The following is a 57,087-nucleotide window of genomic DNA, read 5'->3' as shown; positions in this document are numbered from 1 at the left end:
CTGAGAAGCGGTCGGGTTAATTTATCGCCGTTAGATTACTTTGACATTCGTACTCGTTACCAGCAAGAATTCTCCAAAAGGGATCCAGAAATATCACCACAGCTCATTCGGAAATTAGCTCAATTAGCAGATGGTTATGCTTATGCTTTTCAGTTGCTGGGGTATTTAATGTGGCGTAGTCCTGATAAACATTTGACTGATAAGAGCCTTGACCAGGTTTTGCCACAGTTTCAGGCTCAGCTGAGCCGCAATGCTTACAGAAAGATGCTGGAGGAATTGTCACCGGTTGATCAACGCTTTGTGGTGATAATGGCTAATTCAACGGAATATCCTGTTTCTACTAAATATATTGGTCAGCAATTGAAACAAAAACCTGGCTATATTGGTGTTTATCGTCGCCGACTGATAGACAGCCAGATTATTGAATCAGCTAATTATGGCTATGTGAAGTTTGCGTTGCCTCTATTTAAAGAATTTGTAATCGACGACGGGCAATATTTGATTGGTATTAAATGAAGGAGCACCAGAATGTCTAACAAAATCTCACCCAAAGTCTACGCTGCAATCATTGCCACTGGATTGATGTCATTCTGTGGCGTGATTGTTGAAACGTCGATGAACATCACTTTCCCGACACTAATGCGGGAATATAATCTGGCAACAAACACGGTTCAGTGGATGACATCTATTTACCTATTAGTAGTGTCGATTGTCGTGCCACTGTCCGCTATTTTGAAGAGCTCATTTAAGATTCGTCACCTGTTTATGACGGCAAACCTGCTCTTCTTGCTGGGACTCGCCATTGATGCTGTGGCGCCGGCATTCCCATTTCTATTACTGGGCCGCGCAATTCAAGGTGTCGGCACTGGGATTGCTTTGCCGTTGATGTTCAACATTATCCTGGAGCAGGTGCCCCAGAGTAAAGTCGGGACGATGATGGGAATCGGCAACATGATTACCGGGATTGCGCCAGCCATCGGCCCGACCTTTGGTGGCCTAATCGTCAGCAAGATCGGCTGGCGGTGGATCTTTTACCTCTTGATTCCACTGATCATTATTTCGCTGTTGCTTGGCCTATGGGGTATCCAGCAGAAAGCACCAGTGATCAAGCAACGGCTCGATATAATCAGTTTTCTAGCCATCGCTTTTCTTTTTAGCGGATTTATCTATGGCTTTAGCAACCTCAGCGGTAATGCCTTCTTCTCGATGAAAGTGGCTGGTGCGATCGGCATCGGGATCGTGGCGATGATCGTGTTAGTATGGCGTTCAGCTCATTTAAGTGTGCCAATTCTAAACCTTAGCTTGCTGAAACATCACGTGTTTGGGTCACACGTTTTAGCACTCTTCCTGATTCAAATGATGTCGCTGGGCAATGCCTTTCTGCTGCCTAACTACATCCAGCTGGTTAACCACAATTCGGCTTTACTAGCGGGACTGCTGGTGCTGCCAGCTGGAGTTGTCGGTGCGATCATGAGTCCAGTCGGTGGGCAACTACTGGATCGCCATGGGGCACGCTTGCCGATTATCACGGGATCGTCCGTGATGGTAGTAGTCTTGGCCTTGTTCGCACTGCTTTCCCGGAAACTGAATAACGGCCTCATCGTAGTCATCTACAGCTTTTACATGGGTGCAATGGGGATGACCATGGCTTCGACGATGACTGATGCTTTGAACAACTTGACCGATCGGGAAAACGCCCAGGGCAACGCCATTATCAACACTTGTCAGCAGTTTGCCGGGGCGATGGGGACGTCGATTGTCTCCGCTATCGTGGCACTGAGTCAGCATACAGCTGGTTCTAAGGCGGCCTTGCCGACAGCGATCGGGACGCAGCATGCTTATATGTTGTTGACCATTTTTAGTGTCCTGATTTGGGTGGCGTTGGCGACGAGTACGAAAAAGAAAAATGGATAAAAAATGACTCTTGCTACTCAATTGCTGAGTGACAAGAGTCATTTTGATATCTTAGTTACTTTTCATTCGCAATCCGCCGGAAATTCTTGGCCACATCTTTATTGGCAGTTGGGTGACAAGTTGGATCACCATCACGAGTTTGATCGACTAAAGCCACCGGTTTGCCATGATGAAAGGCAAAGAGATAGGTGATCCGGTTCGGCAGTGGCGGACGCGTGCCGTCATAATTATAGATGGCGACGACGTTATAGTCATAGTGTCCCTTGCCAGTCGGTGCCCAACCGATAGAGCCACCATCTGGTGTCACTTCTTTGCTAAGGTCGTCCGGGTAGTTGCCACCGGTCGAAACGTGGAGCGAGTTCTGACCATCGTATTTTTTGTATGATTGGTTCATCTTAGGCGCCCAGCTGTTGATGAAGTTATTCAACTGTCGGTCCTTGGATTTAGTCCATTTCCGGGTGGTTGCGGCTGATACGCTATTTGTATTGCTGATTGTGTTTGTGCCCCAAAGACCACAAGTAATGACGGTAGCGATGATCGCTAACCATGATAAAACTTTCTTCATATTGATATTCCCCCAATTAATGATTGCTGCCCCAGTCCTGCATTTGCTCAACGACTGGCAGGATGCTCTTACCCTTATCTGTCAACGAATAGCTAGTCTTTGGCGGTTCTACCGGATAGATGTGCTTAGCGACTAATCCGTCATCTTGCAAGGCACTGAGCTGGAGGGCTAGCATTCGCCGCGAACAGGGCAGTTGGTGGTCAAGCTGGCTAAAACGACAAACTCCCTGCTGACCAAGCAAATGGATAATGACAGCTTTCCATTTGCCTGAGATGAGCTGGAGTGTTTCTCCAATCGGGCATGATTTATCATTTTCTGACATCAACATGACCACCTTTCTGACATGGATCATTTTATCATATGGTTTTCGTTGAAGAGGTGAAAAGAAATTCACGTCTTGTTTCTGCAGCGAGTGTTAGTTACTATTAGTAAGTGAAAACACGATATCACGATATAAAGAAAGGAATGATTCTGATGGCAATGGTGTTCACGGCTTATGACCAATCGACAGTGATCGATTACTTAAAGGACCAGGTACACGACGGGACAGTAAAGACGGATGAGGATACGCTGAAGAAAACCTCTTACTCCAGCAACTTGTCTGGTGCCCATGGAGAAGCAATCGCCTTTATTGATGCCGAGTCGATTGCGGATGTCCAGGGTGTGATGAAAGCAGCCCGCCGTTTCCACGTTCCGGTTGTCACCCAGAATAAATTTACCAGTACCGTTGTCGGTGCTGATGCGGTTGATGGGGCCTTCATTTTGTCGACTGCCAAGATGAACAAGATTTTGGAGCTCAATACGGATGATGCTTACGCCGTGGTTCAGCCCGGTGTTGTTAACAATGACTTGGATCAGGCTGCCCGCAAGCACGGCCTCTTCTACGCTCCAGATCCTGCTTCCAAGAAGATGTCCGGGATCGGCGGGAACGTCGCTACCAATGCCGGTGGTTTGAGCGGAGTTCGTTATGGATCAACGCGTGATAATGTCCTTGGACTAAAAGTGGTTTTGGCAAACGGCAAAGTCCTCGACCTCGGTGGCAAAACAACTAAGCAGGCTTTTGGCTATGATCTGACACAACTCTTTGTCGGTTCTGAAGGGACGCTCGGCGTGATCGTTGAAATTACGGTCAAGCTGATGCCGCTGCCACTGGGTAAGTCATTGATGGGCCTTGCCTTCTTCAAAGACATGCCAACCCTAGCGAAAGCAACAACGGCCCTGCGGATGTCCGGCACATATCCGGCCATGCTGGAAGCCCTGGATGCTATGACACTGGGCGCCATCGACCAGTACAAGGGCACCCACTATGCCAATGGTGATAGCTCGGCTTTGATTTTCCGGATTGATTCGATTTCACCGGAAGGACGTGACATTGTTAAGAAGATCATGGATAAGTATGGTGCTGATCCAGTCACGTTGGCAGATAACGAAGACGATCAGAAGAAAGTAATCGCTCTGCGTCAGGATATGTTGCCGGCAATCTTCACCGGCCGCAATGCGGTGATGGAAGATATGGCGGTTCCGACGTCCAAGATGGCTGAGTTGGTTGCTTATATTCAACAGCTGAGTGACCAGAACGACGACCTGCAGATCTTCACTGCTGGCCACGCCGGTGATGGTAATCTTCACCCGACGGTGACCTGGGATAAAGACGTCAAAGAAGCCCCGGCTAGTGTCACCCTCGTTTTGCGAAAGATGTTCATGAAGGCCTTGGATCTCGGCGGTACCATTTCCGGGGAACATGCTGTGGGGATGCTGAAGAATCAGTGGAACAACGTGGAACTTGGTGAAAACGTCGATTGGGTTCAACACCAAATTAAGAGTCTCTTCGACCCGATGAATTTGCTGAACCCAAAGCGTAAGATTAACTAAACTTAACCTAAAAAATCTCTCAACCATGGTTTGTGGCTGGGAGATTTTCGTTTATTGATGGTTTAGTTCGTTTCAGATTCCGTTGCGGTTGCGTGTTCATTACCTAAGAAGTAATGGCAAGCCAGACCGATGATCATACCAGCAATCCCGAAACTCAACCAACCGAAACCGTTGGCAAAGAACGGAAAGTACTTAGTGGCAAAGTCGATCATGCCTTGGGCAAAGTTGGTGTTACGGATGATGGCAGGGCTGGCGTTGATCATGTCAAAGATTGCTGGGATCAGGGTGAGTCCCGTGGTGATCCGGAAAACCAGTGGATCGCGTTTGAAAAGCGGTGAAGCAATGCTCATGATGATCAGGGTGATTGCCAGGGGGTAGAGGAACATCAGGACTGGAGTGGACCAAGCGATGATTTGATTCAGCCCCAAGTTCGCAATTAAGAATGATAGTGCGCAGTTGAAGCGGAGGAATGCCTTGTAAGAAATCCGTGGGAAGCGCCGGTGGAAGTCTTGGGAGAAGGCGATCACTAAGCCCATCGCCGAAGTCATGCAAGTAATGGTTGCTAAGGTTGCCAGAATTGCATCGCCCGCCGTGCCCATGTAATGGTGAGCAATTTGGCTAAGAGCCGTCCCACCATTGGCGGATAATGCAAAGTTGTGAAGACTAGTAGCGCCCAGCCAAGTTAGGCCAAGGTAAATGATGGCTATGCCAGCCATGCCGATGATGCCGCTCTTGGCAACAGAAAGTGAAATTGAACGTTCACTCTTCAGCCCATAGTTGCGAATAGCAGTGATAACGGTGATTCCAAAGGCGAGGGCAGCTAAAGCATCCATCGTGTTGTAACCTTGGAGGAAACCGTTAGTGAAAGCAGCGCCACGGTAAGCACTGGTGATTTTGGTAGTTGCCGTTGACCCCATCGGACTGATAAATGCTAAGAAGAAAATAGTAAAGAGCAGCAGTAGAAAAGCGGGGTTTAAGAGCTTACCAATCAGAGTAGTGATCCGTTGCTGTCGAGTGGAGAAGTAGTAAGTCAGGCCAAAGAAACAGGCAGAGTAGATTAGCAGGCCAATGTGGTTACTGCTTGCTGACAAGTGTGGGGCAATCCCAATGGCGTAAGGAACGGTGGCCGTCCGTGGTGTGGCAAAGAGTGGTCCCAAGGTTGCGTGGACCAGAATTAAGAAAATAAGTGCATACCAGTGACCGTTTGGACGTGCCAGGTCATAAATCCCGTTGGAACGGGTGATGGAGATGGCGAGCAGTGCCATCAGGGGAATCAGCACCCCAGAAATCAGAAAGCCACTACTCGCGGTGAGCCAATGCCCACCGGCCATTTGACCAAGGTGAACGGGGAAAATCAGGTTCCCAGCACCGAAGAGCATCCCAAAAATCAGTGAAGCTGTAATAATTGTGCGACGTAAAGTCATTTTACTTTCCATGTAACAACAGATCCTTTCTCTCTTGTACTCGGTTCAACGAACGAAAAAACGCCCTTCAAAGCAATTGCTTTGAAGGACGCCACAGCGTGTTACCACCTTAATTTTGAGCAGCCATCACTAACTGCTCCTCACCCCGTACATCAAAATATACGTTGGCGCTGTAACGGGCGTACCCGGTCGGGACTTTCTGTCGATCGCCCTGACCACTCCGGGGTTACTTTCGTTTGGACGTTATCAGATCCGCTCTCACTAAACCGGACTCGCTTTAGCTGACACGAAGAAACTACTCTCCTCTTCAAGGTGTTTGTTTTTCGTTCGTTGAATGATTGTCATTACTTTAACAAGATTATGAGAAAACGTCAAGGACATTTATGAGATTTTTCTAATTTAATTTTACGGTAAATAATGTCTTGACTTAGCTATTAAGGAAGTATATAGTGTGTGCAACAATTAAATTTAGATGAGAAAACGTTGATGGAAATAATGATGTGGGATTCTGTGCAGAGAGCTAACGGTTGGTGAAAGTTAGTCATGATCCTGGGGAGTTAATCGTTCCTGAGTTACCGGCTGAAATTAGTAAGCTGAGGTTGGTCGCCAGCCATTACCCTGGCCGCAAATGTTGGTTTGTGATGAAGTGGGCCAAGTCTGTTTGGCCAAGGTAAGATGGTACCGCGTGTGAAGCGTTCTTACAGTTGCAGTGATGCGACGTAAGGACGCTTTTTCTGTCTAAATTGCCAAAAATATATTAGGAGATGTTTCTATGAAATTAGCAGTAGCAGGTGTTGGCGCAATGGGTACTCGTTTTGCCTTGAAACTCAAACAAGCAGGTAATGATGTGACAGTTGTCGACGGCTGGGACGAACGGGTGGCTTCACTGAAGAAGGACGGTCTACAGGCCAATTTGGATGGTAAAGAAGTAGCGGTGAAGGTGCCAGCTTACGGGCAAAAGGAAGTGCCACACGACCTTCATTTTGACGCGGTCTTTTTCTTTACCAAGAGTATGCAGCTGGAACAGATGGTCAAGGACATGCTGCCAGTCTTCGATGATGATACCCTGGCAGTCTGTCTGATGAACGGGATCGGTCACGAACAGACGCTGGAAAAGTATCTGCCAAAAGAACGCGTCTTTCTGGGCAACACGATGTGGACGGCTCAGATGACACGTCCCGACCATGTTTTATTGGAAGATGATGGTAGCTGTGAACTGGCTAATGTTCAGCCTGGTGAACCTCAACACAGCCAAGCACAGGAATTGGTCAAAGTTCTGGCGGATGCTGGCTTGAAGGCCCATTTGCTTGATGATCCTCAGTATTCCGTTTTCCGCAAAGGCTGCGTTAATGGGACATTGAACACCCTCTGCACTTTATTGGAGTGCAATGTTGAAGAATACGGCCGTACCACCTATGCCCACGAAATGGTCGTTAACATTGTTAAGGAGTTTGCAGCGGTGGGTGCTACAGAAGGAATCACACTTGACGTCGACGAAGCAGTCAACCACGTGGAAGCTTGCTACACCGTCATCGGTGCTCACTACCCATCAATGTACCAAGACTTGGTCAAGAATAACCGGCGCACGGAAATCGACTACATCAATGGTTATGTGTCGCGCCATGGTAAGGAACATGGCTTAAAGACGCCACTGTGCGATCTGTTGACAGCCGAGGTGCACACTAAGGAAGAGTTGCAGGGAGCAAAGTAACGGGACTAAAAATTTTACTTAAGACCTGAAACTTGAAAGCACGAAAACTAGCCGGAGCTGCGTCAGCTTCGGCTTTTCTCAGCCTAAATTAGACTTTTAGATGCCAGTATTCAATGCTTTTTGGATCGTTATTGGCAACTGAGCTATGAATCGATTAATGATGTTATCAATGTGATCAGTTAGGCTGAGCTCAGCTCGACCCAGTTCATGAAATAAGTAGACCAATGCGTCCATAAAACGAATATCTGGCAGTGCTTGATTCATAATGTAAAAGAGTCCACCAATTGTGCGATCATCAGTATTAAGTCGTTCTTGCCAAGCCAATAAGTCATAAGTAATCATGGTGACGGCAATATAACCACATTGACCGTCGTAACTTTGAATTTGTGATCGATTAAGAGCTAAATACTGCTTAGCAGCTTTGAAATAGGTCTCAATTTGCCAGCGGCGTCCGTACAATTGAATGATTTCTTCTGGCCGCATAGCTAAGTTAGTGGTCGCTAAAACTAGGTAGTCCTGACGGTGCCCCTTTTTGGATACAAAAACCACTTTTAGCGGAAACTGATGGCCATGATATTGGGCTTGAATGACACTGCTGTAAAGATAGTGATGCCGACAATTCATTTTAGAAGCTGCTAAACGTTGATAAAGACCCTTAATGCTATAGTGACGACCACGATATCGATAATAGACTTTTGCGCTGCGTTTGAGCATACCCACACCAAAAAGCTGAAGCTGAGCGAGTTGCCAAAACATCTTCGGCGAACTGTACCAAGAATCAAAAAGGACGTATTTAGCTGACACGCCTAGTGTTTGCGCTTGTCTAATCAATTCTAGAGCCACTTGGTTCATTGGGCGTTGAGCTTGAGCCCTTCTTTGACCGGCAATTTGACGTTGGTCAGTAATCTGCGCTAAGCATCCAATCAGATTAGCAGGCTGGTGAGTTGACATTAAAGCAAAATTAATAGGCAAAAAAGTATTACCATCACTCCAACCGAGAGTTAAGCCACGGTAACCATTTACATACTCGTGCTTATCGTGGTCATAGGTCTTGGCTAATAATTCAGTCTTTTGGGACCAACGACGTGCTAACAGAGTATCATCAAGCACTAATGCCAAACGACGTCGACCATCAATAAACGGGGTTAAGATGCGAATTAATTGAATCGCTACTAAACAGACTAATTTCTGCCAGTTAATACGGCCATCATTCAAAACATTCCGTGCCGTTCTTGGGGTAAAATGGCAATCTGGATGAGCACGATTGATCGAAAGACGCTCAAAATGAGCTGTCATTAACCAAGCTACGATCATTTTCAATGAACATAATGAGTGACGCTTAAAATTCACCCTGTGAGTTAGCTTAGCTAGACCAATTAGGCTTAAGAAGTGAGAAATAATGTTTTGAGAATCGTTTTCAGTACTGAAATGGTTTATAATTTGCATAGCGCAAGACTCTTTTCTACTTTGATTTTGACACTTAAAGTATAGCGTAAGAGTTCTTGCGTTTTTTATTTTTTTCGTCCAAAAGCCCTGAACCACAATGATTTCATTGCAATTCAGGGCTTTCAAGTTTCAGTTAAGACTACAAAAACCTCTCGCTATCCGGTAGCGAGAGGCTTTTCGTATTAAACAAATTGCAGAATTGACATCAAAATTGGCACCACAACCACGAAGAGGACGGTACTCATCACAACCACGTCCGTGGCGTACTTGACGTCACCGTGTGCTTCGGTAGCCAGGATTGGCAGAACCGCCAGCATTGGCGTTGCGGATTGGACAACCAGGGTTTGCCGCATCAGAGATGGCAAGTGGATGCCCATGCCCATCCCAAATTTGATCAAGATAATCAGGACCAGTGGTGACAGGATGAAACGACCGATCAAAGCAAGGATGGAGTCACGTTCGAAGTGGAAGTTGTTTAAACCGGCGTCATAAAGGACGATCCCAATGTAGATCAGGGACAACGGCGTTACCAAGCTGCCGACGTAAGTCAGGGTTTGACCCAGGAAGTTCGGTACCGGAATCCCGATTAGCAGCCAGATAATGGAGAAGACGAAACCGACCAATGGCATTGGCAAGAGCTTGGACCAGTTGATCTTGCCGCGTTCTTTCTTCTTATCGGTAGCTGTCGGGTCGTCATTCTGGATCAGGTAAACCCCGAAGGCCCAGGTGGAAACGGTATTGACGATGTAGTAAATCAGGAAGTAAGACATCGCTTTGTTACCAAATAGGGCGGTGTTTAGCGGCATCCCGATAAAGATGGTGTTGGCGTTGGCCACTGCGTTGATGAATACGCCCCGGCGGCCTGGACGAATCTTAAACAGTTTCACTGCCAAAAAAGCAACCAGGTAGGATACGATGACGGCCAGAGCCGGGAAGATGATCCCAATGCCCAGACTCATCAGCTTGTCCTTGGTCAGGTACTTCATGACACTCATGAAAATGGAAGCAGGCAGGGCAATCTTGGTGATCAAGGATGCGATGTTGCCACCAAATGAGTCGGCAAACCAGTTATTGCGCCGCAGAATGTAGCCGAGCGCCATGATCAGAACGATCTCGACAACACTAGAAACGGACGTTAAAAAGACAGACATTACTTCAAGAACCTCCAAATTGATGTTTGAAAATTAGTACTTAGCTTCCCACTTCAGGTCTTCCACAGCCTTTTTGGCGTCAGTAACGCCTTGACCAGCCAGACCTTGGTCGATAGCAGATTGAGCAACCACTTCAGATACGCGGGTGGTGAAGCTCTGTAATTTAGCAACTGGTGGCAGAACGGCAGCACCGGCTTCGTCGGGATCGACAATCCCACCTAAAGCGTGAGCTGCAGCCGCCAGCATCTTTTCGTTGACAACCTTGGCCTTAGCAGCGATTGCACCAAAGCCGACACCAGGGTAAACGAGGGCGTTGTTGGCTTGACCGATGGTGTAGTGGACACCCTTGTAGTCCACGTCGTCAACTGGAATCCCGGTAGCAGTCAGCACGCGACCGTCCGTCCACTTGATCAGATCAGCAGGCATCGCTTCGATCAACTTCGTTGGGTTGGAGATTGGGAAGATGATCGGCCGTTCCGTGTGGGCGGCCATTTCCTTAACCACGTCTTCGGTGAAGGCGCCAGGCTGCTTGGAAGTACCGATCATGACGGTTGGGTGGACAGCCTTCATGACGGCCAGTAAGTTGGTCAGTTCGTCGGCGTTGCTGAATTCAGAACGGTCACGGGTGAATTCTTTTTGTTCTGGCGTCAGGTCTGGCGTGTCGTTGAACAGCAGGCCCTGAACGTCGACCAGGTAGAAGTGCTTCTTAGCTTCGGCTGGTTCAACGCCTTGACGGACCATTTCGTCGTAAAGCATCTTGGCGATCCCCATCCCGGCGGTGCCGGCGCCAAAAGTCAGGAACTTCTGATCGCTCAGCTTTTGCTTGGAGATGTTGAGGGCACCGAGCACCCCAGCCAGAGCGATGATCCCGGTTCCTTGGATGTCGTCGTTGAAGACTGGCATATCATCCTTGTACTTGTTGAGGATGACGGCGGCGTTAGAACGGCCAAAGTCTTCGAAGTGGAGGAGAGCTTCTGGGAAGAGCTTGCGTGAAGCCTTAACGAACTTGTCGACCATGGCGTAGTACTTGTCGCCATAAACCCGCTTGTGACGGTTGCCGAGGTACATCGGGTCGTCGAGCAGCTTTTGGTTATTAGTGCCGGCGTCCAGGGAAACGGCGAGGACTTGGGCAGGATCGATGCCAGCGGCAGCCGTGTAAACCATCAGCTTGCCAACTGCGATATCAGTCCCGTTGACGCCCCAGTCACCGATTCCGAGGATCCCTTCGGCGTCCGTAACGACGACCAGCCGGATGTCACGACCGTCAGCGGCGTTCTTCAATCCTTCTTCAATTTCATCCTGACTGTCAACGGACAGGAAGGCTGCTTGTTGAGCCTGAACAAAGATGTTGCTGTAGGTTTCGATGGATTCGGCAATGACCGGGTCGTAAACGATCGGCATGAATTCCACGATGTGTTGGCCCATTAAATAGAAGAAAAGGGTCCGGTTAGTGTTGAAAATTTCCATCAGGAATTGCCGTTGGGGAAGGCCAGCCGGCTTAGTTTTGAATTGGGCGTAAGTTTGGTCGGCTTGCTCCTGGAGAGTTTGGACGCGTGCTGGCAGTGCACCGACCAGGCCGAGCTTCTTTCGTTCGTCCATCGTAAAGGCAGTGCCCTTGTTAATGTAAGGGTTGTTTAAGATATCCATTGCTTTGCTCATAGTTGATATTTCCTTTCTGATAATCGCATCACTGTTCGATTTGATGGTGCCATTGTATAAAGGACGTTAAATTATAGTCAAATGGGTGTATCATGATAAGAAATATTTATATGAGCATTTTAAAAGCTGATATAGAGGTATATATCGATGAATTTTAAAGATATACAATATTACCATTACTTAGTCCGTGTAAAAAATTTCTCAAAAGCTGCTGGCCATTTTGGGGTAAGCCAGCCGACGATCACTAATGCTGTCCAGCGACTGGAAAAGGAAATGGGTGCTAATTTTTTGATTCGCGATCATTCGCACCACGAAGTAGTTGTCACATCGAATGGCAGCCAGTTTGACCGTCATGTCGCCAATATCCTCAATGAATTGTCAGTGGCCCGCCAAGACGTGCAGCATGCCAAAGAAGAGCGGATTCTCTTTGGTTTGCCGCCAATTATCGGTAATTACTTCTTTCCGCCGCTGACACCGGTCTTGATGCATCACCATTTAATGGATCGTTTGGAAGTCTTTGAACACGGGTCGGCTGAATTATTGAAGATGCTGCGGCACGGGGATGTGGATTTGGCCCTATTGGGATCACTGACGACCATCAACTTTCCCCGGCTGGTCAGCCAGCAGATTCGCCGTTACCCAATCAACATCATCGTTTCCCCTAAGAACCCCTTAGCACAACAGGCGACGCGGGGTGTTTATTTCAAAGACCTAGCCAAAGAACGCTTCATCAATTTTGATGAAGGTTTTGTTCATAACCAGGCTTTTCGTTTGATGGCACGAGCTAATCACATTCGTCCACGGACCGTCTACCGGACAAACGACGTCCACGTCCTCAAGTCGATGGTGGCGGAAAATATCGGCATTTCCTACCTGACTAATTTGGCGATCACCTCTGCCAACCATGTCGTCCAGATTCCGCTTTTGGACAGCGAGCGACCGGAATTCCTGCTGTCAGCGGTGCGGCGGAGCACCACGACGATGACTTCATATAAGCAGGCTTTGTGGGATGTGCTGACGGATGCGGGGCAGTAATCGAAAAACGAGACCGCAGATATGGTATCCGCTGGTCTCGTATGTAAAAATTCTTTCTTATTAAATTGCTGCTTCCGCTTGCCGAATCGCCGGTTGATTAGCTTGATCGTTGTGATTCTGGTGGAACTGGCGCATCTTTTCGGCCAGGTGAACTTCGTGGACGACGAATTCGTGTGTCCGGCAAACGTAGTCGTGTTCGCGACCGATCTTGGCAATGTAGCCGTTGATGTAGTCGACTTCAGTTGGCCGTCCCTTGCTAAAGTCTTGGTACATTGACGGGTAGTGGTACTTGTATTCCTTGGAAATGGTGATCACTGACTCGGTCTCTTCCTCCCGGCTTTCGATTAAGTGGATGCCGGCCCGCTCACAAGCATCGAATGCTTCGTCAAAGAGCTGCTTAGCCATATCGCGGACACCATCGTACTGGATGAATGGACCCATCTGGATTTCAAACATTGTACAGAGAGTGTTGCAGACGGCGTTGAAGACGACCTTGGACATGCACATGCCTTTCCAATCATCGGCCCAAACCGGTCCCAGTTTGGCTGCCTTGAAGTCATCGAAGATAGCTTGCATTGTTGCGTCAGGCTTCTTGTTGTTGTATGGCGCCATGTGCATCACTTCGGAGTTGACTGGGCCCATGAAGTCGATATTAGCTGGCCCGTCCATCCGGGTAGCGATCATCGCGGTTCCGCAGATCATCTGGTCCTTGGAGAAATACTTCTCGATCTTTTCAAAGTGGCCCATCCCGTTCATTGCGGAGAAGACGTATTGGTCATCGTGGAAAATACCGGCAGCGGCGTCACGCTTGAGTTCGTTGGCTAGCTGCATCTGCTTCTTGAAGATGATCCAGACATCGGGATGGCCCTCGTAATCTTCGGGGTAGTAAACGTGGACGGGAACGATGTGGCGGTTGGCGTGGTCACGAGCGATGGAAACACCGCCTTGTTCCCGGATAGCTTCGATATTTGGTTCCCAGGTTTCGATAAAATCGACGTCAACACCAGCGTTTTCTTGAAGCATGGCACCGTAGCGAACACCCATTGCACCTGCACCAATAATTCCGTACTTCATAAGATCAACTTCCTTTCTCAAATCCTAAAATCTCTGCTGACCCGGTTAACAAAAAAACGCCCTCTGTTCAATTGAACAAAGGACGTTAGTAACGTGGTACCACCTTTTTTTGACCCAAACTTACACTTGGGTCCTCATACACTCGGCCGCTAGGGGCGAAGCGCTGCACGATATTGGGTGCCACCAAATTATTCGTCGGAAACCGTCACGTTATCATCGGTCACCGTTAGTCGGAATGTCTTCCCATCCACCGACACTCGCTGTGATCCGGCTAACTGATTGCTTGATGATAACTTTTCGTTGATCGGGCTTAATTAATTGTTGCAAGCATGATAGCGTAAATCATTAATATTTGTCAAGAAAATTCTCACTTTATTTTAATTTAATTAAGGAGCAGGGAACCACTGATGACCGTTCCATCAAGCCTTCATGCTAATCAAAATTCTCTAAAAAAATTCTCATCCTGGTTCTAAATCAAGGTGGGAATTTTTGCTTCTAGAAGAAAGTTAAATCTTAACTAAGCTTCCGGTTCGTAAATCAGGTGGTCATTCATGAACGAACGGAATCCTTGTTCAGCTAATTCGCGACCGTAGCCAGAGTGCTTAACACCACCAAATGGTAGTTCTGGCAGGGAAGCCCAGCCGGAGTTGATCCAGGTCATGCCGGTGTCAATCTGGGCAGCCACTTTCCGTGCTTCGCTGATATTTTCACTGAAGACGGTGCTGCCAAGGCCAAAGCTGGAGTCATTGGCAACGTCAATGGCTTCTTGGACGTCATGGTACTTGTAGACTGACATCACTGGACCGAACATTTCTTGGTCGAAGACTGGGTTGTCCTTGCTGATGTCCGTCAGGATCGTTGGCATGAAGAACTGGCCTTCTTGGTCGGTGACCGGTTCATTGCCATAGTAGACCTTTGCGCCGTTTGCAATGGCGGTGTCAACTTGCTTTTGTAGCTTTTCCTTGGCGTGCCTGGAGTTCATTGGTGCCAACGTGGTGCTTGGGTCCATCGGATCGCCCATCTTTACGCTGGAGAATACTTTCTTGGCACGCTTCAGGAATTCGTCATAGAGGTTGTCCGGTACGATGAAGCGCTTGGATGAGGTGCAGACTTGGCCGGCGTTGTATAGACGAGCAAAGAAGATCGTCTTTTCCAGCTTGTCGATGTCAGCGTCAGGTAAGACGATGAAGGCGTCGTTACCACCGAGTTCCATCGTACTCTTCTTCAAATTAGTGGCAGCTTCAGTAGCGACGGACTTCCCACCACGCTCTGAACCGGTCAGGCAGACACCCTGCACACGCTTGTCGGCGATGATGTTGGCTACCTGGTCGTAGGAAACAAACATGTTGGTCAGGCTACCCTTTGGGGCACCGGCTTCGCTAACCAAATCAGCGAAAGCCTGGGCTGAAGTAGGGCAGATAGAAGCGTCTTTCAGGATCATCGGGTTGCCGACCAGGAAGTTCGGGATGAAGACCCGCGCAATTTGGTAGAACGGGAAGTTCCATGGTTCGACAGCCATCAAGACACCAGTTGCTTGGTGCAGGACATAGGCATTGCCTGATGTTGTATAGATTGGGGTTGGTGCCAAGAATTCATCTGCTTTTTCAACGTAGTAGTCACAGAACGAAGCACAGAGCTCGACTTCGCCCTCGGCTTCACCAATCAATTTACCCATGTCATGGGTCATGAGAGTGGCCATTTCGTGTTTCTTTTCGCGGAGCAGTTCTCCAAGGCGACTGATAATTTGTTTGCGTTCGGCTAATTCACTGCCATCGCGCCATTTTAGATAGAGGGCGTGAGCAGCAGTTAATGTTTCTTCGATTTGGGCGTCAGATGCGTTTGGGTATTCGTGCTCGACTTCATTGGTATATGGGTTGGTAGTTTTGTAAGCCATGATTACACTCACCTTTCATCTTTTCTTACTTCATATTGTAACCGCTGCCATTAAAATTCACAAGCGACAAATCTTCCAAAAAATCCGTAAAAACGGCCAAACCGTTGGTAGACGTGACTTGCTTGTGAAATAAAAAATCTAGATTGGTATATATTTGATTCAGTCAATCCACTATAATAAAACTAGCTCATTATTAGAAAGGTGATTTTCATGATCCATAACGACACAATCGATAAACAACTTGCACACCGCTCCATTCGTGCATTTAAAGATCAGTCATTGACTAAAGAAGAATTGACAACTCTTTACCAGGTTGCTAGCCATACTTCGACCAGCAATTTCCACCAACAATTCAGCATCATTCACGTTACTGATCCCAAAGTTCGGGAGAAAATTCGCCAGATTTCAAATCAAGATTACGTCGGCGCTAATGGCGACCTGTTGATCTTTATCGTTGATTTGTACCGCAACCAGCAAATTCGCAAGCAGATGGGTAACGACGATGGCCGCCTGCACACCATGGACGTCTTTATGGAAGCCGTCGAAGACACGACTCTGGCTGTCCAGAATGTCTTGGTAGCTGCCGAAAGCATGGGCCTGGGTGGTGTCATCCTTGGCTCCATTAAGAATGATCCGGCTCAGTTGATTAAGGTACTTGATCTGCCAAAGATGACGATGCCGTGGCTCGGCCTGCAAGTGGGTCATCCAGATCAGGAGCCACAGCTGAAACCACGTTTACCACTCGATTTGGTTGCTTTCGAGGATCATTATCCAAAGGACTTCAAGCTCGACCAGTTCAAAGATTACGATAGCCACGTGACCCAGTACTATGACCTTCGTGATACTAATAAACGAATTGATTCATTTACTAACCAGATCAATGGGCCAAAGCTCAATGACCAGATGAGCAAGCGTGATGACATCAACGAAGTACTCTTTAACCAAGGCTTAGCGATGGGGTAATGGGTATTTTGATAACGCTCAATGCAATTTTTGTTCGTTAATAAAAAATAGTGATTTTCGTTATTAAAAGGATTGTATAATGGTCACAGTAACTGACTTTGCACTTTCGGGGGGATATGCAAAAAATCAGCAATTTTAAATGGGGAGTTTGGTGTGATGAAAAATAATCAATTCAGTAACGCTCAACAACGTTGGTCCTTACGTAAATTATCAGTAGGTGTTTGCTCGGTCTTATTGGGAATGGCTCTAATAGGAGCAGGTTCAGTAGCTTCTGCTGATACCACAACGACTGCGCAGCCACAGCAAACGACAACGGTTGCTGTTCAGCCATCTGCTACTAGTCGTGAATCCTATAACCAGAATCCGGTTGTTCCAAACAACTACGCAAATGCTCTGGCAGGATTCCGTCCGGGCCAAACGCAGTCACAGACTTTGCATGATGTTTCTCAGCAAGGCCTGGCTGCCAACGTTAATGATCCTAGCCGGCCAATTTCTAACGTTACTATGCAACCAAAGAATGGTACTTGGCAGATTAACTACAACATCAAGTACAATTCCAACGTTGCTGATCAGCAGGAAACAGTTGATCCACAACATTTGACTGCATCACAGGAACAGGAAATTACTGATTTTTCTGCTAACACGATCAATAACATCCGTCAAAAGGTACAAAGCCAGAATGGCGGTACCCGTGTCAGTGCAGGCTATGTCAAAGTGTCACCATATGCTAGCCAGTTAGGCAGCCAAATCATGCACCAGGCTTACGACCACTAAAACGGTACTGGCGCCAATGTCCACAATATGTCAGGCTTGGAAGCAGCTGCCAAGAGTCGCGGCATTACGGCTTGGGTCGGTGAAAATATCGGTAGTGCTAACTCTGGCCTGGAAGCTGTTCAGCTTAAGAACCGTGGCATGATTAGCAACATCACGATGGACATGCTCAAGAAAGAAATTTATAGCAACCTGATTGCTATGATGTACCAAGACTACAATGGCACTGGTATCGGTGCTGGTGGCCACACCACGGCTGTACTGAACGATCCATATTACAGCGCACTTCATCAAGGTAACGCGATTGCTCTGGATAGCAATGGTAACTTGGTCGCTAACCAATATCTGGCCGTGACAATCGACAACAAGAACCGTGTACACTTCAACTTCATTTCTGATGCTGGAGCAAGCAATGCCGTTAAGGCGCGGTTGGCTGCTAATGCCGTCCAACTTGGTGGTGGTACTTCAGTTATTCACAGTGGTGGCAACACTAACAACAATGCCACCCATAACGGTTGGAATCATCTCAATGGTCAGTGGCAGTATGTTACTAATGGGTCAGCTGTTCACAATAGCTGGCGCTTAATCAATGGCAACTGGTATTACTTTAACAACGCTGGTAATGCCCTGACTGGCTTGCAGACTGTCAATGGGCATACTTACGACTTTGACAATGCCAATGCTTGGGCTTTGAAGGGTTGGCAGAAGGTTAATGGCTCCTGGTACTACTTCGACAACAACAATACCTGGGCACTGACTGGCTGGCAACGGATCAACGGTAACTGGTACTACTTTGGTAAGGATGGCAAGGCGGCAACCGGTCTGCAAACCATCAACGGTCGTGTCTACGACTTTGACAGTGCTAATGCTTGGGCCCTAAAGGGTTGGCAGAAGGTTAATGGCTCCTGGTATTACTTTGACAACAGCAATACCTGGGCACTGACTGGATGGCAACGGATCAACGGTAACTGGTACTACTTTGGTAATAATGGGAAAGCCGCAACCGGTCTGCAAACCATCAACGGTCGTGTCTACGACTTTGACAGTGCTAATGCTTGGGCCCTAAAGGGCTGGCAGAAGGTTAATGGTTCGTGGTACTACTTCGATAACAATAGCACCTGGGCCTTGACCGGCTGGCAACGGATTAACGGCAGCTGGTATTACTTTGCTCAGAATGGTAAGGCGGCAACTGGTTGGCAAAAGATCAACGGCAACTGGTACTACTTTGATCGCACCAATGCCTGGGCTTTAACTGGCTGGCAAAGAATTAATGGCAACTGGTACTACTTTGACCGTACCAATGCTTGGGCCCTGACCGGTTGGCAAAAGATTAATGGTAACTGGTACTACTTTGACCGCACTAATGCCTGGACTTTGACCGGTTGGCAAAAGATTAACGGCAACTGGTATTACTTTGATACCACTAACGCTTGGGCCTTAACCGGCTGGCGTCGGATCAATAACCGTTGGTACTACTTTGACCCAGCTAATGCTTGGGCTTTGACCGGCTGGCAATATCTTGGCAACAAGTGGTACTACATGGACCCAACTAATGCCTGGATGGATACCGGTTGGGTAACGGTAGGCAATACACAGTACCAACTCAATTCTGATGGTTCCTGGAATGGCCAATCCAAAGCAAAGGCACAAAATAACCAAAATTCTCAGAATAACCAAACACATTCACAACATCCGCTGACTCCTTTAAGTACCAGGGAAATTGGTGTGTCTGTAGCAGAGAGAATTAACCCAAAGTGGTTTGAACAATACATTGACAGTTCAATGTACTACGGTGAGGATGCCGGCAGTATCAACAGTTCCTTGCGCGGTTATCACTACCTTACTACTAAGGGGGATCCAACCAGCTATCTTTACTACAAGGTGGATAATGGTAATGTCATCTGCAAGCGTTTGATCCCTGGTGATAGTGTCGCTGATGGCCATATGGAAACAAAGACTATTCCGTTAAGCGATATTGAGGATTTTGGGGCATATGCTGACCGAATGGAAGATTCACTATACTACACGGCTAAGAAACTGAAGAACGCATAAAAATTGATAAAAAATAGCAGTCCTAGAGAGTGACCGATTAAATGATCATTTCTAGGGCTGCTTTTGTACACTTCAAAAGACAGATGTCTTATTATGAGTGATTTATGATAAAATATGTAGTATTCTATTAGATAATTAGTATATTATTGTTTGTTTCTGTAATGGGAGGTTTGTGTAATGCGTAATGTGTTTGATCATGCTAAACAGCGTTGGTCTTTGCGTAAGTTGTCTGTTGGTGTTTGTTCCGTCTTGCTGGGGATGACGGTAATGGGAGGAACAGCAGCGTTAGCTGATAGTACTCCAAGTGGTTCATCAACTACGCCCGTTACCTTCCAAGCTTCTAGTGCAGCTGTTCAACCAGCCCCTGCTGATAACCAATCTAGCGAGGACTACCAAAATGTAGTGGTACCAACTGGGTACGCTAATGCATTAAATGGCTTTCGTCCAGGTCAAACTCAGTCACAAGCATTAGCAAATGCTTCTCAGGAAGGCCGGGCAGCCAATACCAATAATCCCAATGAAGATATTTCTCAAGTGACCTTTGGCACTAACCTGGATGGCAGTAATTTTGTTAACTTCAATATTCGCTACCAGCATAATCCAGCTGACGAACAAGAAACGGTCGATCCACAGCATTTGACTGCTAGCCAGGAAGCTGATTTAACTGCCTTTGCCGCTGGGACGATTAACCACATTCGTCAACAGGTTCAAGCTCAGCCTAATGGTAATCGGGTGAGTGTCGGTTACCTGCGGACATCCCCATATGCTACCCAGCTAGGTAACGAATTGGTTCATGCTGCCTATGATGATTTCACCGGCTCTGGACATAATGAAAATGGGCTTTTAACTGCTGCTTTACGTAGAGGTGTTATCACCGGAGACATTCGCAATAACTTTATCGGTGAAAACATTGGTGATGTCGGCAATGGTCTGTTGGTAGTGCGCCTTCGTAATAGAGGTGCTATTAGCAATATCACCATGGATATGCTCAAGGAAGATGTTTACACTAACATCGTGTCCATGATGTACCAGGATTATAACGATGGACAACACAATGGGCTTGTTGGTGCTGGGGGCCACACAACCGCATTGCTGAACGATCCTCAATATAATTCACATACTTTACAGGGTGGCAATGCAGTTGGCCTAGATAGCAATGGCAATGCAATGGGAAACCAATATTTTGCACTGACGATTGATCGTCGCAACCAGGTGCACTTCAACTTCATTCCTGATGCAACCGCAACTGATGCTGTTCGGAAACAACTGGCTAATAATGCTGTAGTGCTGGGCTTGGCATCCAACAGCTCTGCAGGTTCTTCAGCTACCAGTTCGACAACGTCTAGTGCTGCTGGATCATCACATTCAAGTACTCCTAGCTCCTCAACTTCTAGTGCAAATGGTTCTGCTCAATCCAGCGCTGCTGGTTCATCTCATTCAAGTGCAGCATCCAACGCTTCTAGTTCTAGTGCCCAGAGTTCATCTAACTCTAGTTCTAGTGCCGCCAGTTCAGTAGCATCTAGCTCTACTAATAGCTCAACTGAATCAAATGCAAGCAGCTCAGCAGCTACTTCAAGTGCATCAAGCTCAGCTCATTCCAGCAATGCTTCTAATGCCACTAGTTCCAGTGCAACAAGTTCAGCAACATCTAGTGCTCAAAGCTCATCTAACTCCAGTGCTGCAAATTCTTCCACAGCATCTAGCTCTACTGGATCATCCGCATCAACTAGCACCCAAAGTTCGGCATCTTCTAGTGCTTCCTCTAGCTCCACTAGTTCTACAACCTCGAATGCAGCTAGCTCTGCCAATTCCAATGCTCAAAGTTCAACGGCTTCAAATGCTACTATTTCATCTGCTTCTAGCTCCCAAAGCTCTAGTGCTGAGAGCACGGCTACGTCCAGTGCTACAAGCACCAGTTCCCAAAGTTCAAACGCTTCTAGCACTTCCAGTTCTGCTCAATCCAGTGCACAGAGTTCTGCAGATTCAAGTACCACTGATTCCGTTTCATCCAGTGATAACAATTCTGCTGCCTCAAATGCTACACATTCAACTGCATCAAATGTCGCATCTACTGCTGACAGTTCTGCTGCTAACTCCAACCAAAGTGCAGATATGAATGACTTGGTTAGTGATGCACATGCACAGCAGCAAGGTGTTGATAATGCTTCAGATGCTCAGTTAAATGGTAGTCAATCCGAGAACAAACAGGTTCAATTGAACGCTACAGCTGCCCAAACGAATGCACCTGCCGCCACTAGCAGCCAAAAGAAATTGCCACAGACAGGCAATAGCTTAGCTAGGAGCGTGGCTTTAGCTGGCTTGGGCCTTGTAGCATTTGCTATGACTATTGGTTTGGCTGCTAAGAGGCATGACAAAACATCTAAAATTATTTATTAGGTTCGCTAAAAATCTCATAGTTGTTGGACATAATGTCTGGCAGCTATGAGATTTTTTGACTTTTGATAACGCTTAACTGCAGAAAATATCAGTTTGCTGAAATACAATTCTGTATCCTATGAATCGCGTTACTGTATAGATGATATTAAATCTTTAACTGGGGGAGCTTATTTAAATGAAAAATAATAAGTCAAGTTGGAAAAAGAATATTTTGGTAACAACTGCCACCTTAGCTGCCGTCACAGGTGGTACTGTAATTGCTAATCAAACTATTCATGCTGATACAGTTAATACCAATTCCACGGCTGCTCAGCCTGCTACTAGTCAATCGACTAATCTTGCTAGCCAGCAATCTGCTAGTCGGCAAAGCTATGCCAGCGCTCAGGCACAGAGCAGCCAAGCTAACAATACTTACAGTCAAGCATTGACTAAACAAAGTGCAGCTCAATCTGCTGAACAAAGTGCTCAATCAGCTAATACTTCAGCCCAAAGTGCTGTTAATTCAGTTAGTGCTGCTGTTAATTCCGACCAAGCTGGTGTAAATTCTGCTCAGTCCGCTTATGATCAATTTTTGGCTAGTGCTGCTCGACAGTCTGCTGCTTTGCATTCTGCTCAAGTGGCTGTCAATTCAGCTAGTGCTGCTAATGTTCATGCACAATCTGCCTTAACCAGCGCTCAAAACACTGCCAGCCAGGCCCAAAGCCGTGATCAATCAGCTACAACTGCACAGAGTTCTGCACAAACGGAATACAACAACGCTCAGTCCGCTGCTAGTTCTGCTAGCGCTGCCATCAGTGGTGCTCAATTGAACGTTACAAATGCTCAAAATCACTCTGCAGCTCTTACTAGTGCTCAAAACGGTGTTAACTCCGCACAGGCTCAATTAACTTCTGCTCAGGCACAACTGACTGTTGCGACTGCTGCCCAAGCAGCCCGCAGAACGGGTAGCAATAGTCTTTATACCAATGAAACTTACGACCGCAACGCAAAAATCTTAAGTGATGATGATGTCTTTGCAATTGCACCTGATGACGGTAACACCCAAAAAGCCATAGCTGACGGTTTTAATGAACCAGAATTTGAAAATGCAGCCCATCAGTTACACAAAGAAAATGTATATCATCACGATCCAGCTGCACAAAAAGTAATCGTTCATTGGAACAATGATGGTACTCTAGACGATGCTACTAACGCCTATGCTACCGAATATGCATTAGCATTGCTTAATGAAGTCCGTACAGCTGTTGGTGTCCCACTAATGACTGCTACTGTCGGTATGCAAAAGATTGAAAAAGATATTCTGAAAAATTATACCCGTGATCACTGGGACATGTGGAAACAATTCCATGATCTAAAAGCTCTGGATGATCCTGCTAAGCCTTGGGGGCTCTACGGTAATGGCGGCTTTTCAGAAAACTGGGGTGGTGTCATTACTGATCCAGAAGCAAGCGATGCAACCATGAAAGTTGGCTATCCTAATGAAACAGTCACTCTAGATGATGTACAAGAATCAATTTATGAAAACCTGAACGACATGCTCTTTGATGATGGCGCTGATTACACTGACGATGGTGTTTTATATCAAAACAACCACTGGGGGCATACTACCAACTTCCTAACAACTAAAACCCTAGACATGGCTGTTGGTTTTCGTTGGATTCCAGGAAACAACAACAATCTAGGAGGATATGACGCCGGCTGGCATTACAATTTTGCTCCAAATGCCACTCAAGCTCCATCTGAATACTGGGTCCCATATAACTGGAAACCAAATTCACCATATCTCAGTGCTGAAAACCAACAACAATTACCAACTGTTGATCCAGCCCATGGTCAACACACTTCTCCCATGACTGTCGCTGATGCTCAAGCTCTAGTTAATACTGCACACCAGAACTTGACAAATGCTCAACACAACCTGACTGATGTACAGCACAATACTATGAGTTTAAGCCAAGCCCAAGCTCAATTGACAACTGCTCAGCATAATCTGACTGCTGCACAAGCACGTCTCAACAATGCCGGTACAGCACTGACTAACACTACAAACGCTAAACGTGCCGCTGACAGCCAATTAAAGACTGCTAACTATACGCTAGGTAATGCCCAAATTGATGCTCACAATACTGCTATTGCTTTGCATAATGCACAATTAGATCTTGATGATATTACACCAAATTCTGTTTCCCGTGATCAACTTGACGCTGCACAAGCTGCTTTAATTCGTGCTCAACAGCAATTAAGCCGTGACCAAGCTGCTTTGACTGCTGCCCAAAACACCGCTAAGACAACCGCTGCCACCCTAGCTCATCGCCAAGCACAGTTACAAGCTGCACAACACAACGTTGACCGTGCCGCACAACTGGTCAAGAGCACTGCTGAACATCTAGCACAAGCTAAGGCTCATCTAATTACTGACTCCAGCATTTACGGCAAGTCAGCAACTGTTAAGAACGTTAGCCTCACTGCTGGTTCAACCTTACCAGCACCTGTTCTAGTCAACCCAACTGAAGACAATCCACTGTCTAACCCAGCTACTGCTGATCTTTACCAAATGGCTAGTTCATCTAGTTTGCCACTACCAACTGGTACCAAGGCTGCTTGGACTGATGTAACTGCTGCTAACCATGACGCTGCAACAGTCGGCACTTACCAGCTTCCAGCACTGATCACCTTCCCTGATGGCTCAACTATCACCAAGAATGCTACCTTAACAGTAACCGCTGCTGCCACTAGTCAAACACCAGCAAACAACCACGGCAAGACTAACCAGACACCAGCAAACAACCACGATAAGACTGATCAGACACCAGCAAACAACCATGGCAAGACTGATCAGACTCCAGCAAACAATACTGGATCTAAAACTGATCAAAAGTCTGCAACCAGCAACCAAGCAAACAACAGTACTGCTAGTCATTCAGCAGCTAATGCTGATAATCATGGACAAGGTACGGTTAACTTTTCAACAGAAAACAATACCAATGGTACTGTTAAGACAACCGGAACAACTACTAACGCCGATCAAGCTAACGCAGCTGAATCAAATACTGATGCTTACCTAACACGTGAAAACAACACCAACCGTCTGCCACAAACCAGTAACGCCAACGAATGGGGCTTAGTTGCTTTAGGTCTTGCTAGTGTGTCCTTAATGCTTGGAATGAAAGTAAAGCGTCAAAACTAAAATAGTATAAAATATAACTCTCAATTTAATCCTGTCGATGATAATGCATTGACGGGATTTTTTATTGAAAATTTTATCAGTTTCCTGAAACACAGTGACTTATAACTTAATTTGTTGTATTCTAAGGGCGATTACTGGGGCGTAATCATCGTTTGAATGAATTGGGAGGATTAATATTTATGCGTAATATTAGTAATGCTAAGCAACGTTGGTCTTTGCGCAAGCTCTCTGTTGGGGTCTGCTCAGTTTTGCTGGGGATGACGATTATGGGAGCTCAAACGGCATCTGCTAACACCAATGTCCAATCGTCTGCAAGCAGTGCATCGATGGTTAATCGTAGTGAAACAGAGAATGATGCTAGCCAAGTGGTAGGTCAACGGCAAGAAAAGGCCATTCAGGCACAAAACCAATACAAAGATGCTCAGCAAAATGAGCAAGCGGCCAGTCAGGCGGTAAATGGTAGCCAGAATTCATTGAAATCAGCTAATCAAAAGCTGTCTGACGCACAGAGTAAGGCTAATAGTCAAAAAGCAGTGGTTAATAGCGCACAGTCTGCTCAAACTTCAACTCAAAATGAAGTTAAGCAAGCTCAGAGTGCGGTTGATATAGCACAGAAAAATGTTGATAATGCGACACCACAAAACATTCAAAAAGCGCAGAATAACATCACTGCTCAGCAATCTAAGATCAACAGTGACAATGCTACTATTGGCAATGCCACCGAAGCGGCTGATACTGCTCAGAGTGGTGTCAATAAGTCGCAAAAGGCGGTTGACGATGCCCAATCCAATGTAGATAATCAGCAGAACATTGTTAAGGAAGCTCAAAATAGCCTGGACAATGCCAAGGGTATTTTAAACAAATCCATTTCTAATAAGTCTCAGAAAGCTTATGAAGATGCCATAGCGACCGTCAATGCGGACCAGCAGAAAGTTAATAAGCAGCAGGCAGTGGTGAAGAATGCTCAAACTGCTAAACGTAATGCTGATACTGCTCTAAGCGCTGCTAAGGATGCCCAAGCTACAGCTCAGAGTGATTACAATTCCAAGAGTGGTGTAGCATCCAAAGCACAAATCAATTACAATAACGCACAAAACGAAACTAAGGCTGCCCAAGGTAAAGTTGACAGTATCAACCAGCAACTTGGTCATACTGCAATAATTACGATTCCAAGTGGATATAAAGAGGCCTTAAAGACTTATTTTGATTATGTAAATAAATATGGCTATAATACAGCGATTGCCAATAGCTACTCTCAAGCTATATCTAACTTGGGTGAGCAGGCATTAGCTGAGAATGCTTTTAAAGATAATCCAGCTGACGAAAACATTTCTATTGATATGAACAATATGGATGAGAATACTCGGAAAGACCTTAGTATTTATGCTGCAGGCTTAATGAATCAGATTCGTCATCAATTAGGTATTGCTTCATTGAAGGTTAGTCCAACCTCAGTTGCTTATGCAAATTCAATTGTAGAACGTTACAATTCTGACAATTGGAACATAGCTAAAACGAGTGCGCATGATGAAGCAGGGCTTGCGGATGTAAGTAATCAATATAAGGTAAATTCTGCTCGTGGTGAAAATGCAGGTGTTAATAATCCAATCTTCACACAAGATGACTATGTACTTGAAGATGGAACATCCATGCCAAAGAGCAACGTTCAAACTATGGCTAATATCAAACATGTCATTTATTGTGATTTATTAGAAATGATGTTTAAAGATGCTGACTCAGGTTGGGGACACGCTTCAAATATTACAGGCATAGGCTTTTTTGATACACATTCTGCCAACGATTATTTAACCGTTGGTTTCGCAATCGACAAATACTTTAATACTCATTATGATTTTGTAGCCACATCAGCAGACGGATACAAAAATAATAACTTTGATGATGATGCCTATGATATTCCAACACCAGACACACTAATCTCTGACTTGGCTAGTGCTAAAAATGATTTATCTTCAAAGCAATCTGTTGAAAATATTGCGAAATCTGCTAACGATCAGGCACAAAGTGCTTTAGCAAGCGCTAAGGATACTTTAGACAGTGCAAATTCTCGTGTTTTGGCCAAACAAAGTGATGCTAACAAGACTGCTACTGCTTTAAGAAGTGCAAACGAAGCATTGGCTAGTTTGCGTAACCAGTTAACCACTGATACCACTGCTCAAACTGACGCCAAGCACAATTTGGATGTTTACAAAGATGATTTAGCAAATAAGCAAGCTAATGTGAATGCTGCTCAAACCAAGCTAAACGAAGAGCAGAGTGCCTTAGACCAAGCTAATTCTGATCTGGCATCTAAAAAGCAAGCTTTGACTGAAGCTCAAACTAACTTGAATATCAAGCAACAGGCTATTACTACTGCAAAGAACCAGCTAGCTCATGACCAAAAGAATCTAACTAGTCTTCAACAAGTACTTGCTAAGCTACAAAATGCTTCTAAAGTTTTGGCACAAAAGAAGGCTGACTTAGCTACCAAAGAAGCAGCTTTGAAAGATGCACAAACTAAAGTTAAGACTGAACAAGCTGTTTTGGATAACCTTAATAAGGTTTTGACTACAGCACAAAATAACCAGAAAACTGCACAAACTGCCTATGACAATGCTGTACAAGCGGTAAAGACGGCACAAGAAGCAGTGGTTGATGCTAAAGCTAACCTTTGGACTGAAGCACAGATCTATGGGGATCAGGCTAAGGTTAATGACACTATAATTTACGTTGGCAACTCAGTACCTAATCCAGCTTTGACCAATACTTTCGGTAAAGAAGACTTAATAAGCAATAAAGTATCAACCCACGCATTATTGCTTGTTACAATACCTGCTACTCAAGGCGGGACAAATGCCTTACGGACATGGGATGGCAATTTGCCGACAGGGACCACTGTTAGTTGGTTAAATCCTGGTAAAGTTAATGCAGATGCTCAATTGGTTGGAAATCACGTCGAAGCAGTACGCGTGTTATTCCCAGATGGTTCCACTTATGACAAAGCTTCAGGTAAACTAATTGTTATGGCTAAGCATAGTGACCAACCAACAAGCTCGACTGCATCCAGCGCCACAAGTTCTGCCACTTCGAGTGCCACAAGCTCGGCTACATCCAGCGCCACAAGTTCCGCAACTTCGAGTGCAACTAGTTCCGCTACATCCAGCGCCACGAGCTCAGCAACTTCGAGCGCTACTAGTTCTGCTACATCCAGCGCCACGAGCTCAGCAACTTCCAGTGCCACAAGCTCAACTGCATCCAGCGCCACAAGTTCTGCCACTTCGAGTGCCACAAGCTCGACTGCATCCAGCGCCACAAGTTCTGCAACCTCAAGTGCAACAAGCTCGACTGCATCCAGCGCCACGAGTTCTGCAACTTCGAGTGCAACAAGCTCGACTGCATCCAGCGCCACAAGTTCTGCAACTTCGAGTGCAACTAGCTCGACTGCATCCAGCGCCACGAGTTCTGCAACTTCAAATGCGACTAGCTCGACTACATCCAGCGCCACAAGTTCTGCAACCTCAAGTGCAACTAGCTCGACTGCATCCAGCGCTACGAGTTCCGCAACTTCGAGTGCTAATAGTTCCGCTACATCCAGCGCCACTAGTTCGGCTGCCACACAAACTCCAGACCGGACCGCTGAAATCAACAGCTTGAACAGTGAAGCCCGTGCTCTGCTTGCTCAAGCACGGCAACAACTCGCTGCCGGTAACGCCGCTGCTGCTCAGCAATTGGCTCAACGCGCATTGAACGACCTGAACCAGGCAAAGAGTCTGCAAGCTCAGTTAAATGCAGAATCGGCTGCTGACAACAAGGCACATTCAGCTAACGCTTCAGCCCAAAAGACTTTGCCACAAACTGGTAATAGTGCTTCAAAGAATGCAGCTTTAGCAGGCTTAGGTGCTGTTGCAGCCACCATGATGATGGGCCTCGCTGCGAAGAAGCGCAATGATTAATTAACTTCGTAACACTTACCAATGGAATATTAGCAATCTAAGACCTCAGCGAAAGCTGGGGCTTTTTTTGTGTGCTTTTTAGCAGTAGTACTCAAAGCTACTTAAAAAAGTAGTTCAAAATAATTAAACATACTCAATTGTGATGTCTAACCTTAGCTAAGGTTAATTAATAATAATAAATTTAATAAGGAGAGCTATTTAGAAGAAAATTTGCCAAACTAGTTTGACAATCAAAAGACTATGAAATATACTTTGACCATCGAATACTTTGATATTCGAAATACTTTTGAACAGAAAGTTGGTGTGATCTTTGGCATTAATGACTGCTCAGGAAGTTATGGATTTGATTCCGAACCGCTATCCCATTTGCTACATCGATTATGTCGATTCAATGGAGCCGGGTGAGAGCATTGTGGCGACGAAAAACGTCACCATCAATGAATCTTTTTTTCAGGGTCACTTTCCTGGCAATCCCGTGATGCCCGGTGTCTTGATTATCGAGACGCTCGCCCAGGCAGCATCGATTTTGATTCTGAAATCGCCGGAATTCTACAAGAAGACGGCTTACCTCGGTGCGGTGCACAAAGGCAAGTTTCGGCAGATGGTCCGGCCGGGTGACGTTTTGAAGCTCCACATTAAGATGCTGAAAAAACGCAGTCGGATGGGGATTGTTGACGCGGTAGCCACGGTTGACGACAAGAAAGTATGCAGCGCACAGCTGGTTTTCATCGTTGCCGACCGGAAAGCTAAAATTTAATGACGACTATCAGCTATAATGTATTTTGATATATCAAAAATTTTGCAAAACAAATAAAAAGGGGAATACATTATGGCGGATGAGTATCGCAAGATCAATCGCGCACTGATCAAAGTTTACAATGGCATCTTATGGGTGGAAGAAAAAGAGTTGCGGAAGAGTACTTTCAGCGACTTAACCATTAAGGAATTCCATGCCATCGACGCCATTACGATGTATGACCACCAGACATTGTCCCAAGTAGCCAAGAAGCTGCACTTAACGCCAGGCACCATGACGGTGATGACTGACCGGCTGACGAAAAAGGGCTATGTCTACCGCAAACGTGATGAAGGCGATCGGCGGGTGATCCGCCTCTACCTGACCAACAAGGGTCGGGTGCTTTACCGGGCCCACCGCGCTTTCCACAACATGATGGTCAAGAGTTTTTTGAAAGACATGAATGATGAAGAGCTAGGGGTTGTCCATAAGGCACTTCGCAACTTGGAAGACTTCCTAGACGAGCACATTTAAACAGTAGGGAAAGATGGGTAGTGAAAAACTGGCAAATAATTGAAACGGCGATGGCGGTCCCAAACAAAGTGGTGACCAACGATGACTTGAGCCGACTGATGGACACGTCCGATGAATGGATTCGTTCGCGGACCGGCATCGAACGCCGCCACATCAGCCAAGGCGATAACACGTCAGACTTGGCGAGCCGGGTGGCCCACCGCTTGCTAACTAAGAGCGGCTGGTCGGCTGACGACCTTGACCTGATCATCGTCGCTACAATGTCGCCGGATGCTTATACACCGTCGACAGCAGCGATTGTGCAGGGCAAGATTGGCGCCACTAAGGCTGCCTGCTTCGACTTGTCAGCAGCGTGTTCCGGTTTTGTCTACGCCTTGACGGTGACTCATGGAATGTTGCAACTGCCGGGCTATGACCGGGCAATGGTCATCGGGGCCGAAGTGTTATCCAAGCTGATCGACTGGCAGGACCGTAGCACAGCCGTCCTCTTTGGGGATGGTGCTGGCGGGGTTTTGCTCGGCCCATCAGCAGAGCCGGCCGTGCTTGCCCAGCAGCTGAATTCGTTTGGCCAGCTGAGCGACCGGATTGTGGCGGGACATACCCAGGTGGCAACGAACTTTCCGCGGCCACTAACTGACCTGACACCTTTTCAGATGGACGGTCGTGCCGTTTACAAGTTTGCTACCCACCAGGTTCCCATGTCGATCCGCACAGCAGCCCAGCAGGCTGACTTGCGTCTCGACCAAATTGATTGCTTCTTATTGCACCAGGCTAATGCCCGGATTATTAAACAGGTCGCCAGACGCCTCGATCAGCCACTGAGCAAGTTTCCCATTAATATCGATGAGTACGGCAATACCTCAGCAGCGAGCGAAGCTATTTTACTGGATGAGTGTGCTGCTAAGGGCCTCATCCACCGCGGTGACACAATCGCACTGAGTGGTTTTGGTGGCGGCCTGACAACTGCAACAATGATTATTAAATACTAAAAGAAAGAGGAATTTAACAATGACTAAGGAACAAATTTTTGACGATGTAAAGAAGATTACTGTCGATGAACTCGATGTCGACGCGGACAAGATCACGATGGATGCCAACATTCATGATGACCTGGATGCCGACAGTCTGGATGTTTTCGAAATCATGAACGAGCTGGAAGATAAGTACGACATCGAACTGGACAGTGACGAAACTGCCACGACGATTTCTGACGTTGTCGACCTGGTGGACAAGCAGATCAAGGCTAAGGAAGCTGCTAAATAAATGAAATTAGGACTTTTATTCAGCGGCCAGGGGTCGCAGAAGCCAGGAATGGGATTGGATTTTTTATCTGATCCCCTTTTTTCAGAGCTAATTTCGGCTGAGAGCGCTGCCAGTAAGCTGAATTTGCGTAAAATCATGGCCAGTGAGGACGATGAACTGAAAGAAACGAAGAACGTTCAGCCCGCATTGGTGGCTGTGAGTTACGACATTTACCGGATGCTGCAACGTGACTTGCCGCAGATGCCGGTTGCCGCGATGGCTGGCCTGTCGCTCGGTGAATATGGGGCCTTGATGGCTAGCAATTCGCTGAGTGCAGACGAAGGTTTGCCTTTGCTCGCCGACCGCGGACAATACATGCAAGATGATGCTGACCGGATTGATAGCGCAATGGCGGCAATTCTCAATCCTGATGTGAGCGCAGTTGAAAATGTTTGTGATCACTATGACCAGGTTTGGGTAGCCAACTACAATTCGCCCAAGCAATTGGTGATCGGCGGGGTCAGCGACCAAGTTGAGCAGGCGGCTGCTGAGCTAAAAGAGCAGCAGGCTGCCAAGCGCGTGGTTGTTTTGCGGGTGAGCGGTGCTTTCCACACCCCGTTATTCAACCAGGCGCGGGAAAAGATGCACCAACGTCTGCAGTCAGTACACTTTGCTGAACCGACTGTTCCGGTGATCTCCAACACCCTGGTCCAACCATTTGCGGCAGATGACATCGCCACGGTGATGGAACGGCAGTTAGCGGTTCCTACTCACTTTGGTGAGGATCTCCAGTACATGGTCGATCATGAACGAATTGATGCCACTTTGGAAATTGGACTGGGCAAGACGCTGACCCGCTTTGCTAAGCAAGTCGCTCCAACGATCGCTCACGACCACATCAGTACGCTGGCAGACTACGAAAAGTACGTAAAGGAGCATCCAGAATGGAATTAAAAGACAAAGTTGTTTTGATTACGGGAAGCTCCCGGGGAATCGGTGCGGCAATGGCCCAGGCCTTTCTCAAAGCGGGCGCTAAAGTGATTCTCAACGGTCGTCATGAACAATTGCCTGATGATCTGGTTGATCAGCTGCAGGCAATCGGCGGCGACTTTCATTATCTACAGGCGGATATGTCTAAGGCAGACGACGTCGCTGATTTAGCTAAGCAAGCTTGGAAAGTCTACGGCCAGGTGGACGTGCTGATCAACAATGCCGGGATCACTAAGGACCAGTTGATGATCGGAATGAAGGAAACCGACTTTGATGACCTCTTGGCCGTCAATTTACGGGGGCCCTTCCTGTTGACTAAGACGCTGTTGAAGAAGATGTACAAGCAACGCCGTGGGACCATCATCAACATGTCCAGCGTGGTCGGCCTTCACGGTAACATCGGCCAAGCTAATTACGCGGCTAGTAAAGCTGGCTTGATCGGCTTAACCAAGACGGTTGCCCGGGAGGGTGCCCTGCGCGGCATTCGTTGCAACGCCATTGCCCCGGGTATGGTCGCCAGCGACATGACGGCTGCTTTGTCCGACCGGAACAAGAAACAGATTATCAGCCAGATTCCGTTGCAGCGACTGGGTCAACCGAGTGAGATTGCCCAAACAGCACTGTTTCTGGCACAAAACGATTACATCACCGGCCAAACGATTGTGGTCGATGGCGGAATGACAATTTAGGAGTGAGAATTGATGACAAGAGTTGTAATTACTGGCATGGGTGCAATTGCCCCCAACGGGAACGGTTTGGAGGCTTTTGTCAACAACACCCTTGTCGGCAAAGTTGGGATTAAGCCCATCAGTAAATTTGACGCTAAGGAGACCGGCATCACGGTGGCTGGTGAAATTGACGACTTTGATCCGAAAGCGGTCGTCGGCAAGAAGGGTGCCCGGCGGATGGACCTGTACTCCCAGTACGCAGTGCAGACTGCGGTTCAGGCACTGGAGATGGCCGGGATTAACGAAGATAATACTAAGCCGGAAGATCTTGGTGTTATTTTCGGTTCCGGGATCGGCGGTTTGACCACTATCCAGGAACAGATCATCAAAATGCACGACAAGGGACCGAAGCGGGTTTCACCAATGTTCGTGCCGATGGCTATCGCTAACATGGCTGCCGGAAACATCGCTATTCGTGCCAATGCCCAGAACGTTTGCACGGCAATGGTGACGGCTTGTGCCACCGGGACCCACAGTATTGGCGAAGCCTTCCGCAAAGTGAAGGCGGGGAAAGCCCAAGCCATCATCGCTGGTGGAGCCGAGGCCTCGGTTAACGAAATTGGAATCGCGGGTTTCGCTGCCCTCAAGGCTCTGTCGACGACGGAAGACCCCATGAAGGCTTCACGACCGTTCGATCAAGACCGTAACGGTTTCGTCCTCGGCGAAGGCGCCGGTGCTGTGATCCTTGAAAGTCTGGAACACGCCCAAGCCCGTGGCGCTAAGATCCTCGGCGAAGTCGTCGGTTACGGTGCCACCGGTGATGCCTACCACATCACTGCTCCGGATCCATCTGGGAAAGGTGCTGCTCGGGCAATGCAGGCCGCAATCGACGAAGCCGGGATCAAGCCGGAACAAGTTGGCTACATCAACGCCCACGGGACGGCTACTCACGCCAATGATACAGGTGAAGCTCTCGCCATCAACAAGGTCTTTGGGGAAGACAGTGACGTGCTGGTTAGTTCGACCAAGGGGATGACGGGACACCTTCTCGGCGCGGCCGGGGCGATCGAAGCCGTCATCACGGTCGCTGCTCTCCAGAAGGGTCAGTTGCCGATGAACATCGGCTGTGAAAAGCAGGACCCCGAATGCCACGTCAACCTGGTAAACGCCAGTAACCAGGAAACCGCTGCCGAATATGCCCTGAGCAACTCCTTCGGCTTCGGTGGTCATAACGCCGTCCTAGCATTTAAGAAATGGAGGTAATTTCTTGGAATTTAACGATGTCAAACAATTGATGGACCAATTCGAAAAGTCATCGACCCGTGAACTGAAGATCGATGACCAGGATTTTCACCTCTACCTGAGTAAAAACCAGCAGGCAACTGCTCCAGCACAAACTGCTGCCCACGTACCGAGCGCCGCTAGTGCGATCGCAACCGCTACAGCTACGCCACAGGACCAACCGACCAGCAAGGTAACTGCTATCAAGGCACCGCTGGTCGGGACGGTTTATCTTCAGCCTAAACCGAAACAGCCCGCTTACGTCAAAGTCGGTGACCACGTCCACAAGGGTGATGTCGTCTGCGTGGTTGAGGCCATGAAGATGCTGACGGAAGTCAAGAGTACCTGTGATGGCACGGTTCAAGCGATCAAGGTTGAAAATGGCGACCTGGTTGAATATGACCAGCCACTGGTCATGATTAAGGAGGGTTAACGATGGCCAAAGTAAGTTTAGATTCGACCCAAATTCAAAAGATTATTCCTCACCGCTACCCGATGCTGTTGATTGACCGGGTGGATGAATTAGTGCCCGGCGAGATGGCGGTGGCCAAGCGCAACGTGACGATTCATGAAGAAGTCTTCAACGGTCACTTTCCCCAGAACCCGGTACTTCCCGGGGCGTTGATCGTAGAATCACTGGCCCAAACCGGGGCGGTGGCATTGTTGTCCAAACCTGAATTCAAGGGCAAGACGGCCTACTTCGGTGGCATTCACTCAGCGGAGTTCCGCAAGGTCGTGCACCCAGGTGACACGATGCGGTTGGAAGTGCACATGACCAAACTGCGCGGTCACATTGGTGAAGGTAAAGGTGTCGCAACGGTCGATGGCGAGCGTGCCTGCACAGCAGAATTAACCTTTATGATTGGCTAGGTGATGCAGATGTTTTCGAAGGTTTTAGTGGCTAACCGCGGTGAAATTGCCGTCCGGATCATTCGCTCCCTTCGCGAACTGGGCATTAAGTCGGTAGCCATTTATTCGACGGCCGACCGGGAGAGCCTCCATGTCCAATTGGCTGATGAAGCCGTCTGCGTGGGTACGGCACGGCCCCAAGATTCTTATCTCAATATGAAGAATATTTTGGCGGCGGCAGTCGGCACCGGTGCCCAGGCAATTCACCCGGGTTTCGGTTTTCTCTCTGAAAACGCTGAGTTTGCCGAAATGTGTGAGGAATGCGGAATCACCTTTATCGGTCCACGCGCTGAAACCATTGACATGATGGGCAATAAGGAACACGCCCGGGAGCAAATGCATAAGAGCGGGGTGCCGGTGATTCCCGGCAGTGATGGTTATATCCGTGACTATCGCGATGCAGAAAAGATAGCTGATCGGATCGGCTATCCCGTTTTGCTCAAGGCCGCTGCCGGTGGTGGCGGCAAGGGTATCCGCAGGGTCAATTCAGTGAGCCAGATGCGCCAAGCCTTTAGTGATGCCCAAGCCGAAGCCCGGCTCTCTTTTAATGACGACCGGATGTACCTGGAAAAAATCATGGAAAACGTTAAGCACATCGAAGTGCAGGTCTTTCGTGATTCCCAAGGACACGCGGTGTACTTCCCAGAACGGGACTGCTCACTGCAGCGCAACCGGCAAAAGGTGTTGGAAGAGAGCCCTTGTTCACAAGTAAGCGCGGAGGAACGGCGTCACCTGGGTCAATTGGCTATCAAGGCGGTCAATGCGATCGACTACGTCAATACTGGGACACTCGAATTTTTAATGGATGCCGATCACCATTTCTACTTCATGGAAATGAACACCCGGATCCAGGTCGAACACACCGTGACCGAAATGGTGACGGGCATCGACCTGGTGAAGGCCCAACTGAAGGTCGCCGCCGGGGAACCCTTGCCGTTTGGACAGGAAGATGTTCAACTCCACGGCGTCGCGATCGAGTGCCGGATCAACGCCGAAGATCCCGCCCGCAATTTCATGCCGTCGACCGGCAAGATCGATTATCTCTACCTGCCGGTGGGCAACCTGGGAATGCGGATCGACACAGCTTTGTATCCTGGTACCAAGGTGACACCATTTTACGATTCGATGATCGCCAAAGTAATTGCCCATGGCCACGACCGGACAGAAGCTATTCAGAAACTGAAACGATTGTTGAACGAAATGGTGATCGTCGGTATCCAAACGAACCAGAATTTCCACCTGGCAATTTTGAACGACCCTGAATTTTTAAGTGGCCGTTTTACCACGGCTTACCTCGAGCATTCATTCTTGCCACGGTGGCGGAAAGGGGTGCAACAGAATCATGCAACTGTACAAACGTCTTAAAACGCTAACGGCGAACCACGTCAAATCGGATCGTCAGGCGGATGCGAAGGTGCCCGATGATTTATGGCAGAAGTGTCCGAAGTGCGGGACGACGATTTTGACCAAGCAATTGGATGAATACGCTACTTGCCCGCACTGTCACTACGGCTTTCGGATCAGTGCCCGGCAGCGTCTCCAATGGTTGGTGGATGAATTTCAGGAACAGGACACTGATTTGCAGACTAGGGATCCGCTACACTTTCCGGGTTATCCAGCAAAGATCAAGCAGGCTCAGGCCAAGACGGGTTTGAACGATTCTGTCTGGACGGGTCGTGCTCGTATCAAGGATCAGCAACTGGCCCTGGGCATCATGGACCCGACCTTCATCATGGGTTCGCTTGGTACCGTGACGGGCGAGAAGATCACCCGGCTCTTTGAACGGGCCACGAAGGACGGCTTGCCGGTTGTCCTCTGTACGGCTTCTGGTGGTGCCCGGATGCAGGAAGGGATCAGCTCCTTGATGCAGATGGCCAAGATCAGCAATGCTGTTGCTCAGCATGCGGCGGCTGGTTTCTTGTACCTGGTCGTTTTAACCGATCCGACGACAGGTGGGGTCACTGCTAGCTTTGCCATGCAGGGTGACATTACCTTAGCCGAGCCCCACGCCCTGGTTGGTTTTGCTGGTCGACGGGTGATTGAACAGACCATCCACCAGAAGATTCCGGCAGACTTGCAGGATGCCGAGAATCTCGAAAAGCACGGCTTTGTCGACCGCATTGTGCAACGCCAGGACGAAAAAGAACTGATCTACCAACTTTTGCAATACGGAGGTGGCCATCATGACTAAGGAAGATGCAGCTGCCATCGTGGCTGCTGCCCGCAGTACCCAAAAGATCACCGTGTCAGAAATTACTCAGCACTTATTCGATCATTTTATTGAACTGCACGGTGATCACGAGGGAAATGACGATCCAGCAATCGTCGGTGGGCTGGCCTTTTACCACCAGCAACCGGTGACGGTAATTGCCACGGATCGCGGCGAAAACGTCAAGGAACGGATGGCTACCCACTTCGGCTGCCCGACGCCTGGTGGCTACCGCAAGGCCCTGCGTTTGGCTAAGCAGGCTGCCAAGTTTAACCGTCCCGTCTTCTTCTTCGTCGACACGCCTGGTGCTTATCCTGGACAAAGTGCCGAAGAGAACGGGCAGGGGGCTGCGATCGCTGATAACCTTTTGCAGATTTCACAGCTGCCGATTCCGATCATCACCGTGATTTACGGTGAAGGCGGCAGTGGTGGCGCCCTGGCATTAGCTTGTGGTGATCAGGTCTGGATGATGGAAAAGAGCACCTACTCGATTCTGTCGCCGGAAGGTTTTGCCTCGATTTTGTGGAAGGATAGTTCGCGCGCTGACGAAGCGGCAGGGTTGATGCAACTGACACCGCAGGAACTGTTAAAGAAACGGGTGATCGAGGGAATCATCGATGAACCAGATGATCACTCCGTGGTTTTGCATAATATTGATCAGACATTGGCGCCACAACTGAAGCAATTAAGTTCAATGACGGCAGACGAGCTTTTAACCGCTCGCCAGCAGCGCTTTCGAAAATTTTAAAGGAGAAAATAATGGAAGGAATTCTAGCCAATAAAAAGATTTTGGTGATGGGCGTGGCCAACAAGCGTTCCATCGCCTGGGGTTGTGCCCAAGAGATGACCAAGCAGGGTGCAACTGTGATTTACACCTACCAAAACGAACGAATGAAGAAGAGTGTCCAGCGCTTAGTCGACGATGATAATCGTTTGATTGAATGCGACGTTGCCAGTGACGACAGTATTAACCAAGCATTTACTACCATTAAAGACCGTTTCGGCCAAGTGGACGGTTTGGTGCACGCCATCGCCTATGCCAAGAAGGAAGAATTGGCCGGCTCCATCCTCGACACAACCCGCGACGGTTACGCCCTGGATCAGGATATTTCAGCATACTCACTGATCGCGGTGACCAAGGCGGCTCACCAGTTGGACTTGCTGAAGCAGCCAGCCAGCATCGTGACTTTGACTTACTTCGGTTCTGAACGGGCAATTCCGAATTACAACGTGATGGGCGTTGCCAAGGCCGCCCTGGAAGCTAACGTCCGTTACCTAGCTCGCGACATGGGACCATTCGGGGTGCGGGTCAACGCCATCTCTGCCGGGGCCATGAAGACCCTCGCGGTTACCGGAATTCACGGCCATTCGGACTTGCTGAAGCTGTCGAAGTCCCGGACGGTCGATGATCAGTCCGTCACTCTGCCAGAAATCGGCGGTACCTGTGCATTCCTAATGAGTGATCTGTCGACCGGGGTTGTCGGCGACGTGATCTACGTGGATAAGGGTGTGCATTTGATTTAGGGATGTTCAAGGTTAGTCAGAAGCTAATGCATGGCTGACTTTAATGTTTGCTTATGTTAGAATACTTACAGGACGAAATTGTTCATATATGCTAGTGTTTGGTGTATGTGAAGAAAAAAGTCAACTATGTGTGTGAGACATAGCTGACTTTTTTATTTTGTGACAACGATACTAATGTCGGTGTTTGGTAAACCAACTTCTTACGACATTGATAATGGTGAACGACAGTATGCCGCCCAGTGCATTAGCAAGTGTACTCAGGACGAAATTGTTCAATGTGGCTCTCACCCCCTTTCTAGTTAAAGGTGAGAGTTACGAATACCTGGGACCTCAAAGGGTCCACTAAGAAGATACGCAAGATAAGAGTGGGTAACCTTTTAGCTGTCGATATATGCTATTATATCTATAAGACAAAATTACCTACATATGCTAATGTTTGGTGTGTGTAATTAAAAAGCCAGCTATGTGTGTGAGACATAGCTGACTTTTTTCATTTTGCAACATTAAGAAAATGTGGAAGACAGTGTCGAGCAACCCCCTTATTGGCGTGGTCAAAATTCATTGTATTCATAACTTTTCGATCGCATGAACCCTCGAAATCTTAAGTCAGTCATGATAAAAGTTGAAACAAGTTAAGACAATTTCACCGTACAATCGCAGTTAGAGACGTCACGGATTGACTTATTTATGCGTTTTCACTAATATTTAATCATGCTCTAATAATAGCTTAATAGCAAGAAAGGTGAGGCTGATGAATCATTATCAAATTGTGCCGGTGGGGGACCAGGCGCTGGAAATTGTCTTTGCCAACGAAATCAATCCGCAAGTCAACCAGCAGATCCACCACTTGGGTCAGCTGATCCTTAACGCTCAGTTGCCAGCAGTTCAAACGGTGGTACCGGCATACCACACCTTGACCGTTTTATTTGATGGCAGTCGGACCAGTTGTGATGATTTGAAGCCACAGTTGCAACCACTGGTTGAGCGGGCATTGCAAGCCAAGAGCCTACCAAGCAAAACCTGGCTGATCCCGGTTTGCTACGGTGGCGAGTTTGGCCCGGACCTCGCTAAGTTAGCAGATTTTGCCCACGTCGATGAAGCGCAGGCTATTAAGTTGCACACCGGCCGCGATTACCTGATCTACTTCCTGGGCTTTTTGCCGGGATTTGCTTACATGGCCAGTGTTGTTGATCAGATTGCCATGCCTCGTCTCGCCAAACCACGTCTGAAGATCGCGGCGCGCAGTGTTGGCATTGCAGGTAAGCAAACTGGATTCTATCCAGTGGAATCGCCAGGTGGCTGGGAAATTATTGGGCGCACCCCTGTGACCCTTTACCGGCCGGACCATCCGCAGAGTTTCTATGCCGCTGGTGATAAGGTGCGTTTCGTATCAATTAATCAGGATGAGTATCGGCAAATTCGTCAGGCAGACCAGGCGGGGACCTACCAAGTAAAGGCGGTGATAAACGATGGCAATGATTAGTGTGATCAAACCTGGAACCCAGACGACGGTACAGGACTTTGGTCGTCCTCAACACCAGATCAACGGTTTTCCAGAAGCGGGCGGAATGGATCAGCAAGCTTTGAAGACTGCCAACCTCCTCGTCGGTAACGCCTTAGGGGCGCCGGTGCTCGAATTTGTCATCATGGGGCCAACGCTTGTTTTTGACCAACCAACTTTTGTGGCCGTCACAGGCGGTCTATTTACCGTCAAATTAAATGGCAAAGAAGTGGCCACCTACCGTTGCCTTCAGGTGAATGCGAACGATCGTTTAGAGATCGGTCAGGCCAGCGCCGGGATGTTCGGCTACTTGGCTATCCGTGGTGGCCTGCAGGTTAAACCACTCATGGACAGTGCCGCTACGATGTTGCGTCTGCATCTGGGAGGCTACCATGGCCGTCAGCTTCAGGCTGGTGACCAATTGGCCTATCAATCTTCTTGGCGACTTTCTTCCTATTATCATCGACATACTGATCAACCGGCATTGCCGGATCGTACTAAGACCACGACAATCCGCGTGCTGAAGGGCCCTCAATGGGATGACTTTTCATCAGCCGACCAAAAGTTGTTTGCTTCTCAGGAATATAAGGTGACGAAGAATGTCGACCGGATGGGCTACCGACTCGTTGGTAAGGAACTGACGACTAATTTGCCTAGTATGTTGTCGGAAGCCACCGTACGTGGTGCTGTGCAGCTGACATCCAGCGGTCAACCCATCGTCCTGATGGCAGATCGGCAGACGACGGGTGGCTACCCCTTAATTGCAGTGGTAGCAAGTGTTGATCTTCCACGATTCGTCCAGTGCCAGCCAGGTCAGCCAATCAAATTTCAGTTGATCGAATTGGCTGAAGCTAGCAAGTTATTGAAGCAACAGGCTCAGCAACTGACAGATTTGGACCAACAAATTCAACATTCCCGCTACCAGCGACCATACGGCATTGACCGGGTGGATAGCCAGCGGATCGCACAATTATTTTAGGAAGTGATTTTCGTGAATACTAAAAACGTCGAAGCTCTGATTAAGCTTCTTAAAGACAATAACCTCGCAGAACTTGAATATTCTAATAAGAATGAACACATCAAACTGAAAGCTCTCAATCCACTTGCTCAGGCAACCCCCGCTCAGCCTAGTACCACGGCATCTGCCGATGCAAAGCAAGCGGTGATGGCTCCCAAAGCAACGGCGACGAATAATAATACGATCAATGCGCCGAGCGTAGGTGTCTTTTACACGGCTAAGTCGCCGCAGGAACCGCCATATGTTAAAGTGGGCGATCACGTCAAAAAAGGTGACGTTGTCGGGATTATCGAAGTGATGAAGGCCTTCACCGATGTCGTCGCCAATCGTGAAGGAACAGTGGAAAAGGTCCTCGTTAACAACGAAGAGGGGGTTGAGTATGGACAACCACTTATTCAGCTTAAGTAGTTCACTTAGCAAGTGGCCCTTTCACAAGGTCCTGATCGCCAACCGGGGCGAGATTGCCGTCCGGATTATTCGAACCTGCCGAACGCTCGGACTGAAGACGGTAGCTGTTTATTCGGAAGCAGACCGCGACGCCCTCCACGTCAAATTAGCGGACGAGGCTGTTTGCATTGGACCCGCTAACGCCAACGCCAGTTACCTCAACATTTCTGCGATTATTACGGCGGCCGAATTGACCGGCACCCAGGCGATCCACCCCGGCTACGGTTTCCTTTCCGAAAGCGCGGACTTCGCTAAGGCCTGCGAAGACCACCAAATCAAATTGATCGGGGCGAGTTCCAGTGTGATTCGCCTCCTTGGTGATAAGGAGCAATCACGGTTGACGATGAAACAAGCCGGCTTGCCGGTCGTCCGTGGTAGTGCTCACGTCATCACGTCGGTGGATGATGCCCTCGCGCAAGCAGAACAGATTGGCTACCCGCTGATGCTCAAAGCCAGCGCCGGTGGTGGCGGCAAGGGGATGCGTATCGTCAATTCACCTGAAGAGATGAAGGCCAAATTTGAAACCGCCCAGGAAGAAGCGGTTGCTTCATTCGATAGCAATGAAATGTACATCGAACAATACCTGCCGAATCCACGTCACATTGAGGTCCAAATCGTTGCTGATCAGTATGGTAACGTCGTGGCCCTCGGTGAACGGGATTGTACCATTCAGGCGCGTCACCAAAAAGTGATCGAGGAAGCACCGGCGGTTGTTGTGCCAGCCAATACGCGTGATGAGATGTTGCGGCGGACGGAACAGGCCGTTGCTCATCTGGGCTATGAAGGTGCAGGGACCATTGAATTTCTCTACAATCGCGATGGCAGTTACTACTTCATGGAAATGAATACCCGGATCCAGGTGGAACACCCAATTACGGAGCTGATCACCGGAACGGACCTGGTGGAACTGCAGCTGCGGATTGCGGCTGGTGCTGAGCTGAGTAAGCACCACGTGACGACGCGGGGCTTTGCCCTCGAGTGCCGGGTCAATGCGCTGACGCCAGGTAAGATCACAGCTCTTCACCTGCCAGGTGGCCAGGGTGTGCGGGTCGATACCGCGCTTTACCAAGGTTACACGGTGCCTGGTAACTACGACGGGATGATCGCCAAGATCATTGTCTACGGTGACCGCCGCCAACGGGTGCTCCAACAGATGCAAGAGGCAATCGACGAAACCGTCATCGGTGGCATCCATACCAACTTGGATCTGTTGACGCAGATTTTGCAGGAACCAGATTTCCAGCGGTTGACGACCAACGTCAACTGGCTCGACCAATTAGAAAGGAGATCTTAATTTGCTAACAGTGGATTTAAACAGTGATTTAGGTGAGAGCTTTGGTCATTACAAGATCGGTAATGACGCTAATGTGCTGCCATTGATCACTTCAGCTAACGTTGCCTGTGGCTTCCACGCCGGTGATCCGAGCGTAATGGCGAAGACGGTGGCAATCGCCCAGGACAACGGCGTGGCCGTTGGTGCACATCCCGGCTATCCTGACTTGAATGGTTTCGGCCGGCGACGGATGGCGATGGATCCAGACGATGTGACCAACATGATCACGTACCAGGTCGGTGCTTTGGCCGCCTTTACCAATAATCACCGCCTGCACCACGTTAAGCCGCACGGTGCCCTTTACAACGCTGCGGGCAAAGATCTGAACTTAGCCGTGGCCATCTGTAAGGGTATCAAGCGGGTTGATCCTGATCTGCCAATCTACGGTCTCTCTGGCTCTAACCTGATCAAAGCGGCTGAACAGGTTGGCATTCCATCCCGTTCCGAAGCCTTCGCTGACCGGGCTTACCAGGCCGATGGCAGTCTGGTGCCGCGTTCGCAAAAGGGCGCTGTCCTGACTGATCCAGCCGAAGTCGCTCAGCGTGCTGTCCACATGATCAAGGACCAGGCGGTGACGGCCATCACCGGCGAAAAGGTGCCGCTGAAGGTCGATTCGCTCTGTGTCCACGGTGACAACGAAGCGGCATTGGCAATCGTCAAAGAATTACGTAAAACGCTGAAAGCAAATGGCATTGCTCTAGCAGCGTGCTAAATTACCAAGAAGGGTGGGGTCTGAATGAAGCAAGAGGGAAAGAGCGAGCATTTACCACAATCTCACAATAATAAATTACGGGCCGCCGCGATCGGTGGGGCCTTTCTGATGGCCATGTCTGCCGTCGGTCCTGGTTTCTTAACCCAAACGGCGACTTTTACCGGTCAGATGGGAGCTAACTTTGGCTTTGCCATTCTGATTTGTATCCTGGTCGACATCGTTGTTCAATTAAACATCTGGCGTATCATTATCGTCTCCGGCAAACGGGCCCAGGTGATTGCCAACGAAGTGGCACCGGGGCTCGGGTACCTGCTGTCGGCCCTGGTGGCCATCGGTGGTCTCTTCTTTAACATCGGGAACATCGGTGGCGCCGGATTGGGGCTGAACGTCCTCTTCGGCATTCCAGCCCGTGACGGTGCGATCATCGTCGGCATCTTTGCCATCATCGTCTTGATCATCAAGAATGCCTTGACCGCCGTCGACCGGACGGTGCAAGTGCTGGCCGTGATTAAAATTGCCATTTTGATTTATATTCTGTGCATCATGAAGGTGCCGTATGGCATGGCCGTTCAGCATACCTTTGCACCAACCAAGGTTAACTTCTACTCGATCGTCACGATCGTCGGTGGGACTGTCGGTGGATACATTTCCTTTGCCGGCGGGCACCGGCTGTTGGCTGGTGGTGCCAAGGGTCAGGGCGACATCAAGTACGTCAACGAAGGCGCATTGACTGGAATTGGCCTGGCTTCCGTCATCCGAGTGATGCTGTTCCTGGCTGGCCTGGCCGTTATCGTAGCGGGTTACAAACTCGACCCAAGCAACCCGGCTGCTTCGATCTTTAAGTACGCTGCCGGCAACTTTGGTTACAAGTTCTTCGGCCTGCTGCTCCTGGCTTCGGGTTTGTCATCGACTTTGGGTTCGACTTTTACGTCGGTTTCCTTCCTCGACTACGCCGTGTCCAACACGTCTTCGCAGAAATTTGCGAAGCTGCAGCGTTACCTGACGATGGGCTTCATTATCTTCTCGACGATCGTCTTCTACCTGATCGGCCAACCCGCCAAGGTACTGGTCGTCGTCGGAGCTCTCAACGGCTTCATCCTACCGATTGCTTTAGCAATCCTGCTTCTGGCCGCTTACAAGGGTAAGATCATGGGTGCCACGTACAAGCACCCGCTCTGGTTAAGCATCACCGGTTGGGTCGTGGTTCTTTTCATGGCTTATGCAAGTGTCGAAACAGTTATCAATATGTTCTAATAATACAAAAGACGGGACTAATCAGAACTGAAGTGATTCTGGTTAGTTCCGTTTTGTGTTCTATATATCACTAAATAGATATAGATTTTCTAGACTTTTCCAATTATAATAACAGCGGATATTTATTATCAAAGTAATTATCTTAATTACAACTGGGGGATAATTGAATAATGATCAGGATGAAGCTATATAAAGCCAAGAAGACTTGGCTAGTCGCTGCGATCGCTACTGGTATGCTGACTGTTTTCGGGATGGGAATCGGAAGCAGGACCGCTAAAGCTGATGTTAGTGCAACGCCAACTCACGTGGCACAAATAGTTAATAATTCTCAGCCAGGAATTAGCAATTTAGCAGCACCGGTTGCACAATCAACAGGATCATCATCAAATGACAATTCGCAAAGCAATACTGCTGAGAGCCGATCAAATGAATCATCATCGGTTGCTGCTTATGATCAATCAACAACTAATCAGGCAGTCGCAGTTCAGCCGGAAGCTGCCAATAATTCAACCGGCTGGCAAGAAGACAATGGGAGCCGTTATTACAATAATTCGCAAGGCCAACGTGTTACTGGCTGGCAGATGATTGATAATAATTGGTACTATTTTGCTCAATCGGGAGTCATGACTAATGGCTGGCAGTATGTTAATGGTAGCTGGTACTATCTCAATAAATCAGGTGTCATGCAGACAGGCTGGGCTAATGTCAATAATATTCGTTATTATTTGACTGGCTCTGGTGCCATGCAGACTGGCTGGCAATACATCAATCGCAATTGGTACTATTTAGCTGGTTCTGGCGCGATGCAGACTGGTTGGCAGTACATTAACCGTAACTGGTACTACCTCAACAAGACTGGTGCGATGGTGACCGGCTGGCAACAGATCAATAACAATTGGTATTATCTGAACGGCTCTGGTGCGATGCAAACGGGCTGGCAGTACATCAATCGTAATTGGTATTATTTAACTGGTTCGGGTGCGATGGCGACTGGCTGGCAAAAGATTAATGGTAACTGGTACTACCTGAACGGCTCTGGTGCAATGACAACCGGCTGGCAATACATTCATCGTAACTGGTACTACCTGACTGGTTCAGGCGCCATGCAGACTGGCTGGCAATATATTAATGGCAACTGGTACTACCTGACTGGTTCGGGTGCGATGGCAACCGGCTGGCAATGGATTAACGGTAGCTGGTACTACCTAACTGGTTCTGGCGCAATGGGCACTGGCTGGCAAAAGGTTAATGGTAACTGGTATTACCTGAACGGCTCTGGCGCGATGCAGACTAGTTGGCAATACATTAATGGCAAATGGTATTACTTAAATGGTTCCGGTGCCATGCAAACAGGATGGAAAGTTATTGACAATCAGGCCTACTTCTTCACTGATAGTGGTGCTTGGGATAGAAATGCTGACATTGCCCAAGCAGATCGCCAGGCCAATCAAGATTATGATGATGCTCAGAACGAAGTGGATGGTGCTAAAATTGATTTGGATAATGCCAAGCGTGATTTGGAAGGCGATAAAGAGACGGCAGTCATTGGAGCAAAAAACGACCTGCATGATGCAGAACAAGCACTCGAAAATGCTAAAGAAAATGTTAAAGCTGCTGAGAATACATTAACAAAAGCCAAAAACTACCAACCTGTGCCAATTCCGGTTATCACTAAATCTAGTGCAACAACGGGTTCAGTATTTGTCCCCTATTGGAAAGACCTAGATCCACATGACCAACAGGCATACGCTCAATTTGATAAAGATGGAGTATTGATTGGCAACTCAGCTAAAATTGCGGCTATTTTTATGGCTGACATCGTGAATGGTATGCGAAAACAAGTCGGTACAAAACCTGTGCGGGTTAGCACCGAATCAATTCAGGCAACTCATGATATTGGTCGAGATGTTACTCATGATAAGACTTATCACGGTGGCCATGACGTTCCGGTATTGAGTAAATACGGTGTTGGTGAATGCTTAGGCTGGTGGGGTAATTCCTTTGAATCACCAAAGAGTGGTAAGATGACAATTGCCCAACTCAAAGAGGGCTGCTATGACCAAGTCAGTGGTTTCCTTCGTGAATATGGTTATGGCAATATGGATATGGATACTGGTTATTCTATTAAGTATGATGCTGCGCAGAGCGAAAATAGTTTTGGACATCAGCATGAAATGCTTGGTTTAGATACATGGTGTTCCATTAATAACAGTGAACGTGGTGGTGGCATTATAGGTGCAAACTTTGACAATCATGATGCTCCTCGCTTCCATTTTGATGTAATACCTGATTGGACTATAAAGCCACAGCATTTCTTGAACTTGAATAATCAATTCTCATCAAAGATTGACTTGACACCATACACAAACATGGTTTACAAAGCTGAAAATTCAGTAATCGCAGCACAGAAAGCTGTGCAAAATGCTCAATCAGCCCTCAAGAAAGCCCCTGACATGTCCAGCAAACAACTTAAAGAAGATCAGGTAAAGCTGAATGCAGCTCAAAACAAGTATAATGCTGCCAAAGCTAAGATGGACCGTGCTGCTGCTCTGATACATCAGTTAGAAAATTTGTACTAAATATATGTGGCTAGAAATGATCATGACTACTGTCTTTGTGGTAGTTATGGTCTTTTTTGTACATTTATGGGGGCTATAGACATTGATTGACAAGAAAACGAATTCAACTAAAATATATACTGAATTATTAGTATAAGACGTCTTTATTGTGGAGGAATTCTGAAATGAAGGAACACTATAAGCTTTATAAAGCTGGTAAATTATGGCTAACTGCCTGCATTATGGTAGCAGGTGGCATTTTCTATGCTGGGGGGGGTACTGAGCCTCTGATAGCACACGCGAGTGTACAGCAATCAACAACTTCTGCTGTTGCACCTTCACCTGCAACTAATAGAAATTCATCTGAAAATAATGTTTCAGTCCAGAACCAGTCACAATCTAATACTCCAACTACAGAGCAACAAAATACAGATCAAACTGCTTCAACGACATCAACTCAGACTACTAATACGAATCATTCTGGTACTGTTTCAACAACTGCACCATCTAACACAACAACCCCTACGCATTCCTTGCCTGTCAATCAAGCAGGTTGGAATCAAAACGGTAGTGATTGGTACTATGTAGAAAATGGTTCAACCGTTAAAAATTGGCGGCGCATTGACAATAATTGGTATTACTTTAATCCTCAAACTTCCTTGATGGAATCAGGGCTTCAATCTATTAATAGTCGTACTTATTACCTAAATGAACGCCACAATGGCACATATGGTGCAATGCTAACAGGATGGCAACAGGCAAACGGATCATGGTATTACTTCAATACTAATCCTAACAATGGGGCCGCAGAAACTGGTTGGCAGATGCTTGGTGGTCGTTGGTACTACTTCAATCCTGAAACAGCTATGATGGAAGCGGGATTACAATCCATTAGGAGCCATACATACTACCTGAACGAACGTCACGATGGCACATATGGTGCAATGTTGACTGGATGGCAGCGGGTTAATGGTTCCTGGTATTACTTTAACCAAAATACAAATGATGGATCAGCAGTTACAGGTTGGCAAAGAATTAACGGACGTTGGTACTACTTTAACAATAATGGCCGCGCTGAAACTGGTCTGCAGACAATCAATAATCGTGTTTATGCTTTTGATACAGCAAATGCTTGGGCATTATCTGGTTGGCAAAAGATCAATGGATCTTGGTATTACTTTGATGCCAACAATGCTTGGGCATTGACTAACTGGTATCAATCACCTGCTGGCTACTGGTATTACTTTAAGCAAAATGGCCAAGCAGCAGCTGGCTGGCAATGGGTTTCGGATGGTTGGTATTATTTCCAACCGCAGAATGCTAACATGTTATCTGGTTGGCAGAATGTTGATAATACTTGGTATTATCTCAATCCTAATCATGATGGTCACTATGGACTGATGCGTTCAGGCTGGCAATTCATTAACGGTCAATGGTTCTATCTGAACCCTAGTCACAATGGTACTTTTGGCGCTATGCAAGTAGGATTGCAAGTTATTAATAATAACAAGTATTATCTCAACCCTGAGAATGGACATAATTATGGTGCAATGCTGAACGGCTGGCAACAGATTAATAACGATTGGTATTACTTTAATAATTCTGGAGCGGCAGCTAGAAACTGGCAATATATCAATCATGACTGGTATTACTTCGATAGCCAATCTAATATTATGCAAACTGGTATGAAGAAGATCAATGGCAAATGGTATAACCTCAATACTAAACATGATGGGTCATTTGGAGCTATGCGGCCAATTCAGTCTGGTTGGACTCAAATTGATGGCGCTACCTACTACTTTAGAAATGGGAGTCCATTAGTAGGCCTCCAGTCTATTAATAATAAACAGTATCGTTTTGATTCAGATGGCAAATTGATATCTAATTATTATGGAAGAATTACTTACAGTAATCAGCAACCAACTTTGACTATTTATGATTCAGCTAATAATGTTGTTTCGACCTCTCATTCAGGCACTTGGGAGAATGTTCCTTATTCTTTGGATAGTAATTCTATCAATAACGTACAGGGTTATGTCAGTTATAGTGGCTGGTATCGTCCTGTTGGTACGAGCCAGAATGGACAAACTTGGTATCCAACAAGTGCAAGTGACTGGCGACCAATTTTGATGTATGCATGGCCAAGCAAGGATGTTGAGGCTCAATTTATCAAGTACTTTGTTAACCATGGTTATGTCAATGCTGATTATGGTTTGACTACTGGCACAGTAGCAAACTTGTCTGGTAATACTGATCAAACCACTCTTGATAATACAGCTCAAAATCTACGTTACGTGATTGAACAGCATATTGCTTCAGCAAAGAGTACAGGACCATTGTCTAATGATATTAATGCCTTTATGCAGACAGTACCATCATTAAACGCTAAGTCGGAATTATCAGTGGTTTACAGTCATGGTTACAAACCTGATCATTCAGGATCTGTTAATAATGACCAGTTGATTTTCGTCAATAATAATTCTACTGATCAAACGAAGGGCAATACTGCTAATGCAGATAGCCAATACCGTCTTATTAACCGGACAATTACCAACCAAGAAGGTCAGCAAAATGTCAATAATACCAGTCCTGAATTATTAGTTGGTGTTGATATCGACAACTCTAACCCGGCAGTGCAAGCTGAAAATATGAACTGGGAATACTTCCTGCTTAACTATGGGAAACTGACCAATACTAATTCGGATGGCAATTTTGATGGCTTCCGAATTGATGCGGCTGATAACGTTGATGCTGATGTGTTAGATCAATTGGCCCAGTTGGTCAATGATATGTACCATACCAAGGGTAACGAAGCTAATGCAAATAACCACCTGCTTTACAATGAAGGCTACCATGATAGTGCTATTCAAATGCTGAATAGCAAAGGTAATCCTGAACTGTATATGGATTCTGGATTCTTCTACACGCTGGAAAACGTACTTGGTCGTGATGAGGGTCGGAATAGCATTCATGATTTGATGACTAACAGCGCTGTTAACCGTCAAGATGACTCCACGATTAATGAAGCTACGCCAAATTGGTCATTTGTCACTAACCATGACCAACGTAAGAATGTCATTAACCAGATTATTATTGATAATCACCCGGGCGTTCCAGACATAATGGCTAATGGTTATAAAGCCGAATATGCGCAACAGGCTTGGCAAGAATTCTATGCTGATCAAGCAAAGACTCATAAGAAATATGCACAAGAAAACTTACCTGCTCAGTATGCTATCTTACTGAGCAATAAAGATACTGTGCCACAAGTATATTACGGTGATCTTTACAAAGAGACTGACCCATACATGCAGACACGTTCCATGTACTATGATGCAATTACTACATTGATGAAAGCACGGAAAGCATTTGTTAGTGGTGGGCAATCTATGACGACCATTGGTAATGATTTAATTGCTAGTGTTCGTTATGGTAAAGGTGTTCAGAATGCAACTAGCTTAGGCAGTGATGCATTAAGTCGTACAACAGGAATGGCTGTTGTGGTTGGCAATAATGCTAATATGGCAGATCAAACCATTAACATTAATATGGGAATCGAACATGCTAACCAACAATACCGTAATTTGATTGATTCAACTGCTGATGGCTTGACTTATAACGGCACTGGATCGTTGAACCCGGCAATTTTAACGACTAATGCAAATGGTATTCTGACAATTCATGTGAAGGGATATTCTAATCCATATGTCAGTGGATATCTAAGTGTTTGGGTACCTGTAATCAATGGTACTCAAGATGCTTCTACAACTGCTAACGCTAGTGGTCAGAATGATAAGTTCTTTGAATCTAATGCAGCTTTGGACTCGCACTTGATCTACGAAACCTTTAGTTTGTACCAGCCAGAACCAACTGCACAATCTAATAGGATGTACAATGTTTTGCAAAGCAATGCTAGTCAATTAGCTGACATGGGTATTACTGATGTTTGGATGGCACCAGCTTATTCTTCATTCTCAATGAGTAGATACCATGAAGGGTATTCTATTACGGATCGTTATGATCTTGGCACAAACAGTAACCCAACTAAATATGGTACTGGTCAAGAATTAGCTAATACAATTGCTGCACTTCATCATGCTGGTATGAAGGTTCAGGAAGACATAGTTATGAACCAAATGCTTGGCTTGAGTGGCCAAGAAGCAGTAACTGTTACGCGTGCCAATGAACATGGTCAACAATTGACTGTGGATGGTCAGACTTACAGTGACATAGTATATTTGGCTTACACTCGTGGTGGTGGCCAAGGGCAACAAAATTATGGCGGTAAGTATCTGTCACAATTACAACACCTTTATCCAGATTTATTTACTACTAAGGCTCAATCTACAGGTGTTGCTCCTGATCCAACTACACATATTACGCAGTGGTCAGCCAAGTATGAAAATGGCACATCCTTACAAAACGTTGGTACTGGAATGGTTGTCAAATTGCCTAATGGCGAATATGCCTATGTAAAGAATGGACAAAATAATGCTTTTGATACCACTTTACCTGCATCTATGACTTTGGCAAATTATGTCAAGCAAAACGAAAATTAGATATAGCCCATGGCGTCACTTTGATGATTAATTGAGTAAGTGGATGCGATATTTTTACGCAAGTGCTTTATCGATTGGTACTAATTGACAATTTTGAAGAAACTAGATCATATCACCTATGGTGTGGTCTAGTTTTTTCTTTTGCAAAATTATCGTCGCTCATCTAGAACGAAATTGCTTTTAATGCGCTACAATAGCACTTGTATTTCTTTGATCAGATAAATGGAGAGATTTCACATGCAAAAACCTAACACTCGCAGTTGGTCGTTTGTCTACCGCGATTTAGCTAGATTTCAACAAGAGCAACAAAAACATAAGGTCAAGCACCATCATCGACGTTACGAAAATTTCTGGGTGCAGGTTATGTTCACCGGTACCCACCAAATTGCTAATTATCAGTTGCCCAAAGATTTACAAGGACCGATGAGACAACATCAAAAGGACAGTCAAAACTTCAAAGATGTTTTATTGGACTCACTTATTAACGTTCCGATTACGGAATATCGTGATGGTCAGGCGAAAATTAAGCCTGCTAGGGTTATTCGCATCCTGATTTTGCCAGTCCGAACTCATGACCCACGCTGGATTGCTCGCAGCCAATTCATTAAGCCGAATTATCCATTGTTTCAATGGTTATTAGGAACTGTAAAACTAGACAAAGAAGTTAATTTTTTGACTCATGACTTCAAACGAGCTAATCAACAACGCATTACGGCCACTATTCAACAATATCGTCAAGAACAGATTCAATTTTACAGGAAAAGATATATTCAGAAGATCCTAGTTTGTTTAGGATTAATTGTCTGGTTAATCATCACTCTGATCCTCATCTTTACTCGTTAATCTGTGCTGGTTTAGCTAGAAACCGCTCTGATTTAAAGTCGTTTTAAAATACGTATAGTAAACGCAAGCAACCAGAAAATACCCCCAGCCGTCAACTTTATGTTGATGACTGGGAGTATTTAGTTTGCCCTTAAATTAACATCCGTGCCCGTCTAATCACACCTTGCCGCCAGGCGTAGACAGTCTGACGTGAGACACCATAGTGACGGGCAATCTCGCTATCGTTGAGGCCAAGGTCCAGGACGGCGTGTAAATATTTGCGTTGTCGTGCTGGGCAGCCTGCAGCGACCAGGCGGTTAAAAAAATCACGACTGCTAGCTCGTTCTAGTGGGTTGTTGGAATGTGGGTCGAGACAGAGAACTTCCCGTTGCGTTTCACTGAGGATGGGGTTGTCCAGCGACATTTCATTTTTATCATCTTGCCAGCGTGCCCGACGAATCTGATCGAGTAGCCGCCAGCGAATGCGCTGGTAAGCGTAGTGCATGAAATCTTCGGTGTTCTTAGTGGGGTCGCCACTGAAGTCGACGTAAGTTTTCGCGAAAATGAGGCAGGCATCCTGGAAGTAATCGTCGTATTGGAGGTCGCTGGGACGCATATAGAGGCCCTTCAGTACCCCGTGAATCAGGCGTTGACGGTCGTTTTGTAGTAAGAAGGAGAAGCCTTCGCAGAGAGTTCGGTTATTATTCATCATTAAGAAACCTTTATTTTAGATTTCCGTGGCCGCGGATGGTCTTAGAATAACGATTTACCAACGTAAAGACGAATTTCATTTTGGCGAAATTTCTTCCAAAAAAAGCTAGACAGAGACAGACTTCTCCTGTAAATTTTGTAGAGGAGCTGTTTAAAATAAAATGGCGCTATTTTCATTTATTTGGGGGAATACTATGAAAAACGGCAGTTTAGTTGATATGACGCGGTTTGAGCAGTCAGATATCGACGACCACTTTATTAACTACCGCCTGAGCTGGCAACAGGTTCTGCTGATCGTGGGGGATCCGCAAAATCCAGTGAGTAAAACTTTAGTGCTGACGGTTAGTGGCAGGCTGCTCAAGATTAACCAGCCGCTGCGGATCATGATCAAGGAATTCTTTGACCGCCATGATTTGGATGACGACCACAACTGGGCCTATTACCAGTATTGTTCTTTGCAGGGGCGCACCCGGTCAGCAGTGGCGGGTCGTTACCGGATGGTGCCGACGTGTAGCCCACGCAGCCGGCAGGTGTACTGGATTATGGCACACCATTTAAATTCTTGGCATAAGCACGAGCGGGGGACACTTCTGATCTTTGCTAGCGATGGCCAGCCGTCACGGCAATTGCAGGTTTTGCTCGATGTGTCACCTCGGAAATTAGAGAGCAACTTAGCAGCTGCAGATATCGTGTCGGCATTTCAACTCCAGATGTTGGAATATGAGCAGTATCTGAAGGGGTCGGAATTGACTAGTATTCGACCGGATGATTTTGCCAGATTAAACCAGCTGCAGGAACAGAGTCGGGGTTATAACATCACTTATCAACAAAGACGGTGGGATCATTGTAATCGCAATGTGTATGGTGAGGGACTAGCGGATGAGATGCTTCGGGAAATGAATAAGCCATTTCCACCATTATCACCATATTGAAATGCGTTACACATTTGTGAAACATTTTAAAAACTTTTTCCATACTATGCTTAACATATTTTAAAAAAGGACTATAACGGAAGGTGAAAGGAGGTCACTGATTATGACAGTACAAAATGACACAATCAAGAACATGGAGAAGTACAACTTCGACGTGACGAATGCTGATGATAAGCCAGTTGACCTTGCTAAGATCAATGATGCCCCAAAGGGTACGCAATATGATCTACGTATTAAGAACCACATTGTCCAAGACCAAATGACCGGCAAGGAAGTCGTAACTTCGGTTAACGACTTGTTTGCACCGGCAGCTGCCTAAATAAAGAGCTGTAAAGAAACATACTGAAACTTGAAAGCCCTGAATTGCAATGAAATCATTGTGGTTCAGGGCTTTTGGACGAAAAAAATAAAAAACGCAAGAACTCTTACGCTATACTTTAAGTGTCAAAATCAAAGTAGAAAAGAGTCTTGCGCTATGCAAATTATAAACCATTTCAGTACTGAAAACGATTCTCAAAACATTATTTCTCACTTCTTAAGCCTAATTGGTCTAGCTAAGCTAACTCACAGGGTGAATTTTAAGCGTCACTCATTATGTTCATTGAAAATGATCGTAGCTTGGTTAATGACAGCTCATTTTGAGCGTCTTTCGATCAATCGTGCTCATCCAGATTGCCATTTTACCCCAAGAACGGCACGGAATGTTTTGAATGATGGCCGTATTAACTGGCAGAAATTAGTCTGTTTAGTAGCGATTCAATTAATTCGCATCTTAACCCCGTTTATTGATGGTCGACGTCGTTTGGCATTAGTGCTTGATGATACTCTGTTAGCACGTCGTTGGTCCCAAAAGACTGAATTATTAGCCAAGACCTATGACCACGATAAGCACGAGTATGTAAATGGTTACCGTGGCTTAACTCTCGGTTGGAGTGATGGTAATACTTTTTTGCCTATTAATTTTGCTTTAATGTCAACTCACCAGCCTGCTAATCTGATTGGATGCTTAGCGCAGATTACTGACCAACGTCAAATTGCCGGTCAAAGAAGGGCTCAAGCTCAACGCCCAATGAACCAAGTGGCTCTAGAATTGATTAGACAAGCGCAAACACTAGGCGTGTCAGCTAAATACGTCCTTTTTGATTCTTGGTACAGTTCGCCGAAGATGTTTTGGCAACTCGCTCAGCTTCAGCTTTTTGGTGTGGGTATGCTCAAACGCAGCGCAAAAGTCTATTATCGATATCGTGGTCGTCACTATAGCATTAAGGGTCTTTATCAACGTTTAGCAGCTTCTAAAATGAATTGTCGGCATCACTATCTTTACAGCAGTGTCATTCAAGCCCAATATCATGGCCATCAGTTTCCGCTAAAAGTGGTTTTTGTATCCAAAAAGGGGCACCGTCAGGACTACCTAGTTTTAGCGACCACTAACTTAGCTATGCGGCCAGAAGAAATCATTCAATTGTACGGACGCCGCTGGCAAATTGAGACCTATTTCAAAGCTGCTAAGCAGTATTTAGCTCTTAATCGATCACAAATTCAAAGTTACGACGGTCAATGTGGTTATATTGCCGTCACCATGATTACTTATGACTTATTGGCTTGGCAAGAACGACTTAATACTGATGATCGCACAATTGGTGGACTCTTTTACATTATGAATCAAGCACTGCCAGATATTCGTTTTATGGACGCATTGGTCTACTTATTTCATGAACTGGGTCGAGCTGAGCTCAGCCTAACTGATCACATTGATAACATCATTAATCGATTCATAGCTCAGTTGCCAATAACGATCCAAAAAGCATTGAATACTGGCATCTAAAAGTCTAATTTAGGCTGAGAAAAGCCGAAGCTGACGCAGCTCCGGCTAGTTTTCGTGCTTTCAAGTTTCAGAAACATATTAAAAATGCGGATCTAACTCCGAAAAGAAGTTAGATCCGCATTTTCGTTTTCTATACTATTTTATTTTTGCTGTGCGCCATGTGGTGCCTTAATAAGCGCACCCATAATGATCGTTAGGATCGTGACCAGGAATGGGAAGAAAGCCCAGGGGATGAACTTCAGCGGGTTGATTTCCAG

At 46.9% G+C, this 57,087-nt stretch carries 46 protein-coding genes, 1 pseudogene and 1 other annotated feature (1 of these 48 cut by a window edge); of the genes and pseudogenes, 37 read left to right on the top strand and 10 right to left on the bottom strand.

Translation table 11 applies throughout. The features are described from left to right. Together AB3114_RS07660 and AB3114_RS07655 are read left to right on the top strand one after the other, a co-directional pair. A pseudogene (locus AB3114_RS07660) lies at positions 1 to 516 on the top strand (ATP-binding protein); the annotation flags it as partial. A gap of 12 nt (positions 517 to 528) precedes the next feature. Continuing rightward, positions 529 to 1,914 carry an MFS transporter gene (locus AB3114_RS07655; protein WP_367342666.1) on the top strand — a complete coding sequence of 462 codons (1,386 nt, stop codon included), beginning with the start codon at positions 529 to 531 and terminating at the stop codon, positions 1,912 to 1,914. Positions 1,915 to 1,969: 55 nt separating this feature from the next. Here AB3114_RS07655 and AB3114_RS07650 read toward each other — a convergent pair whose 3' ends face one another. Beyond that, positions 1,970 to 2,479: a DUF4767 domain-containing protein gene (locus AB3114_RS07650; protein ID WP_367342665.1), complete on the bottom strand. Its 510-nt coding sequence runs from the start codon at positions 2,477 to 2,479 to the stop codon at positions 1,970 to 1,972. Positions 2,480 to 2,495: 16 nt separating this feature from the next. Next, on the bottom strand, positions 2,496 to 2,801 hold the full coding sequence (locus AB3114_RS07645; RefSeq protein WP_367342664.1) for a winged helix-turn-helix transcriptional regulator: 306 nt from the start codon (positions 2,799 to 2,801) through the stop codon (positions 2,496 to 2,498). 152 nt (positions 2,802 to 2,953) lie between these two features. Here AB3114_RS07645 and AB3114_RS07640 point away from each other — a divergent pair, with 152 nt between their 5' ends. Continuing rightward, entirely contained in the window at positions 2,954 to 4,351 is a 1,398-nt protein-coding gene (locus AB3114_RS07640; RefSeq protein WP_367342663.1) for an FAD-binding oxidoreductase, read from the top strand. Between the two features lie 62 nt (positions 4,352 to 4,413). Here the strand turns inward: AB3114_RS07640 and brnQ are convergent, their stop codons facing one another. After that, complete coding sequence (gene brnQ, locus AB3114_RS07635; protein WP_367342662.1) at positions 4,414 to 5,787, bottom strand: branched-chain amino acid transport system II carrier protein; 1,374 nt, start codon at positions 5,785 to 5,787, stop codon at positions 4,414 to 4,416. A 69-nt stretch (positions 5,788 to 5,856) separates the two neighbouring features. Then, positions 5,857 to 6,095 (bottom strand) — a binding site (T-box leader). Positions 6,096 to 6,547: 452 nt separating this feature from the next. Between brnQ and AB3114_RS07630 the strand changes: the two genes are divergently transcribed. Further along, a complete protein-coding gene (locus AB3114_RS07630) occupies positions 6,548 to 7,486 on the top strand; it encodes a 2-dehydropantoate 2-reductase (protein ID WP_367342661.1) in 939 nt (312 codons plus the stop codon). 96 nt (positions 7,487 to 7,582) lie between these two features. Here AB3114_RS07630 and AB3114_RS07625 read toward each other — a convergent pair whose 3' ends face one another. From AB3114_RS07625 to AB3114_RS07615, 3 genes are all read right to left on the bottom strand, one after another. Further along, positions 7,583 to 8,932, bottom strand: a complete 1,350-nt coding sequence (locus AB3114_RS07625; RefSeq protein WP_169490189.1) for a transposase — start codon at positions 8,930 to 8,932, stop codon at positions 7,583 to 7,585. Positions 8,933 to 9,114: 182 nt separating this feature from the next. Further along, positions 9,115 to 10,083: an AEC family transporter gene (locus AB3114_RS07620; RefSeq protein ID WP_367342660.1), complete on the bottom strand. Its 969-nt coding sequence runs from the start codon at positions 10,081 to 10,083 to the stop codon at positions 9,115 to 9,117. Positions 10,084 to 10,116: 33 nt separating this feature from the next. After that, positions 10,117 to 11,751: a malolactic enzyme gene (locus AB3114_RS07615; protein ID WP_367342668.1), complete on the bottom strand. Its 1,635-nt coding sequence runs from the start codon at positions 11,749 to 11,751 to the stop codon at positions 10,117 to 10,119. 138 nt (positions 11,752 to 11,889) lie between these two features. Here AB3114_RS07615 and AB3114_RS07610 point away from each other — a divergent pair, with 138 nt between their 5' ends. Next, on the top strand, positions 11,890 to 12,777 hold the full coding sequence (locus AB3114_RS07610; RefSeq protein WP_367342659.1) for a LysR family transcriptional regulator: 888 nt from the start codon (positions 11,890 to 11,892) through the stop codon (positions 12,775 to 12,777). Between the two features lie 60 nt (positions 12,778 to 12,837). On the opposite strand, the gene AB3114_RS07605 is transcribed toward AB3114_RS07610, so the two are convergent. Together AB3114_RS07605 and AB3114_RS07600 are read right to left on the bottom strand one after the other, a co-directional pair. Further along, a complete protein-coding gene (locus tag AB3114_RS07605; protein WP_367342658.1) occupies positions 12,838 to 13,851 on the bottom strand; it encodes a ketopantoate reductase family protein in 1,014 nt (337 codons plus the stop codon). A gap of 517 nt (positions 13,852 to 14,368) precedes the next feature. Then, positions 14,369 to 15,745: an NAD-dependent succinate-semialdehyde dehydrogenase gene (locus tag AB3114_RS07600; RefSeq protein ID WP_367342657.1), complete on the bottom strand. Its 1,377-nt coding sequence runs from the start codon at positions 15,743 to 15,745 to the stop codon at positions 14,369 to 14,371. A 210-nt stretch (positions 15,746 to 15,955) separates the two neighbouring features. Between AB3114_RS07600 and AB3114_RS07595 the strand changes: the two genes are divergently transcribed. The 29 genes from AB3114_RS07595 (at position 15,956) to AB3114_RS07455 (ending at position 53,383) form a co-directional block, all read left to right on the top strand. Further along, complete coding sequence (locus AB3114_RS07595; protein ID WP_367342656.1) at positions 15,956 to 16,708, top strand: NADPH-dependent oxidoreductase; 753 nt, start codon at positions 15,956 to 15,958, stop codon at positions 16,706 to 16,708. Between the two features lie 156 nt (positions 16,709 to 16,864). Then, on the top strand, positions 16,865 to 17,482 hold the full coding sequence (locus AB3114_RS07590) for a YSIRK-type signal peptide-containing protein (protein ID WP_367342655.1): 618 nt from the start codon (positions 16,865 to 16,867) through the stop codon (positions 17,480 to 17,482). Between the two features lie 27 nt (positions 17,483 to 17,509). Continuing rightward, positions 17,510 to 19,531: a hypothetical protein gene (locus AB3114_RS07585; protein WP_367342654.1), complete on the top strand. Its 2,022-nt coding sequence runs from the start codon at positions 17,510 to 17,512 to the stop codon at positions 19,529 to 19,531. A gap of 177 nt (positions 19,532 to 19,708) precedes the next feature. Continuing rightward, a complete protein-coding gene (locus AB3114_RS07580) occupies positions 19,709 to 21,928 on the top strand; it encodes a YSIRK-type signal peptide-containing protein (RefSeq protein ID WP_367342653.1) in 2,220 nt (739 codons plus the stop codon). A gap of 175 nt (positions 21,929 to 22,103) precedes the next feature. Continuing rightward, positions 22,104 to 25,115 (top strand): SEC10/PgrA surface exclusion domain-containing protein, encoded by a 3,012-nt coding sequence (locus AB3114_RS07575; RefSeq protein ID WP_367342652.1) that lies wholly within the window; start codon positions 22,104 to 22,106, stop codon positions 25,113 to 25,115. A gap of 179 nt (positions 25,116 to 25,294) precedes the next feature. Next, positions 25,295 to 29,065 (top strand): SEC10/PgrA surface exclusion domain-containing protein, encoded by a 3,771-nt coding sequence (locus AB3114_RS07570; RefSeq protein WP_367342651.1) that lies wholly within the window; start codon positions 25,295 to 25,297, stop codon positions 29,063 to 29,065. 310 nt (positions 29,066 to 29,375) lie between these two features. Continuing rightward, on the top strand, positions 29,376 to 29,822 hold the full coding sequence (gene fabZ, locus AB3114_RS07565; protein WP_367342650.1) for a 3-hydroxyacyl-ACP dehydratase FabZ: 447 nt from the start codon (positions 29,376 to 29,378) through the stop codon (positions 29,820 to 29,822). A 72-nt stretch (positions 29,823 to 29,894) separates the two neighbouring features. Then, positions 29,895 to 30,335, top strand: coding sequence for a MarR family winged helix-turn-helix transcriptional regulator (locus AB3114_RS07560; protein WP_367342649.1), 441 nt, complete (start codon positions 29,895 to 29,897; stop codon positions 30,333 to 30,335). Positions 30,336 to 30,355: 20 nt separating this feature from the next. Further along, complete coding sequence (locus tag AB3114_RS07555; RefSeq protein ID WP_367342648.1) at positions 30,356 to 31,324, top strand: beta-ketoacyl-ACP synthase III; 969 nt, start codon at positions 30,356 to 30,358, stop codon at positions 31,322 to 31,324. Positions 31,325 to 31,343: 19 nt separating this feature from the next. Further along, entirely contained in the window at positions 31,344 to 31,598 is a 255-nt protein-coding gene (locus AB3114_RS07550; RefSeq protein ID WP_367342647.1) for an acyl carrier protein, read from the top strand. Beyond that, positions 31,599 to 32,531: an ACP S-malonyltransferase gene (locus tag AB3114_RS07545; protein WP_367342646.1), complete on the top strand. Its 933-nt coding sequence runs from the start codon at positions 31,599 to 31,601 to the stop codon at positions 32,529 to 32,531. Next, on the top strand, positions 32,522 to 33,256 hold the full coding sequence (gene fabG / locus AB3114_RS07540) for a 3-oxoacyl-[acyl-carrier-protein] reductase (RefSeq protein ID WP_367342645.1): 735 nt from the start codon (positions 32,522 to 32,524) through the stop codon (positions 33,254 to 33,256). Before AB3114_RS07545 ends, fabG begins: the two co-directional genes overlap by 10 nt. Before the next feature lie 12 nt (positions 33,257 to 33,268). Next, positions 33,269 to 34,498, top strand: a complete 1,230-nt coding sequence (gene fabF / locus AB3114_RS07535) for a beta-ketoacyl-ACP synthase II (protein WP_367342644.1) — start codon at positions 33,269 to 33,271, stop codon at positions 34,496 to 34,498. A 4-nt stretch (positions 34,499 to 34,502) separates the two neighbouring features. Further along, the gene (gene accB / locus AB3114_RS07530) at positions 34,503 to 34,949 is read left to right on the top strand and encodes an acetyl-CoA carboxylase biotin carboxyl carrier protein (RefSeq protein WP_367342643.1); all 447 of its coding nucleotides are present in this window, start codon (positions 34,503 to 34,505) and stop codon (positions 34,947 to 34,949) included. Positions 34,950 to 34,951: 2 nt separating this feature from the next. Continuing rightward, positions 34,952 to 35,386, top strand: coding sequence for a 3-hydroxyacyl-ACP dehydratase FabZ (gene fabZ / locus AB3114_RS07525; RefSeq protein ID WP_367342642.1), 435 nt, complete (start codon positions 34,952 to 34,954; stop codon positions 35,384 to 35,386). A gap of 9 nt (positions 35,387 to 35,395) precedes the next feature. Next, on the top strand, positions 35,396 to 36,790 hold the full coding sequence (gene accC, locus AB3114_RS07520) for an acetyl-CoA carboxylase biotin carboxylase subunit (RefSeq protein WP_367342641.1): 1,395 nt from the start codon (positions 35,396 to 35,398) through the stop codon (positions 36,788 to 36,790). Continuing rightward, positions 36,768 to 37,616, top strand: a complete 849-nt coding sequence (locus tag AB3114_RS07515; protein ID WP_367342640.1) for an acetyl-CoA carboxylase carboxyltransferase subunit beta — start codon at positions 36,768 to 36,770, stop codon at positions 37,614 to 37,616. Before accC ends, AB3114_RS07515 begins: the two co-directional genes overlap by 23 nt. Continuing rightward, positions 37,609 to 38,382, top strand: coding sequence for a carboxyltransferase subunit alpha (accA, locus tag AB3114_RS07510; protein ID WP_367342639.1), 774 nt, complete (start codon positions 37,609 to 37,611; stop codon positions 38,380 to 38,382). The genes AB3114_RS07515 and accA overlap by 8 nt, the downstream gene beginning before the upstream one ends. Positions 38,383 to 38,393: 11 nt before the next feature. Beyond that, complete coding sequence (gene fabI / locus AB3114_RS07505) at positions 38,394 to 39,158, top strand: enoyl-ACP reductase FabI (protein ID WP_367342638.1); 765 nt, start codon at positions 38,394 to 38,396, stop codon at positions 39,156 to 39,158. Positions 39,159 to 39,317: 159 nt separating this feature from the next. Next, positions 39,318 to 39,461 (top strand): hypothetical protein, encoded by a 144-nt coding sequence (locus AB3114_RS07500; RefSeq protein ID WP_367342637.1) that lies wholly within the window; start codon positions 39,318 to 39,320, stop codon positions 39,459 to 39,461. A 448-nt stretch (positions 39,462 to 39,909) separates the two neighbouring features. Beyond that, positions 39,910 to 40,641, top strand: coding sequence for a 5-oxoprolinase subunit PxpB (pxpB, locus tag AB3114_RS07495; protein ID WP_367342636.1), 732 nt, complete (start codon positions 39,910 to 39,912; stop codon positions 40,639 to 40,641). Next, positions 40,628 to 41,638 (top strand): biotin-dependent carboxyltransferase family protein, encoded by a 1,011-nt coding sequence (locus tag AB3114_RS07490; protein ID WP_367342635.1) that lies wholly within the window; start codon positions 40,628 to 40,630, stop codon positions 41,636 to 41,638. The genes pxpB and AB3114_RS07490 overlap by 14 nt, the downstream gene beginning before the upstream one ends. 12 nt (positions 41,639 to 41,650) lie before the next feature. Then, the gene (locus tag AB3114_RS07485; RefSeq protein WP_367342634.1) at positions 41,651 to 42,085 is read left to right on the top strand and encodes an acetyl-CoA carboxylase; all 435 of its coding nucleotides are present in this window, start codon (positions 41,651 to 41,653) and stop codon (positions 42,083 to 42,085) included. Beyond that, the gene (locus AB3114_RS07480) at positions 42,057 to 43,418 is read left to right on the top strand and encodes an acetyl/propionyl/methylcrotonyl-CoA carboxylase subunit alpha (RefSeq protein WP_367342633.1); all 1,362 of its coding nucleotides are present in this window, start codon (positions 42,057 to 42,059) and stop codon (positions 43,416 to 43,418) included. The genes AB3114_RS07485 and AB3114_RS07480 overlap by 29 nt, the downstream gene beginning before the upstream one ends. 1 nt (position 43,419) lies before the next feature. Continuing rightward, on the top strand, positions 43,420 to 44,169 hold the full coding sequence (locus AB3114_RS07475) for a LamB/YcsF family protein (protein WP_367342632.1): 750 nt from the start codon (positions 43,420 to 43,422) through the stop codon (positions 44,167 to 44,169). A gap of 24 nt (positions 44,170 to 44,193) precedes the next feature. Beyond that, entirely contained in the window at positions 44,194 to 45,423 is a 1,230-nt protein-coding gene (locus tag AB3114_RS07470) for an NRAMP family divalent metal transporter (protein WP_367342631.1), read from the top strand. A gap of 179 nt (positions 45,424 to 45,602) precedes the next feature. Further along, positions 45,603 to 48,002 carry a KxYKxGKxW signal peptide domain-containing protein gene (locus tag AB3114_RS07465; protein ID WP_367342630.1) on the top strand — a complete coding sequence of 800 codons (2,400 nt, stop codon included), beginning with the start codon at positions 45,603 to 45,605 and terminating at the stop codon, positions 48,000 to 48,002. A 164-nt stretch (positions 48,003 to 48,166) separates the two neighbouring features. Beyond that, positions 48,167 to 52,540: a glycoside hydrolase family 70 protein gene (locus tag AB3114_RS07460; protein ID WP_367342629.1), complete on the top strand. Its 4,374-nt coding sequence runs from the start codon at positions 48,167 to 48,169 to the stop codon at positions 52,538 to 52,540. A gap of 237 nt (positions 52,541 to 52,777) precedes the next feature. Continuing rightward, positions 52,778 to 53,383 carry a hypothetical protein gene (locus tag AB3114_RS07455; RefSeq protein ID WP_367342628.1) on the top strand — a complete coding sequence of 202 codons (606 nt, stop codon included), beginning with the start codon at positions 52,778 to 52,780 and terminating at the stop codon, positions 53,381 to 53,383. A gap of 130 nt (positions 53,384 to 53,513) precedes the next feature. Here the strand turns inward: AB3114_RS07455 and AB3114_RS07450 are convergent, their stop codons facing one another. Continuing rightward, positions 53,514 to 54,071 carry a sigma-70 family RNA polymerase sigma factor gene (locus tag AB3114_RS07450; RefSeq protein WP_367342627.1) on the bottom strand — a complete coding sequence of 186 codons (558 nt, stop codon included), beginning with the start codon at positions 54,069 to 54,071 and terminating at the stop codon, positions 53,514 to 53,516. Positions 54,072 to 54,267: 196 nt separating this feature from the next. On the opposite strand from AB3114_RS07450, the gene AB3114_RS07445 reads away from it, so the two are divergent. The 3 genes from AB3114_RS07445 to AB3114_RS07435 all read left to right on the top strand — a co-directional run bounded on the left by AB3114_RS07445 (position 54,268) and on the right by AB3114_RS07435 (position 56,830). Then, positions 54,268 to 55,005: a hypothetical protein gene (locus AB3114_RS07445; RefSeq protein ID WP_367342626.1), complete on the top strand. Its 738-nt coding sequence runs from the start codon at positions 54,268 to 54,270 to the stop codon at positions 55,003 to 55,005. 103 nt (positions 55,006 to 55,108) lie between these two features. Further along, a complete protein-coding gene (locus tag AB3114_RS07440) occupies positions 55,109 to 55,324 on the top strand; it encodes a hypothetical protein (RefSeq protein ID WP_367342625.1) in 216 nt (71 codons plus the stop codon). A 156-nt stretch (positions 55,325 to 55,480) separates the two neighbouring features. After that, on the top strand, positions 55,481 to 56,830 hold the full coding sequence (locus tag AB3114_RS07435) for a transposase (protein WP_169490189.1): 1,350 nt from the start codon (positions 55,481 to 55,483) through the stop codon (positions 56,828 to 56,830). Positions 56,831 to 56,970: 140 nt separating this feature from the next. Here AB3114_RS07435 and AB3114_RS07430 read toward each other — a convergent pair whose 3' ends face one another. Next, positions 56,971 to 57,087 carry the end of a Na+/H+ antiporter NhaC family protein gene (locus AB3114_RS07430; RefSeq protein WP_367342624.1) on the bottom strand. The gene runs 1,287 nt beyond the window's last position, so the window shows 117 of its 1,404 coding nt (coding positions 1,288-1,404); its start codon lies off the right edge, out of view; the stop codon is at positions 56,971 to 56,973.

The organism is Limosilactobacillus sp. (genome assembly GCF_040772465.1).
Taxonomy (GTDB): domain Bacteria; phylum Bacillota; class Bacilli; order Lactobacillales; family Lactobacillaceae; genus Limosilactobacillus.
Note: the sequence above shows the minus strand (reverse complement) of the source record. Positions and strands in the feature narration are given on the sequence as shown.

Coding starts and splice junctions, on each gene's coding strand:
- AB3114_RS07545 (WP_367342646.1), top strand. CDS start 31,599: ATGAAATTAGGACTTTTATTCAGCGGCCAGGGGTCGCAGAAGCCAGGA.
- AB3114_RS07610 (WP_367342659.1), top strand. CDS start 11,890: ATGAATTTTAAAGATATACAATATTACCATTACTTAGTCCGTGTAAAA.
- AB3114_RS07655 (WP_367342666.1), top strand. CDS start 529: ATGTCTAACAAAATCTCACCCAAAGTCTACGCTGCAATCATTGCCACT.
- brnQ (WP_367342662.1), bottom strand. CDS start 5,787: ATGGAAAGTAAAATGACTTTACGTCGCACAATTATTACAGCTTCACTG.
- AB3114_RS07460 (WP_367342629.1), top strand. CDS start 48,167: ATGAAGGAACACTATAAGCTTTATAAAGCTGGTAAATTATGGCTAACT.
- AB3114_RS07445 (WP_367342626.1), top strand. CDS start 54,268: ATGAAAAACGGCAGTTTAGTTGATATGACGCGGTTTGAGCAGTCAGAT.
- AB3114_RS07575 (WP_367342652.1), top strand. CDS start 22,104: ATGAAAAATAATAAGTCAAGTTGGAAAAAGAATATTTTGGTAACAACT.
- AB3114_RS07645 (WP_367342664.1), bottom strand. CDS start 2,801: ATGTCAGAAAATGATAAATCATGCCCGATTGGAGAAACACTCCAGCTC.
- AB3114_RS07630 (WP_367342661.1), top strand. CDS start 6,548: ATGAAATTAGCAGTAGCAGGTGTTGGCGCAATGGGTACTCGTTTTGCC.
- AB3114_RS07515 (WP_367342640.1), top strand. CDS start 36,768: ATGCAACTGTACAAACGTCTTAAAACGCTAACGGCGAACCACGTCAAA.
- fabI (WP_367342638.1), top strand. CDS start 38,394: ATGGAAGGAATTCTAGCCAATAAAAAGATTTTGGTGATGGGCGTGGCC.
- pxpB (WP_367342636.1), top strand. CDS start 39,910: ATGAATCATTATCAAATTGTGCCGGTGGGGGACCAGGCGCTGGAAATT.
- AB3114_RS07595 (WP_367342656.1), top strand. CDS start 15,956: ATGATCCATAACGACACAATCGATAAACAACTTGCACACCGCTCCATT.
- AB3114_RS07600 (WP_367342657.1), bottom strand. CDS start 15,745: ATGGCTTACAAAACTACCAACCCATATACCAATGAAGTCGAGCACGAA.
- fabF (WP_367342644.1), top strand. CDS start 33,269: ATGACAAGAGTTGTAATTACTGGCATGGGTGCAATTGCCCCCAACGGG.
- AB3114_RS07625 (WP_169490189.1), bottom strand. CDS start 8,932: ATGCAAATTATAAACCATTTCAGTACTGAAAACGATTCTCAAAACATT.
- AB3114_RS07605 (WP_367342658.1), bottom strand. CDS start 13,851: ATGAAGTACGGAATTATTGGTGCAGGTGCAATGGGTGTTCGCTACGGT.
- AB3114_RS07650 (WP_367342665.1), bottom strand. CDS start 2,479: ATGAAGAAAGTTTTATCATGGTTAGCGATCATCGCTACCGTCATTACT.
- AB3114_RS07640 (WP_367342663.1), top strand. CDS start 2,954: ATGGCAATGGTGTTCACGGCTTATGACCAATCGACAGTGATCGATTAC.
- AB3114_RS07465 (WP_367342630.1), top strand. CDS start 45,603: ATGAAGCTATATAAAGCCAAGAAGACTTGGCTAGTCGCTGCGATCGCT.
- AB3114_RS07620 (WP_367342660.1), bottom strand. CDS start 10,083: ATGTCTGTCTTTTTAACGTCCGTTTCTAGTGTTGTCGAGATCGTTCTG.
- AB3114_RS07435 (WP_169490189.1), top strand. CDS start 55,481: ATGCAAATTATAAACCATTTCAGTACTGAAAACGATTCTCAAAACATT.
- AB3114_RS07480 (WP_367342633.1), top strand. CDS start 42,057: ATGGACAACCACTTATTCAGCTTAAGTAGTTCACTTAGCAAGTGGCCC.
- AB3114_RS07580 (WP_367342653.1), top strand. CDS start 19,709: ATGCGTAATGTGTTTGATCATGCTAAACAGCGTTGGTCTTTGCGTAAG.
- accA (WP_367342639.1), top strand. CDS start 37,609: ATGACTAAGGAAGATGCAGCTGCCATCGTGGCTGCTGCCCGCAGTACC.
- accC (WP_367342641.1), top strand. CDS start 35,396: ATGTTTTCGAAGGTTTTAGTGGCTAACCGCGGTGAAATTGCCGTCCGG.
- AB3114_RS07560 (WP_367342649.1), top strand. CDS start 29,895: ATGGCGGATGAGTATCGCAAGATCAATCGCGCACTGATCAAAGTTTAC.
- AB3114_RS07590 (WP_367342655.1), top strand. CDS start 16,865: ATGAAAAATAATCAATTCAGTAACGCTCAACAACGTTGGTCCTTACGT.
- AB3114_RS07550 (WP_367342647.1), top strand. CDS start 31,344: ATGACTAAGGAACAAATTTTTGACGATGTAAAGAAGATTACTGTCGAT.
- AB3114_RS07470 (WP_367342631.1), top strand. CDS start 44,194: ATGAAGCAAGAGGGAAAGAGCGAGCATTTACCACAATCTCACAATAAT.
- AB3114_RS07585 (WP_367342654.1), top strand. CDS start 17,510: ATGTCAGGCTTGGAAGCAGCTGCCAAGAGTCGCGGCATTACGGCTTGG.
- AB3114_RS07490 (WP_367342635.1), top strand. CDS start 40,628: ATGGCAATGATTAGTGTGATCAAACCTGGAACCCAGACGACGGTACAG.
- fabG (WP_367342645.1), top strand. CDS start 32,522: ATGGAATTAAAAGACAAAGTTGTTTTGATTACGGGAAGCTCCCGGGGA.
- AB3114_RS07570 (WP_367342651.1), top strand. CDS start 25,295: ATGCGTAATATTAGTAATGCTAAGCAACGTTGGTCTTTGCGCAAGCTC.
- fabZ (WP_367342642.1), top strand. CDS start 34,952: ATGGCCAAAGTAAGTTTAGATTCGACCCAAATTCAAAAGATTATTCCT.
- AB3114_RS07455 (WP_367342628.1), top strand. CDS start 52,778: ATGCAAAAACCTAACACTCGCAGTTGGTCGTTTGTCTACCGCGATTTA.
- AB3114_RS07450 (WP_367342627.1), bottom strand. CDS start 54,071: ATGAATAATAACCGAACTCTCTGCGAAGGCTTCTCCTTCTTACTACAA.
- AB3114_RS07440 (WP_367342625.1), top strand. CDS start 55,109: ATGACAGTACAAAATGACACAATCAAGAACATGGAGAAGTACAACTTC.